A 55554-nucleotide genomic window follows, 5' to 3' on the forward strand; every position below is an offset into this window, starting at 1 on the left:
GGCCTGGTCCTGCTCGCCGCGGCACTCGTCGTGGCGCCGTCGGCCCCGCCCGAGACCGCGCTGCTGGTGCTGCCGCTCGCCGCGATCGCCGTACGCCGCTGGCGCGACCTGCTGGTGTGGCAGGCGCTGCACCTCCTCAGCTGGGTGCTCACCGGGTGGTACGTCGGCGAGGCCCTCGTGCCGACCGTCGCCGACGACTCGCGCGCCTACTGGCTGGCGGTCCTGCTGCGGGTCGTCGGGCTGGGCTGGCTGGTGGTGGCGGTGCTGCGCGACGCCGGGTCAGGCGATGACGACCCGGTCGAAGTCGGTCGCGGTGAAGCGGACCCGGACCTCGATGTCCTCGCCGACGCACGGGACCCGCGCCCCTGACGGGACGAACAGCATCGACGCCTGCATGTGGGGCGGCTCGGCGAAGAGGCGCTGCTTGCCGTCGATCGAGAACGGCGAGCGCACGAAGCCGACGGCGTCCAGGCCACCCCGGGCCAGGGTCGCCGCGCGCGCCTTGAGGGACTGGTCGCCGGTCGGTGCCTCGAGGCCGATGCCGTGGGCGGTGCCGCCGCTGACGACGACGATGTGGCCCTGCTTGGGTGCACTGCGGCCGCGGTAGCCGAAGGTGTCGCCGCGCTCGACCTCGTGCACGTCGAGGACCGTCGCGGTCACCGACAGGGCGCCGCGGTCGCCGAGCCACAGGTCGGTGCCGATGCGGGGACGGACGGCGAAGTCCGGGTAGGTGGTCGCGAGCCGGCCCAGCTCGGCCTCGGTGAGGTGCGAGACGAAGACGGTGCGGGTCGGCAGCCCGGAGGCCACGACGTCGTTGATCAGCCGACTCACCTCGCCGAGGTGCGAGGTGGTGTTGAGCGGGAGGTGCATCGCCACCCCGCGCAGGCCGCTGCGCCCGGACCCGAGCGCCGTGGCCGCGGCGGCGAGGTCGCGGCGCGTCATCCCGTGGCGCAGCATCGAGGTCAGCTGCTCGAGCACGAACCGGGCGTCGGGGTCGCGCTCGCGCAGGGCGGTCAGGTCGTCGGGGCGGCTGACGGTGTGCACGACCCGGGAGGCGAGCCGGGCGTCGAGGTCGAGCGCCGCACCGAACGGGCGCCACGGCGTGAGCACGAGGAGGTCGCCCGCATAGCGGCTGGCGGCCTCCGCCACCTCGTCGTACGTGCCGACGGCGATCATGTCGACCGCGGCGCCGGTGTCGTCGACGTGGTCGGCGAGCCACTGCGCCCGCCGGGCGAGGCGGGCGACCGACAGGCCGTAGCCGTTGCCCTTGGCGACCGGCACGATCCCGGGATGGGTGCGGACGGTGCGGAGCAGGTGCGAGCGCCAGCGCTCGCCGTCCACCGTGAGGCTGAGGCTCATGCGCGTACTCGCTTCGCTCCGTGCGCGCACGAGGCACGAATGACGCTGCGCCCGATGACTCGCTCGCTGCGCTCGCTCATGCCCTCACCCGCGCCGGGCCAGGTAGAGCTGGAACGCCTTGTAGATGGCGCGGTTGACCGGCAGGTCCCACTCGCCGGCGTACTCGACGGCCTGCCCGCCGGTGCCGACCTTGAACTGGATCAGCCCGACGTGGGAGTCGTCGGCGTCGAGGGTCTCGGTGATGCCGCGCAGGTCGTAGACGTGGGCCCCGGCGTCGAGGGCGTGGCGCATCATCGCCCACTGGACCGCGTTGGAGCCGCGGACCTCGCGCTTCTCGGTGGACGACGCACCGTAGGAGTACCAGGCGTGCGTGCCCACGCGGATCCCGATCGTGGCCGCCACGAGGTCACCCTCGTGGCGTGCGAGCCAGACCTGGATGCGGTCGGGGTCCTCGGCGGCGAGGGCGTCGTACATCGTCTCGAAGTAGGAGAGCGGGCGCGGGGTGAAGTGGTCGCGCTCGGCGGTGTGGACGTAGAGGTCGTGGAACGCCTTGAGGTCGGTGCGGTCGCCGAGCGCGACCTCGACGCCGGCCTTGTCGGCCTTCTTGATGTTGCGCCGCCAGAGCTGGTTCATCCCGGCGAGGACGTCGGCCTCCGAGCGCGGCTGCCCGTCCTCGTCGACCAGCGGGACCTGGAAGTTGAACTGCGGCTGCCCCGCGGTGAAGCCGCCCTCCGCCGACTGCTGCTGCCACCCCAGCTCGTGCAGCTGCGCGATGACGCAGGCGCCGTCCTGGGTGCGGTCGAGGGGAGGTACGTCGCCGAGGCGGCGCACCGACTCGTCGGCGATGCCGGCCTTGACCTGCTCGGCGGACCATCGCCGGGTGACCACGGGTGGGCCCATCCGCACGGCGAAGGCACCCTGCTTCTTGAGGTGGGCGACCATCGGTGCGAGCCACGAGCCGAGGTCGTCGTCGGACCAGTCGATGACCGGTCCCTCGGGGAGGTAGGCCAGGTAGCGCCGGACCTTGGGCAGCTGGCGGTAGAGGACGAGGGCGGCGCCGACGACCTCGGCGCCGCGGAACCAGCCGATGGACTCGGCCCGCCACTCGGCCTTCACGCTGGCCCAGCCGGGGGTCTGGAGGAAGCTGGCGGACGACCGGCTCGCGATGAGGTCGTGGTGCTGCTGGGCGGAGATCGGTCGCAGCGTCAGGGGGGTCGTCACCCCGGAAAGGCTACAAGGGACCAGACACGACCCCCGTACGTGTCTGGTCCCCGCACCATTGAAGACGCGGACGGCACCGGTTTGGTTGCGCGAGGCGCAGGAGTTTCTTGACAGACGTACGCCGACGACACCTTGACCGACCCCACCCGCACGGGCGGGCGTTGGTGCGAGGTATCCCGCAGTTCGTCAGGAGACGGTCAAGACGGGCGCAAGGTTGGCCCGATTGTGCTAGTGGGCCGTACCACGCGGGTACCGGAGGACGTTGCACAAGTGGGGGAGCGGAGCGGCCCGTGGGGACGAGGTCGTCCGTACTCCCTCTTCGACGGCGCACCTCGCGCCGCACTCACCCTTGGGGGACACCAGCATGAACTCGATCGACCGCCATCGCCTTGCCCCACGACTGGGGCTCGCCGCCCTCGTCTGCCTCGGAGCCGTTGCCGGCTCCCCCCTCGCCAACGCCGCCGGCCCGCAGGGCAACAACGGCACGGTGAAGGTCGCCCCTGACGGCGACATCGACGCCATCCCGAACAACCACCCGCACGTCGGCTGCACCTTCCAGCTCGAGTGGTACGGCTTCGACGCCAACGTGGTCTCGACCGTCCTCTTCGAGGAGCAGGCACCGACCACCGGCGTCGGCATGACCGTGTCCGGCGACACCACCGTCCAGCTCGACAACGACCCCGGAGCCGGGGCAGGAAACGACGGGATCGACGGGTCGCAGGCCTACACCCTGTCCTTCACCGGTGCGCCGCACCCGCAGCAGGGCTACCACGTGAAGCTCACCATCAACACGCCCGAGTCCAACGGCGCGACCGTGAAGCACAAGGTCTTCTGGGTCCAGGGCTGCGGCACCCCGCCTCCTCCGCCGCCGCCGCCCCCGCCGACCACGCCTCCGACGACTCCGCCGACGACGCCTCCGACGACGCCTCCGACGACGCCTCCGACGACGCCTCCGACGACACCGCCGACCACGCCTCCGACCACGCCTCCGACGACGCCTCCGACGACGCCTCCGACGACGCCGCCGACGACTCCGCCGACAACCCCGCCGACCACACCTCCGACGACGCCGCCGACGACGCCCGCGACGACCTCACCGACGCAGCAGCCGCAGGAGTCCGAGGACACCGAGTCGCCCGAGGTGCTGGGGGTGCAGGCCTCCGGCGGTGACAACAACGCAGGTCCGGGCGCCAACCAGGGCGGGACCGGCCCGGCCTCCTCGGCTCCGCAGTCGCAGCAGGTCCCGACGGCGGTCAACGCGGGAGTCGAGGGCTCGACTCCTGTCGGACCCAGCCCCGTGCAGGTGCTGCTCGGGCTGCTGATGGTCCTGATCGGTGGGGCGGCTGCCCGGCTGGGGTGGCACCGCCTCCGTGGCTGACCCTCGCCGTCGCCTGACGTCGCTCCTGCTGGGAGCAGCCGCATCCGCGCTGGTCGTGGGTGGGCTGTTCCTGGCAGGCGGCGCGCTCGAGGCGACGCCGGCCGCGCCGGACACGGGAGCGCCTGCCGCGCCCCCACCGGTGATCCGGGTGGCGGGACCGTCCGGCACCTCGTCGCCCGCTCGGTCGGACGCGCAGTCCGCCCCGGCGACGCCCGCGGCCGGCGTACGACCCGAGGCGCTCGTCGTACCGGCGATCGGGGTGCAGGCGCCAGTGACGCCCATCCGGACCGAGGACGGGGCGCTGACCCCGCCGTCGGACCCGCAGCAGGTCGGCTGGTGGTCCGACGGCGCCCGACCCGGTGCCGCCGAGGGTGCCGCCGTGGTCACGGGGCACACCGTGCACACGGGGGGCGGGGCGTTCGACGACCTCGACACCCTGGCTCCCGGTGACCGGGTGCTGGTGCGCTCGGCGTCCGACGACCTGGCCTACCGGGTCGCGTCGGTCGAGGTGCTGAGCCGCGACGAGCTGGCCCGGCGCAGCGCCGACCTGTTCGGTCGGACCGGGCCGCCGCGGCTCGTCCTCATCACCTGCGAGGACTGGGACGGCACCGAGTACCGCAGCAACGTGGTGGTCACGGCCGAGCCGGTCGACTGATCAGAGGTGCTCGCGGAGCCAGGCGAAGTCGGCCTGGTGCTCCGTCGCACCGCCCGGCGTCTCGCAGATGACGGGGGCTCCGGCCTCGCGCACCACGCCGGCGAACTCGTCGGCGGGCAGGTGGCCATGCCCGAAGTTGGTGTGGCGGTCGGCGCCCGAGCCGAACGTGTCGCGCGAGTCGTTGGCGTGGACGAGGTCGATGCGGCCGGTGATGCTGCGGACCTTCTCCACCGCGTCGCCGAGCTCCATGCCACCGGCCCAGGCGTGGCAGGTGTCGAGGCAGAACCCGACGTCGTCGGCGCCCTCGGCAGCGGAGATCGCGTCCCACACCCCGGCGATCCGGTCGAGGTGGCGCGCCATCGCGTTGTCGCCGCCGGCGGTGTTCTCGATGAGCAGCGGGATCTTGAGGTCGGTGGCGTCGATCGCCTTGCGCCAGTTGTCGAAGCCCACCGACGGGTCGTCGTCCTTGTTGACGTGGCCGCCGTGCACGATCAGGCCCTTCGCCCCGATCTCCGCCGCGGCGTCCATGTGCTGCTGGAGCAGCTTGCGGCTCGGGATCCGGATCCGGTTGTTGGTCGTGGCGACGTTGACGATGTAGGGAGCGTGGACGTAGAGGTCGACGCCCGCCTCCTCGGCAGCCACGCGCAGTGCCTCCGCCCCGCCGGCGAAGCGGATCTCGGGACCCTTGTAGCCCTGCGGGTCACCGAGGAAGAACTGCACGAGCGACGTCTCCCGCGCCAGCGCCTCGGCGATCGGGTCGGTCTGCTCGACGTGGGCGCCGATCGAGAGGGAGGTGGAGGGGGAGGGGCTCATGGCGTCCAGCCTAGGAGCACCCACAGACACCCGACGACCACGCCGAACAGGCCGGCGACCGCGGCCCAGCCGAGCCAGTCGACGACCGCTCCCGACCCCGACGTCGTACGCCGTCCACGCGGACGCGGGCCCAGCCGGTCGGGCACCGGCGGTCCCGCCGGCGGCGGGACCGGAAGCCGGCGGAGCAGTCGCAGTGCCGCCTCGGCCGTCGCGATGCGCTGCTCGGGATCGGCGACCAGCAGCCGCTCGACGAGCGGGCGCAGCGGGTGCGAGGGAACGGCGTCCTGGCGAGCGGGCGGCTCACCGGTGACGAGCTCGAGTGCCACCCGACCCACCGCGTAGAGGTCCTGGGTCGGCTCCGGCGGTGCACCCCGCGCCTGCTCGGGCGCCATGTAGCCGTCGGTGCCGATCGCGCCGGGCACCGTGGTGAAGCGGCGGTCGGCGACCGGGGCGGCCACCCCGAAGTCGCCGAGCCGCAGGTGGGGCGGCCCGTCGTCCGTCGCCTCGAGGAGGAGGTTGGCGGGCTTGACGTCGCGGTGCACGAGGCCGGCTGCGTGGACGGCCGCCAGGCCCAGCAGCAGCTGCTCGACCAGCAGCGCGCAGGTGCCGGCGTCGAGCCGGCCGTGCTCGCGCAGCAGGTCCGCCACCGACCCGCCGGCCACGAGCTCCATGGCGAGCACGACGAGGTCGTCCTCCGCGGCCCAGCCGTGCGGCGCCACCACGTGCGGGTGCCGCACCCGGACGGCCTGCTCGCGCACGAACCGGGCCAGCAGCGTCGAGCTGTGGCGCCCGAGCACCTTCAGGGCGACGTCCTGACCGGTGCGCAGGTCGTGCGCGCGCCAGACCGAACCCATTCCGCCGGAGCCGACCTGGTCGAGCAGTCGGTAGCGGCCCGCCACCACCAGGTCGGTCCAGGTGGCGGTCTCAGGGGCGGTGCGCGAGGAGGTGGTTCGCACCCTCCGACGCTAGACCGGCCGGGCCCTCGCGGGACCCTCCTCCACAGGCGGACCACGAGGATTCCAGCCGCGGGGGCCGCCGCTGATAATCTTCTGCGGTTGCCCCCGGGTGACCGCGGTGCACGACCCACGTCGTAACGCGCCGCGAACGCACAGTCCCTCCTGCCACGGAAAGCCCGTGGCCGCTCTAGCCCAGAGGAGGTGGAGACCGCTATGCGTGCCTATGAAGTGATGGTCATCCTCGACCCGAGTCTCGACGAGCGCACCATCGAGCCGTCGCTCGACAAGTACCTCAACGTGATCCGCAAGGACGGTGGCTCGATCGAGTCGCTCGACGTGTGGGGTCGTCGCCGGATGGCGTACGAGATCAAGAAGAACGCCGAGGGCATCTACGCCGTCATCTCGCTGACGGCCGAGCCCGCGACGGTCAAGGAGTTCGACCGCCAGCTCACGCTGAACGAGTCGATCCTGCGCACGAAGGTCATGCGTCCCGACGCCCACTGATCGCCCTCCCGGGCATCTGTGGAAACACCCTTCCCGCTGTCGGTGAGTGCCTGTTTGATGGGCGCATCACCGGGAGCACCCCGGATCAACCGGCACAGCAGCAGGACTTTCTGAGGAGACCTCATGGCAGGCGAGACCACCATCACCGTGATCGGCAACCTCGTCGACGACCCGGAGCTGCGGTTCACCCCCTCGGGGGCCCCCGTGGCCAACTTCCGGATCGCGTCGACGCCGCGCACCTTCGACCGCCAGAGCAACGAGTGGAAGGACGGCGACACGCTGTTCCTCTCCTGCGCTGTCTGGCGCCAGGCTGCGGAGAACGTCGCCGAGTCCCTCCAGCGGGGCATGCGCGTGATCGTCCAGGGTCGCCTGAAGTCCCGTCAGTACGAGACCCGCGAGGGTGAGAAGCGCACCGTCTTCGAGATCGACGTCGAGGAGGTCGGCCCGTCGCTGCGTTCCGCATCGGCCAAGGTCACCAAGACGACCCGGTCCGGCGGCGGTGGCGGCTACTCCGGTGGCGGCGGTGCTGGCGGTGGCGGCGGCTACTCGGGCGGTGGCGGGCAGCAGTCCGCGCCGGCCGACGACCCGTGGGCCAGCCCGGCGCCCTCGCAGGGTGGCCAGGCTGGCGGCGCCTGGGGCGGTCAGTCCCAGGGCGGCCAGTCCCAGGGTGGCGGCCAGTCCGCGCCGGCCAACGACCCGTGGGCCACGCCCGGGGTCAATGGCGGCAACGACGAGCCGCCGTTCTGAGGGACCCGCGGCTGAGCCTGCGAAGCCGTGTCAGGTCGCCAGGTTGAGTAGCCCGTGACCAGGGCGTATCGAAACCCGGCAACCGTGATCCGACACATCAAGCAAGACATTCCGAAATTCCATTCCGTCCCTGATTGCCTTCAGGGCCGGGCTCACTGAAAGGGAGCACCACAATGGCCAAGGCAATTCTGCGCAAGCCCAAGAAGAAGGTTTGCCAGTTCTGCAAGGAGAAGGCGACCGGTGTCGACTACAAGGACACCACCCTGCTCCGCAAGTTCATCTCCGACCGCGGCAAGATCCGCGCCCGTCGCGTGACCGGCAACTGCGTCCAGCACCAGCGCGACGTGGCCATCGCCGTCAAGAACGCGCGCGAGCTGGCGCTGCTGCCCTACACGTCCACCGGTCGCTGAGAGGAGCACGGGACATGAAGCTCATCCTCACTCAGGAGGTCGACGGCCTCGGTGCCCCCGGTGACGTGGTCGAGGTCAAGGACGGCTACGGCCGCAACTACCTCGTCCCGCGTGGCCTCGGCATCCGCTGGAGCCGCGGCGGCGAGAAGACCATCGAGTCGATCAAGGCCGCCCGCACCGCTCGCGCAGTGCGCGACGAGGACCACGCCAAGGACGTCAAGGCCAAGCTCGAGGCCAACGCGGTCAACGTGAAGGTCCGTGCCGGTGAGGGCGGTCGCCTGTTCGGCGCCGTCACCACCACCGAGATCGCCGACGCCATCACGGCCGTCTCCGGCGAGAAGGTCGACCGCCGCACCATCGTGGTGGTCAACCCGATCAAGTCGCTCGGCGCCCACGAGGTGACCGTCAAGCTGCACGACGAGGTGTCCGCCACGGTGGCCCTCAACGTCGTCCCCGCCTGACGCGACCGACGCACCACACACCACGGCCCGCCGCCCCTCAGGGGTGGCGGGCCGTGGTGCGTCTACCTGGGTCGACTGGGGTCTACTGGGTCGGCTTGTCGCAGCGCGCGGGTGGCTGGCTGCCGCCGGAGTGGTACTCGTAGGTCCGGCCCCCGGCCCGGAGCGTGATCCGTGATCCGTCGATCAGCGCCTGGGTGTAGGCCATCCCGGGCTGGGCGCACCCGCGGCTGCCGTCGCGCCAGGTGACCTCCTCCACCGAGACCACCTCGACCTCGTCGGCATCGACGCCGAGGCTGGCAGCCAGGTCGTCCACCGCGCGTACGACGTCGCGGGGGGCGGGGGTGCCCGACGGGCTGGTGGTGGGGTCCACGGTCGTCTCCTCGGCGACAGGCGGGTCGGTCGTCGGCCGGTCGGCACCCTCGTCGGGTGCGCCGCACGACGCGAGCAGGGCGCTCGACGCGAGCAGCAGGGCGAGGCGACGGCTCGTCGTCATCATGGCAGTGTGACGGCACGGTCCACGGGGATGTTCCGGACATGACGAAGGGGCCGACGGTGTCACCACCGCCGGCCCCTCGTCATGCGGAGAGGTGAGGATCAGGTCACTTCTTCGCGACCCTGATCTTCAGCCGGTCCTTGGACCCGAGCACCGCGGCGTCACCGAGGTACTCGACCTTGACCTTGATCTTGCCGACCTTCCGGGCCTTCGGCAGGACGAGCTGCGCCTTGCCGAACCGGTTGAGCGTCAGCGTCCAGGTCTTCTTCTCCAGCGCGCCCCTGACGGTGACCTCCACCGTGCCGGTGGGCGTCACCTTCGGAGCGGACACGGCGATCTTGAGCTTGGCCTTCTTGCCCTGCTCGACCACCTTCGGGGCGTCCACCTCGAGCCGCGACTTCACCTTCGGAGCCGGGGCGCCGGGGGCCGAGACCACCAGGTTGACCGGGTCCGAGGTGCTGCCCAGGTTGGCGCTGTCACCGAGGTACTTCGCGGTGACCGGGATGGTCCCGGCCGTGGGGAACCCGCTCAGGGTGGCCGTGGCCTTGCCCGCCGCGTCGAGAGTGGCGGTGCCGACCAGGCGGGTGCCCGCCCAGAACTCGACTGGCCCCGTGGCGACCGTCTCCCCCGCGCTGAAGACCGTGGCGGTGGCCGCGGTCGTCTGACCGGTCTCGATGCGGTTCGGGTTGATCGACAGCGCGACCTCGCTGCGCTCGGAGGCGCCCTTCACCACGACCGTGTTGGTGACCGACGCCGGCTTGGCGCCCGGGTCGCTCGTGGTGTGGACGGCCTCGTTGACCAGCCGCTGGCGCTCGTGGACGTCACCGTCGACGGTCACCTGGTAGGTGAACGACACCGGGTCGCCGAGTGCCGACTCGTAGGTCATGCACACGACGGTCCCGTTGGTGATCTTCGTGCCCACGTCGGCCTTGTTGACCAGCGCCTGCCCGTTGGTGCCGTCGGCGTTCTCCGTGCCCACGGTCACCTCCGACAGGTCGGCCTTGATGTCGTCGTAGACCCAGACCAGGTCGTTGCTGCCCTCCTGCAGGAAGACCTGCATGTCGAGGGAGTCGCCCGGGGCCCTCCAACCTCCCAGGTTGTCCCACTCGAGGATCCGCAGGCCGGCGCTCGTCTGCGCCGCGGTGACGCCCGAGTTCGAGGCCGCGTCGTAGAAGACCTGCCCGTCGCGCCACATGCCCGCGCTGATGTTGTTGGGCAGTGCCGGGTTGGGCAGGACCTGTGGGGTGTACGGCTCGTCGTCCGCGCTCTGGGCCCAGTTGTCCGCCCCTCCGTAGACCAGGAAGCCGTCGTCGGTGTAGCCGACACCCCGGAAAGCCTCGCCGTACAGGCCGAGGTCGGTCGAGGTGAAGGCGTTCCACAGCTTGCTGTCACCGGAGACCGCCGGGTCGGCCTTCAGCGCGCCACCCGTGGCGGTGAGCAGGTCGGTGTAGTCCGCCTTCTTCGAGAACGGGTTGACGCACGACGTGTCCGTCTTGCTGGTGGTGATGTCGTACGTGCCCTGCTCGCCGTAGGTGGAGGGCAGGTCCGCGCTCCACGTCACCTTGCCGTCGGCGTAGGTGGCGCCGTCGGTGGCAGAACCCTCGACGTACGTCGCCCCTGCCGGCAGGGTGTCGGTGATCGAGTAGGTGAGGTCCTCGCGGGTGACGTTGGGCGCCACCTCGACGGTGTAGGTGACGGTGTCACCCGGCCCCGCCTCGGTCACGTCCGACGTCTTGGTCACGTCGTCCTCGATCCTCGTGACGACCACGGGCACGACACCGATGTCGCCCGGGTTCGCGGACGAGGTGCCGAGCGTGAGCGTGCCGTGCCAGGTCTGCCCGGCCTCCATGGCGTCCTCGTCCCAGAAGGTGCGGATCGAGAACGGTGTGGCGGCGGGCAGGGCACCGTCGGGACCCTCGGCGCGCAGGTTGCCCTGGTCGCCGGCGACCACGGCGGTCACCAGGTCGGTGGTGTCGGTGCCGGAGGGCGATGCCTGCCAGTTCTGCACCAGCACCCAGTAGGTGCCCGGCTCGGGGTCGGCGATCTCGACCCGCTCGTTGGAGCCGGCGCTGGCGCTCGACGCCACCACGTTGGCCTCCGAGACCTCGCCCGTCCCGACGTAGAGGTCGAAGTCGGGAGCGGTCGGGTTCTGCAGCTCGGCGATGAGGCTCGTGGCGCCGGCAGGCACCTCGAGCTCCTCGACGTGCGTGCCGTTGCCGTCGAACGCGTTGGGGTTGGTGGTGTCCTGCGGGATGGTCAGCGTGACCTTGTCCTCGGGCACCAGGCCGCTGGCGTCGACCTGCAGGTCGGAGATCGCGATCGCCTCGATACCCTCCTCCACCTGCGACCCGGCGTCACGACGGGTCGTGATGTCGATCGAGGTGGGCAGCACGCCGGCCGACGGCAGGACGCCGACGGGCAGGTGGGCCACCGGGGCCTGCGAGCCCGCGGGCGGCGTCAGCACCAGGGTGCCGAACAGCCACTTGTCGGTCGCGACGTCTGCGCCGAGCTGAGCGGTGACCGTCACGTCGACGTCACCGCCGTCGGTGACCGCGACGCTGGCCTTGTCCGTCGACAGCGTCAGTCCGGGGGACAGGTTCTCCACCGAGACGCTCCAGGTGCCGACACCGGTCGAGGTGCCGGTGAACGTCCGCGTCCAGTCACACGTCTGCAGGCACTCGTCGTCCGCCATGCTGGCGGTGTTGAGCGCGCGGACGTCGCCACCGACGGCCGGGTTGGCACCCTGGTAGCCGGCGAGCGTCTCGTCGAGCACCAGGCCCGCCTTCGCGGCGCGACGGAGCTCGATGCGACCCGAGCCCATGTCGAACCAGTCGGCCTTGGTGCCGTCGTTGTCGGTGATGTCACGCTCGGCCGTCGTCATCAGCGCGGACTGGGACTCCGCCGGGGTCCAGTCGGGCTGGACCCCCTTGAGCAGCGCGAGGGCACCCGCGGTGTGCGGGCTGGCCATCGAGGTGCCGGAGATGAAGTGCCACTCGACGCTGTTGTCCGTGCCGGCAGCGGCGAGGATGTCCACGCCGGGGGCCGAGACGGACGGGCTGATCGAGGAGACCGACCGGTTGGGGCCGCGGCTGGAGAACGCGGCCATGATGTCGCCGTTGGCGTCCTTGACGTCGGCCACCGAGCCGGACAGGGCGGCCTTGGTGCCCGGGTGGGCGGCCATGAACGCCTTCAGCGCGACTCCGTCGGCGTAGGTGATGTGCGCGGCCGGGAGGGCGTGGGCGTCACCGTTGAGCGAGGTGCCGCTGGCCTGGTCGTTGGCCAGGATCATGCCCTCGGCGCCGAGCTCGGCGAGGTTCTCGCCCTTCTCGACGCGTCCGTTGCCACCGCGGTCACAGACCACGATGAGGCCGGACAGGTCCGTGCCCGCGGGGAAGGCGCCGACCGGCGTCTCGTCGTCGGGCTGGCTGCACCGGGCGTTGTTGTAGGGCGCGGAGCCCGCGTAGACGACCGGGAACGCACCGTCGGTGGCACCGGACAGACCGGCACCCGTGATGTCGGGCCGGGTGGCAGCGTCGGTCGCGGTGATGCCGGTGACCGAGGCGACGTACTTGCGGTCGTGCGTGGTCGCGCCGACCGTCGTCATCCACGGGACGTCGCCCGGGCTGCCGAGGGTGGCCGCACCGGGACCGTCGTTGCCGGCCGAGGTGGCGACGTGGATGCCGGCCGCGCGGGCGTTGAGGAACCCGATGGCGTCGAGGTCGGTCCAGGGGCTGGAGGCGGCGCTCGAGCCGATGGAGTAGTTGATCACGTCGACGCCGTCGGTGATGGCCTGCTCGATCGAGGTGACGATCGAGTAGCCCTGGCAGCCGCCGTCGCAGACGTCGTAGCCGATCACGTTGGCGTGCGGGGCGACACCCTTGATCTTCGAGGTCACCGAGAACTCGTGCTCGGTGCCCTTCGCGGCGTACGCCGTGGCCTCGACCTGGTTGCCGGCCGTGGTGCTGCCGGTGTGGCTGCCGTGGCCGTCGTCGTCGTAGACGTCGTCGAACGGGTCGGAGGCGGGGTTCTCCGGGTCCTCGAAGTTGTAGTAGCCGATGAGCTTGTCGTTGCAGCCCCAGCCCTCGTAGTACTGGTCCTCGTTGGAGGAGTCGCACATGCCGAGGTAGTTGCCGGCGCCGAGCGGGTTGATGTGGTCGTAGCCGTCACCGCCGTCGGCCTCCGCGACGCTGTCGGCGAACGACGGGTTGGCCGGGTTGAGGCCGGAGTCGAGGATGCCGACGATGACGCCCTCGCCCTTGCTGCCGACGCCACCGGGGACGTTGGTGCCGTCCCACACGGTGGGTGCGCCGATCCACTCGGGGCCCTTGTCCGTGGTGAGCTCGCGCTCGAAGTCGACCTGGACCGCGGAGACGCCGTCGATGCCGGCGACCTTCTTGGCCTGGGCGCGCGTCATCCGCACGGCGACGCCGTTGAGGGCCTCCGTGTAGCGGTTGAGCACGGTGACGTCACCGGTGGTGACGCGCGAGATCGAGTCGACCAGGTCGGACTGCTGCTCCTGCAGCTCGCGGCGGTAGCCCGACTCGGACCGGGTCGAGGTCATGCCACGCTCGACCGCGACCTCACGCCGCGGAACGGCCGGGGCCTGCAGCTGCACGAAGTAGGTCTCCGGAGCGGAGCCGGTGCCCAGCTCGAGCACCGTCCCCCTCTCGAGGGACCTGGCCAGCGACGACTGCGCCGGCTCCAGGCCGTCGAGGGAGCTGTCGGCTGCGTTGGCAGCCGTCCCCCACGGCACGAGTAGTGCGGCAGCGACGCTGGTGGCAGCGCCGGCCGCAACGGTACGACGGATCACACGGATCTCCCGTTCGGAATGAAGTGGCCCCACGGCACGACGACGCGACCCCACAAACGAATGCGTAGACGACGCGGGCAGAGAGTGAACAGGTGTATCTGAAGTCACAGGAACCGCACCTGTCAACGAAAAGATCTGCCGAAGTTCCTGCGTTAACCGAGACGTAACGCGGGAGGGCGTCCGGCAGGGGTCAGCGTCGGCTGCTGCGGCTGGCTGCGGGGAACCGGTTGGGACGCGCGACGACGGCGTCGAGGACGACCGGCCTGGCACTCAGCGACTCGATGACGATCCGTCCAGTGCGGATGCCGGAGTAGCGGTCGATGACGACGAGCTGCTTCATCGACGCCTTCGCACCGGCGAGGTCGACGACGTGCCAGTCGCGCCTGCCGACGCGTACCCGCACCTTGCCGTGGCCGCGGCCGGTGGCGGCGAGCAGCCGGAGCTCACCTACGGTCGTCCGGGGCAGCACGAGGCGCGCGCCGCGGCGGGACGCCTTGATCGCGTCGCCGCGGAAGTAGCCGGGGCCGGTCACCTTCGCCCAGCCGCGCTGGCGGGTGAGGTTGCGCGGCACGAAGAACTCGATCGGCTCCGACCAGGCGCTCGCGTTGCCGGCGGCGTCGATGGTGCGTGCGGCGAAGCGGTGCCGGCCGGCGGTGGGACTGGGCAGCTCCCACCGACCGCCCGTGCAAGCGACGGGCCGGTCGTTGTCGGTGCACTCGAAGGCCGAGCCCGCCTCGCTGCTGTTGAGCCGGATCGGCGCGCCCGCACCGGTGACGACCGGCTGGGTCGGGGTGATCTCGTCGTAGGAGGTGCCGGTGACGAAGACGAAGGGCGCGCGGGTGTCCTGTCCCCAGGTGAAGGTCGCCGGCGTGGGGTCCTCGTCGGGGGTGTCCGCCACGGTGGGCGGCAGCAGCGGGGCGGTGTCGGGGGTGCGGGCGCGGTCGCCGAGGTCGACGGCGCGGGCTTCGAGGACGTAGCCGCCGGCCGCGGCGTCGGGCAGGTCGGCGTACGTCACGGGGCTGGTGCAGGCACGCCAGTCGTGGGCCTGCGGCCCACCGGTCAGCCGGCACTCGATCCCGAAGGGGCCCTGGTCGCCGTCGGTGACCTGCCACCCGAGGGTGAAGGTCATCGACGACACGGTCACCAGCCCGGCGGCGTTGGGTGCGGTCGAGGCCGTGAGCGTGGTCTCGGGTGGCGTGCTGTCGTCACAGCCGTTCTGCAGGACGCTCGGAGCGGTCTCGTCGACGCAGCCCGGGGTGGCGCCTGCCGGCGCCGCGGCCAACGGCACCAGGCCGCCGCCCAGCAGTCCCAGCACGGCCAGCCGGCTCGCGGTGCGGTGTCGAAGCATCGGTCCTCCCTCGTGTCCGGCGCGCTCCCGAGCGCCCTCACCGAGGTCAACGAGCGGCGGTGGCTCCGGTCACGAGCCATCGGTCGCCGCGGGCGCGCCACGAGAGCAGCACGCCGCGCGCGCCCATGAACACGATGGTCATCGCCACCCAGACCGCGACCAGCCCGTGGGGGAGCGTGGCCGCCCAGAGCGCGGCCGGTGCGTACGCCGCCAGCACGACCAGGCCGGCCCATGCGAGGTAGGCGCCGTCGCCCGCGCCGATCAGCACCCCGTCGAGGACGAAGACCATCCCGGCGACCGGTTGCCCGATCGCGGCGACGAGCAGCACCGGCACGAGCAGGTCGCGCACCGCGGGGTCGGTGGTGAAGAGCGCGCCGATGAACGGGGCCACGGCGGCCAGGGCGAGCCCGGCGACGATGCCGCTGCCCCAGCCCCACCGCACCATCCGGCGGGTGAGGCGGCGGGTGCCGTCGACGTCGCCGCTGCCCAGCGCCCGGCCGGTGAGGGCCTGCGCGGCGATCGCGATCGCGTCGAGGGCGAAGGCGAGGAAGGCCCAGAGGGTGATCGCGATCTGGTGGGTGGCCACGTTGACGTCGCTCGCGCCGGTGCCCACGCGGGTCACGGCGTACGTCCCGACGAGCAGGCAGGCCCGCAGCGCGAGGGTGCGGACGACGAGCGCGACGGCGGCGTGCGCGGCGGCCGCGATGCCGGCGCGGTCCGGGCTCAGGGGAGCGTCGTGCTCGCGGGCGGCGCGGACCACGACGACGAGGAACCACAGCGCGCTGATCACCTGGGCGAGCACCGAGCCGATGGCGGACCCGGCGATACCGAGGTCGAGGCCGTAGACGAGCACGACGTTGAAGAGGATGTTGAGGCCGTTGCCGACGACCGCGACCAGCAGCGGCGTACGCGTGTCCTGCAGCCCGCGCAGCACACCTGTCGCGGCCAGCATGACCAGCAGCGGGGTGGTGCCGAGGAAGGCGATGCCGAGATAGGTCTCGGCGTGGTCGGCGACCTCGGCGCTGGTGTCGAAGACGCCGACCAGCGCCGGCGTGAGCGCGACGCCGCCGACGGTGGCGACCACCCCGATGATGACGGCGAGCCAGATGCCGTCGACCCCTTGGGCGAGGGCGGCCCGGAGGTCGCCCGCGCCGAGGTGGCGGGCGACGCTGGCGGTGGTGCCGTAGGCGAGGAAGACGCACAGCCCGACGACCGTCTGGAGGACGACCGCGGCGACGCCGAGGCCCGCGAGCTCGGGCGTGCCGAGGTGGCCGACGATGGCGGCGTCGGAGAGCAGGAAGAGCGGTTCGGCGACGAGCGCGAGGAAGGCCGGGACGGCCAGGCGCAGGATCTCGCGGTCTGTCTCCCGGTGGTCGGTCTTCACAGGTTCACCCTAGGAACCCCGCAGTCTTCGTCGATTGCGGGGCGTCATAGCGACGGCTGTGCCTCGACGTACATAGCCCGATGGGACTACCTGTGCATGGCCGTGTGGATGACGCGCCGCGAGCGCCGGTCGAGGCAGGGGAGGCGGCGAGCGGCGGGCATCCGCCAGATGGCGGACAGGTGAACGGACCCCGGGGCTGAGTATTTTTCTTCCACAGGGTGTGGGATGCGTTTGCGCAGGTCAGCGGCGTGACCGGCGTCAACGGTCCAGCTGCTTCCACAGGGTCGTCCACCGCATGTGCACCTGCGGCAGCGTGTCGTCCACGCGTGTGCCTGACTTGTCCACAGACCCTGTGGATAACTCGGCGTCGTTGGCTTCCCACGAGGCCCTGCGAGCACGTACGGTCCTGCGCGAACCAGTCGTGGAGATGGCTGGTGGACTCGGGTGCGAGCGGAGCCGGCAGCGATGTCGGTGGTCGTCCCTAACGTCGTGGTCAGTGGACCCGAGCGAGATGGAGGGAGCACCGGTGAGCGTCACCTTCGAGGGGGACACCGACGAGGCCTGGGGCGACGGACCGGCGGCCTACGAGCCCGGCAGCTCGCCGCGCTCCCCGGGTGACCGGACGCCTCCGCAGGACAACGCGGCGGAGCAGAGCGTGCTCGGCTCGATGCTGCTGTCGAAGGACGCGATCGCCGACGTCGTCGACGTGATCAAGGGCGTCGACTACTACCGCCCGGCCCACGAGGTCATCCACGACGCGATCATCGACCTCTACGGTCGCGGCGAGCCGGCCGACCCGATCACGGTGGCCGCCGAGCTGGTGAAGCGCGGCGAGCTGGTGCGCATCGGTGGCGCCCCCTACCTCCACACCCTCTCGGCCAACGTCCCGATCGCCGCCAACGCCGGCTACTACGCCGAGATCGTGCGCGACAAGGCGATCCTGCGCCGCCTCGTCGAGGCCGGCACCCGCATCGCCGCCCTCGGCTACGCCGGTGAGGGCGAGATCGACGACGTCGTCGACCACGCGCAGGCCGAGGTCTACAAGGTCACCGACCGTCGCGCGGCCGTCGACTATGCCCCCCTGAGCGACATCATGAGCGGCGTCCTCGACGAGATCGAGGCGATCGGAAACCGCGAGGCCGGCCTCTACGGCGTGCCGACGGGCTTCGCCGACCTCGACGACCTGACCAACGGTCTCCACTCCGGCCAGATGATCATCGTCGCGGCGCGTCCCGCCATGGGAAAGTCGACGCTCGCCCTCGACTTCTGCCGCGCGGCGTCGATCCACAACAACCTCACCAGCGTCTTCTTCAGCCTCGAGATGACGCGCTCGGAGATCATGATGCGCCTGCTCTCCGCGGAGGCGAAGGTGCCGCTCAACCACATCCGCAACGGCACGATGCGCGACGACGACTGGGAGAAGCTCGCCCGCAAGATGGGGCAGGTCTCGGGGGCGCCGATGTTCATCGACGACAGCCCCAACATGACGATGATGGAGATCCGGGCCAAGGCCCGGCGGCTCAAGCAGCGCCACGACCTCAAGCTCATCGTCATCGACTACATGCAGCTGATGAGCTCGGGCAAGAAGGTCGAGTCCCGCCAGCTCGAGGTCTCCGAGTTCTCCCGCAACATCAAGCTCCTCGCCAAGGAGCTCGAGTGCCCGATCATCGCGCTGTCCCAGCTCAACCGTGGTCCCGAGCAGCGTGGCGACAAGCGCCCGATGATGAGCGACCTGCGTGAGTCCGGCTCGCTCGAGCAGGACGCCGACATGGTGATCCTGCTCCACCGCGACGACGTCTACGAGAAGGAGTCGACCCGCCCCGGCGAGGCCGACCTCATCGTCGCCAAGCACCGCAACGGCCCCACCCGCGACCTCACCGTCGCCTTCCAGGGCCACTACTCCCGCTTCGTCGACATGGCCCAGGGCTGACGGCCACGCTCCACCCTCCTCTGCCGGAGGACAGAGGCGGGTCCGTCTGCAGACAGAGGTCCGGACCCGTCGCTCGGGCGTAGCCTGCCGGGATGACGGGTCGCGATGCCGAGCACGCGCTCGACCGCGGAGCCTGGGAGGCGCTGGCCCGGCGGCTGTCGCCCTACCTGGACCTCGCGATCGGCCTCGCCGCCGCAGCCCTGTCCGTCGCGTCGTTGCTCAGCACCGACATCGCCGGCATCGACCCCCGGCTCGACCCCGCCGACCCGTTGTCGGTGGCTGCCACGCTCGTGGCGGGCCTGTCCCTGGTCTGGCGTCGCCGCCGGCCGGTGGCCGCGTTCACCGTGTTCGTCACGTGCTGTCTCGTCGTGACACTGACCGACCACTACATCGGCCTGCTCTCGGTCCTGCTGCTGTTCAGCCTCTACTCCCTCGCGGCGCACAGCCGACGGAGGAACGGCGTGGCCGGGCTGGTCCTCTGCCTGCTCGTCTTCATCGGCCTCGCCGTGCTGGACGTCCCCGACCTGGGCACCTCCGACCTCCTGCAGGCCTGCGCCCTCCTCCTCACGGCGTGGGCCCTCGGCGACGCGATCCGCTCGCGCCGCATCCAGCAGTCCGAGCGGCTGCGGATCGCGGAGCAGGAGGCGGCTGCGGCCCGGGAGCTGGCGGCCCGTGCCGTCGTCGAGGAGCGGCTACGGATCGCCCGGGAGCTGCACGACGTCGTCGCGCACAGCATGTCCCTGATCGCCGTGCAGGCCGGCGTCGGCGGGCACGTGATCCGCACCGACGTGGCCGCCGCCGAGCGCGCGCTCGAGATCATCGCCGAGACCAGCCGCAAGGCGCTGGCCCAGACCCGCTCGATGCTGGGCCTGCTCCGGGCCGAGGACGCGGACCCGGCGGTCTCGCCCCTCCAGGGCATCGACGACCTCGAGGACCTCGTTCACGACGTCCGCGAGGCCGGCGTCGACGTCTCCCTGACCGTCAGCGGTGCGGTGCGCCCGCTCGACACCGCGATCGAGCTGACTGCCTACCGCATCGTCCAGGAGTCGCTGACCAACGTGCTCAAGCACTCCGGCGCGAGGCAGGCGCAGGTGACGGTGGCCTACGTGCCCGACGGGGTCGACGTCGAGGTCCGGGACCACGGTCACGGCGGGTCACGGGCTCCGGCCGGTGTCGATGTACCGGGCGGGCACGGGCTGGTGGGCCTGCGCGAGCGCGCCCGGCTGCTGGGTGGCACCCTCGACTACGGCGCGCTCGACGGAGCCGGGTTCAGGGTGGCGGCACACCTGCCCTCGTCGATGGCGGTGGCGCCGTGATCCGGGTGGCGGTGGTCGACGACCAGGAGCTGGTCCGTTCCGGGTTCGTCGTGCTCCTGGGCTCCAGCCCCGACATCGAGGTCGTCGGCGAGGCGGGTGACGGCGCCGCGGCCTGGGAGCTGTGTCGTCGTACGACGCCCGACGTGGTCCTGATGGACGTCCGCATGCCCCGGATGGACGGCCTCGAGGCCACGCGCCGGATCATGGCCGACCCGCGGTGTGCCGGCACGCACGTGCTGGTGCTGACCACGTTCGACGAGGACGAGCTCGTCCACGAGGCCCTGCGCGCCGGGGCCAGCGGGTTCCTGCTCAAGGACACCAGGCCGACCCAGCTGCTCGACGCCATCTCCGTGGTCGCCGCTGGCGACGCGCTGCTCGCGCCCTCGGTCACGCGTCGCCTGATCGAGCAGTTCGCGACCCTTCCGGGCCGCCCGGCGTCCCCCGCCGACGACGGCCTGACCGATCGTGAGCGCGAGGTGCTGGTCGCGGTCTCGCGCGGCCTGTCGAACCAGGAGATCGCCGACTCGCTGCACATGGGCTACGGCACCGTGAAGACCCACGTGAGCCACCTCCTCACCAAGCTGGAGTGCCGGGACCGGGCGCAGCTGGTGATGCACGCCTACGAGTCGGGCCTGACCGTCCCCGGGAGCAGCTGACCTCTGCCTCGGGTCTCGACGCGTGAGGACCCCGGACAGATGTGCGGACCCTCTCCGGCGGCGAGATTGGTGGAGCGGCCAGACAGGCCGGCACAGCCACCGGAGGTTCACATGTCACGACCACTACGCGAGGCCACGACCTATCTCGTGCTCGCCTTCTCACTGGCCATCGGCATCGCCACCGCGCTGCCCCACGCCGGCATCAATGTGCTGCTCAGCGCCTTCGCTCCCGTCACCGCGCTGGTCATCATCACGTTCACCGTCACCCCCCGCGGCAGGCGCCGCGCCCTGTGGGGGGAGTTCGGGCTGAACCGCTCGGGCAAGCGACTGTGGGCGTTCGCGCTGCTCGTGCCCATGCTCCTGGCCGGCAGTGCGTACGGCGCCGCGCTGGCGCTGGACGTCGCGGAGCTGCGCTCGATCGACCTGACGTCCTCGGGCGTGGCGTCCTGGAGCCTGAACCTGGCGAGCACGCTGGCGTTCATGACCGTCCTCTTCCTGGCCGAGGAGATCGGCTGGCGGGGCTACCTCCTGCCGAGGATCCAGCAGCTCACCAGCCGCCGCCGGGCTGCCCTGGTCACCGGCTTCATCCACGGCTGCTTCCACCTGCCGCTGATCCTCATCGCCACGACGTACGACGAGCACGGCAGCCGCTGGCTCGTGGCGCCGGTCGTGGTCGCCACGATCACCATGGGTGGCGTCTTCTACGCCTACGTGTGGGACCGGACGCACAGCGTCTGGCCCGTGGCGATGGCGCACGGTGCAGTCAACATCGCGTTCGGTATCGGTGCGGCGGCCGTGGTGGCGGGCTCGGAGGCCGACCTGGCCTACGTCGCCGGCGAGAGCGGCATCGCCACCTTCGCGGCGGTGGCCGTGGTCGGGGCGCTCTTCCTGGCTCGCGCCAGGGTGTGGCGGACCGAACCGGCCGCGGTGGAGGTGCGCGAGCGCGAGCTGGCCCGGGCCGCCTAGGTCCGTCGACAGTCGATCAGTGAGGAGCTGGTGGTTGCCCGACCGGGCACCACCAGCTCCTCGCATCCCGGGTCGGGACGCTCCTTCCGGCGCTGACCGTGAGGAGGGTGGGAGCCGCTCGAATTGGTTGTCATGAGCAACATATGTATGTTGCACACATGAACAACCCGTCTTCCACGCCTGCACACCCCGGACTCGCCATCGGGGTCCTGTGCGCCGGTGGCCTCAGCGCCGCCCTGACCCAGACGATGGTCATCCCGATCCAGAGCGAGCTGCCCGGGCTCCTCTCCACGTCGGCATCGAACGCGTCGTGGGTCATCACCATCACGTTGCTCGCTGCGGCGGTCACCATGCCGGTCGCGGGGCGGATCGCCGACATGGTCGGCAAGCAACGCGTGCTGACCGCGAGCGCTGCGCTGCTGCTCGTCGGCTCGACCGTGTGCGCGCTGTCCGACTCGCTCGCCCCCATGCTGGCGGGCCGCGCCCTGCAGGGTCTCGCGATGGGCTTCATCCCCGTCGGGATCTCGTTCATCCGTGAGTTCGCGCCGCCGGAGATGGCCTCGACCGGAGTCGCCACGATGAGCGCCACGCTCGGCGTCGGTGGTGCGATCGGCCTGCCGCTGGCGGCCTGGATCGCCGACTCCGGTGACTGGCACGCGTTGTTCTGGGTGGCTGCCGCTCTGGCCGCCGTGATCACCGTTCTCACCTGGGTCGCCGTGCCGCACGTGCACGACGGCTCGTCGGGCCGACTCGACGTCGCCGGCACCGTCGGCCTGGCGATCGGCCTGTCGTGCTTCCTCGTCGGCGTCTCCAAGGGCAGCACGTGGGGCTGGGACAGCGGCCGCACGTGGACCGCGATCGTCGTCGGCCTGCTCGTCCTGCTTGCGTGGGGCGCCTTCGAGCTGCGCCAGGACGAGCCCCTGGTCGACCTGCGCACGACCGCGGCACCGGCCGTGCTCCTGACGAACCTCGCGGCCGTCGCGATCGGTTTCGGCATGATGGCGCAGTCGATCGTGGTGCCCCAGCTGCTCCAGATGCCGGAGATCACCGGGTACGGTCTCGGCCAGTCGATCCTGGCCGCCGGGCTCTGGATGGCGCCGGCGGGGCTGATGATGCTCGTCTTCGCGCCCGTCTCCAGCGGCCTGATGAGGAGCATCGGCGCCAAGCAGACGCTGATGATCGGCGCCGCCGTCCTCGGTGTGGGCTACCTCGTCGCCCTCGTCATGATGGACGCCCCGTGGCAGCTGCTGCTCGCCTCCTGCGTGGCCTCTGCCGGTGTCGGCATCGGCTACGCCGCCATGCCCACGCTGATCCTCGACTCCGTCCCGGCCCACGAGGCCGGTTCGGCGGTCGGTGTCAACGGTCTGATGCGCTCGACCGGCACGACGCTGGCAGCGGCCGTGATGGCCACGCTGCTGACCAGCAGCACGACGGACCTCGGCGGCTTCGCGGTCCCGAGCGAGTCGGCGTTCCGCTGGTGCTTCATCGTCGGAGCGCTCGCCGCCTTCATCGGCGTCGCCATCGCCTCGACCGTGCCCGTCGTCCGCCGCCGTGCCGACGCCATCGGCGCCGACCTCGACGAGGCCACGGTCGATACGGTGGCCGGCACCGGCGCCTGAGACCCGAGGAGGCGGCCATGCCACGAATCACGACATCACCCCCGCCCGTCACCGACGAGACCCTGACCACGCTGCGGCACGAGCTCATGCGGCTGGGTCGACGGCGCGAGACCCACTCGTCGGCGACGGCACTCGACGGCTCTGCGTTCAAGATCCTGTGGCTGGTGATCGAGCACGGCCCGCACACCCTGCGTGGGCTGGCGGAGTACCTGCAGCTCGATCAGTCCACGATCAACCGACAGGTGCACACGGCGGTCGGCCACGGCTACGTCGAGCGGTACGACGACCCGGAGTCCCCCGCGATGCTGGTCCGAGCGACCGCCGCCGGCGAGGCGGCCTACCGCAGCGAGTCCGAGGTCCGGGCCGCCGGTCTCCGCGCCATCGTGGACACGCTGGGCGAGCAGGTCGCGGCTGACCTGGCAGTGGGCCTGGGGCGCTTCAACGACGCGATCGACGATGCCGTGGAGATGTCGCCGCGCCAGCACAGGTGAGATTCGCTCGTCGAGCCCTGCTCCTCGCGCTCGACCCGGGTGTCGCGAGCGGCGGTCACGGGTAGCGCGCGAGCTCCTGCCGCAGCCGCTCGGTGATGTCCGGCGTCCAGCCCTCGGGCTGCAGCACGTTGACCCAGCCGGCGGCGTGCTCACCCGAGAAGTTGTGCCCGTGGGCGGGCTGGGTCGAGAAGGCCGCGGCGAGGTCCGCCGACACCTGCAGGAAGGTGATCCAAGGGACCCATCGCATGGCACCGGGCACGTCGTCGCCGCGCGTCTCCTCGAGCCAGTCGGGTCGGGTGAGCAGCAGGTCGGGGCTCCACCAGGTGACCGGGTCGGACGCGTGCTGCAGGTAGAGCACCCGGCTCCCCGTCCACGGCTCGTCCTCCGGCTGGGGACGCTCGGCCTTCGTGGTGAAGCGGATGATCCGTCCCTCCCGGTAGACCGGCTCGACCTCGCGCGAGCCGGCGTCCCGGTCCTCGATGAAGCTGCGGTAGAGCGGGTTGAAGTTGGGCGGACCCACGAGGAGCGCCCCCGACGTCCGGTTGTCGAGGTCGAACTCGCCGCTGAAGGCGGCCTCGGCGCCGAACGACCCGAGGCTCTCACCGAAGACGTAGAGCTCCGGCCGCTCGTCGAACGGAAGGCTCGACCAGCGCGCGTAGACCGCGTCGAACAAGGCCCTCCCGGCGTCGCGGGCGCGGGCCGAGTCGACGATGAAGGACAGCCAGGAGGGGAGGTGCGAGTACTGCATCCCGACGATCGCGGAGTCCCCACCGGTGACGTACTCGAAGCCGCTCGCCGCGCTCGGCTCGACCCACCCGGTCCCGGTGGTGGTGACCACCAGGAGGTGCTGCCGCTCGAAGCCGCCGGCCCGCTCGAGGTCCGCCACCGCGAGGGCGGCCTGCTGCTCCGTGTCCTCGGCGTTGGCGAGCCCCGCGAAGACGCGGATGGGCTCGATCGACGGGCGGTCCGTCAACTCGCCGATCTCCTCGGCACTCGGACCAGTGCCGACGAAGGTCCGCCCCTCCACGCCCAGGTCGTCCCAGTCGACCAGCGACTCGTCGCTGCCGGAGCGCAGCGGCGTCGACGGTCGTTCGATCCCCTCCGGCGTCTCGAGGTCGCCGAGGGCGAACGACGCGTCGAGCGCGCGCAGCCCCGCGTCAGCCGCCACCCCGCTGAGCAGTGCCCACGCCACGAAGCCCACCGACACGACTCCCAGGACCCGTGCCACCGAGGGCCTGAGCCGACGCTCCAGCAGCCGGGCCACCCGTCGCGAGGCGGCCCGGGCGCCACGCGCCAGTCCGAGGAACAGCGCGGCGACGACCAGCGTCACCAGCGGCACGAGGAGCACGAACGCGACGGGCGTCGCCTCCGTCCCGGCCAGGTCGTGGGCCTCGGCCTGCCACCGCACGCCCGCGGCGAGGCTCGTGAGCAGGGCCGCGATCCCTCCGACCAGGAGGACCGACCGTGCCAGGTCCGGCCACGGCTCCCGTGGTCGGTCGCGCAGTCCCCGCCAGCACCACGCGAGGAAGACCCCGACGCCGTACCCCGAGGCTGCGGCGGCGCCGCTGACCACGCCCTGGGCCAGCGGGGAACGGGGCAGCAGCGACGGGGTCAGCGAGAGGCAGGCGAAGCCGATCGCGAACGCCAGCCCGGCCGGGAGCAGGCGGGAGCGACGGACCAGCTCCACCGCTCGCTCGAGCCACCCGGGCACCGCACCCCTCTCAGTGATGTCAGTAGTCGACCGGGTCGCGGGCGATGGGGCAGGTCATGCAGTGCCCGCCACCTCGGCCCCGGCCGAGCTCGGCGCCGACGATCGGGATCACCTCGACGCCGGCGTCGCGCAGCAGCGCGTTGGTGTACGTGTTGCGGTCATAGGTGAACACCACCCCCGGCTCCACCGCGACAGCGTTGTTGCCGCTGTCCCACTGCTGGCGTTCGGACGCGTACACGTCGCCCCCCGTCTCGAGCGCCCGGAGCTCGGAGAGCCCCAGGGACTCGGCCACGACGTCGACGAACGCCCGGTCGCCCTCGTCGGTGACCTCGATCCCGTGCGCGTTGTCGCCGGGGCGCAGGGAGAACGAGTGGATGCCGTCCACGATGCCCGGGAAGTAGGTCACGACGTCGCGATCGGCGAAGGTGAACACCGTGTCGAGGTGCATGGCGGCACGCAGCTTGGGCATCCCGGCGACGACCACGCGCTCGGCGGCCCCCTGCTCGAAGAGGGCGCGCGCGACCTGGGTGATGGCCTGGCGCGACGTCCGCTCGCTCATCCCGACCAGGACCGTGGCGTTGCCGATCGGCATCACGTCCCCGCCCTCGATGGTGGCGAGCCCCCAGTCGAGCTCGGGGTCGCCCCACCACACCTTCGACCCGGCGTAGTCGGGGTGGAACTCGTAGATCGCCTTGTAGAGCAGCGTCTCGTCGTGACGTGCCGGCCAGTAGAGCGGGTTCATCGTCAGGCCGCCGTAGAGCCAGCACGTGGTGTCGCGCGTGTAGAGCGTGTTGGGCAGCGGCTGCATGAGGTAGTCCCGCGCCCCGGTGGACTCGCGGGCCAGTGCGACGAAGCCGGACCGGAAGTCGTCGGGAAGGTCACTGGTAGCCATCCCGCCGATCAGCAGCTCCGCGAGCCTGGCCTCGTCCAGCGTGCGCAGGAAGGAGAGGGTCTCGTCCACGAGCCCGTAGCCCACCTGGTTCAGGCTGATCTTCCGCTCCAGCAGCCAGTCCTTGGCCCCCGGCACGGCCATCGTCTGCGCGAGCAGGTCATGGAGCTCGACCACCTCCACCCCGCGCGCCTCGAGCTCCGACACGAAGGCCGCGTGGTCCTTCTCGGCGTTGTCGACCCACATGACGTCGTCGAAGAGCAGCGAGTCGGAGTTCGTCGGCGTGAGCCGGCGGTGCGCGAGGCCCGGGGAGCACACCAGGACCTTGCGCAACCGGCCGACCTCCGAGTGAACGCCGTACGCCGACGCGGCGCCGCCACCGGCGGCCTCGGGTCCTGGATTCTGGTCACTGGTCATGTGTCGTTCCTTCCGTGCGGTGCGTCAGAGGGCGATCCGGCCGGTCCACAGGCCGACGACGCCGACGACGCCGGCGGCCACGATGATGACGAAGAGGCCGATCTCGGCCGGGGTGAAGATGCGCCGACCGCGCTCGCTGCGCGCCTTGACGTACAGGAGCGACGCAGGCGCCAGGAGCACCGCGGACAGCAACAGGAACTCGAGGCCGGCGGCATCGAAGAGGAACAGCGTGTAGACCGTGGCTGCCCCCGCGACGATCCCCTCCCGGAGCTTCACCCGGGGCGTCTCGTCCTCGTACGACTCCCCGGTCAGGGCGAGCTTGAGCGAGTACGCCGCAGCCAGGAGGTAGGGCAGCAGGGCAAGGCTCGTGGACAGGTCGAGGAGGAAGTTCAACGCGTCCGCCACCACCAGCGTCAGCAGCAGCACCGACTGGATGGCGATCGACGTGACGACGAGGGCCGTGATCGGCGTCCCTGCCTCGTTCTCACGTCCGAGGAACGCCGGGAAGTCGTCCTGTCGCGCCGGGATGTACATGACCTCGGCGGCCATCAACGTCCAGGCGAGGTAGGCGCCCAGGACGGAGACGATGACCGCCACGCTGATGAAGACCTCGCCCCAGTCGCCCACGACCGACTGGAAGACGCCGACCATCGAGGGCTGCCGGGTGGCGGCGATCTCCGGCTGCGGCAGGACGGCGTAGCTGGAGAGCGTCACCAGCGAGAAGATCGACAGCACGCTGAGGAAGCCCATGACGGTGGCTCGGCCCACGTCCTCGCGCTTCTGGGCGTAGCGCGAGTAGACGCTGGCCCCCTCGATCCCGATGAACACGAACGTCGTGATGATCATCGTGTTGCGCACCTGCTCGTCGAGCGAGCCGAGGTCGCCGTAGCCGTAGGCGGTCCAGTTGTCGGCGAAGACGTCGGCATCGAGGTTCACGAGGAGCACCACGATGAACACCAGGATCGGGATGATCTTGAAGATCGTGACGATGCGGTTGATCACCGCCGCATCCCTCACCCCGCGGGCGATGAGGACGTGGAAGAACCAGACGCCCAGTGTCGAGAGCACGAGGGCCAGCACGGTGTCGCCGTCCCCGAAGCTGTCGAAGAAGGCACCCAGCGTCGCCGTGATGAACACCCAGTAGAAGGCGTTGCCCGCGACGGTGCTCGCCCAGAAGCCGATGGCGGAGTTGAAGCCGGCGTAGTCGCCGAAGCCTGCCTTGGCGTAGATGAAGACGCCCGAGTCCAGGTCCGGCTTGCGCAGCGCGAGGTTCTGGAAGACGAAGGCCAGCATGAGCATGCCCGCGCCGGCGATCGCCCAGGCGATCAGCGACCCCAGGATCCCGGTGGCGACGCCGAACCGGGCCGGCAGCGAGAACACCCCGGCCCCCACCATGCCGCCGATGACCATGGCGGTCAGGGTCGGCAGCGTCATCTTCTGGACGGGGCTGCTCTCCGCAGGAGGGGCCGGCTGCGTGCCGGGCGCGGTCATGCCGTCCCCCGGGCAGTGGCGGCCGGTCGGACGGGCGTGTTCCCCGAGGCGCGCATGGGTGCGATCCTCCGACGTGACGGCCCCGAGCGGGTCCCCCGTTGCGGGGGAGGCCACCCCGTCCGCGCCGTGAGCAGACTCGGCACGACGACGGCAGAGACCGAGGAGAGGAGTCGGGGGGACGTGCTTCACCAAGGCTTGAGCTCGGTCATGCGCGGTGGCACGGCAGTGCTGCTCGCGGCCGTCCTGGCCGGGTGTGCCGACTCCGACAGCTCGGACTCGTCCTCCTCGCCGTCCCCGTCGACGGCGGACACCTCGTCCGCCGCGACAGTCGACGCCGCCGCGCTGGACGGAAGGTCGTACGCCTCGACCTCCGTCGAGGGCGCAGAGCTGGCAGAGGGGACGACCGTCGAGGTCGGGTTCGAGGGCGAGACCATGTCGGTCAACGCCGGGTGCAACACCGTGTTCGGGCCGTTCGAGGTCGACGGCACGACCATCGCATGGACGTCCGAGCCGGCCGCCACGATGATGATGTGCGACCCCGACCTCCTCGAGCAGGACCGCTGGCTCACCGAGTTCTTCAGCGCCGGCGTCGACGCCACGGTCGAGGGAGACGCCCTGACACTGCAGGCCGGCGGGGTCACGATCGAGCTCGGGACGGACACCCCCGACGACCTCACGAGCCTGCTCGGGCGCACCTGGACCGCTGTCGGCACGGTGTCCGACGGGGCCGTGTCCCGGCTTCCGGTCGACACCCGCCGACCGCGGCTCGACGTCGGCGCGAACGGACTGTCGCGCCTGTTCACCGGGTGTCGGAGCGGACGCGTCACCGTGCAGGTCGAGGGGACGGCGCTGGTCTTCTCCAACGTGACGCTCCAGCGCGGGCGCTGCACCGGTCCGGCGCGTCAGACCGAGCGCGCGGTGCTGGCCCTGCTCGACGGCCCCAGCGACTCCGCCGAGCTCCACGACAACCTCCTGGTCGTCACCCAGGGTGGCGAGGGCCTCTTCTTCGAGATCCGCTGACCCGGGTCACGGCAGGTCCGCGGTCGCAGCGCCCAGGCGTCGCCGCCACACGAGGGTGACGACCCCGCCGAGCATGACCGGGCCGAGGATCGTCACGGCTCGCCACACCGTGAGCGCCGCGACCAGCTCGGGCTCGAGCGCGTCGCCGCCGATCTCCATGAACGCCCCGAGCAGGACCACGTCGTAGATGCCGAGGCCCATCATCGGCGGCAGGGTCAGGGGGTAGGCCAGGAAGAAGATGCCGATCACCTCGTACGCCGGCACCGCCTCCGCGGGGACGCCGACGAACCGGATGGCCAGCAGCAGGATGCAGGCGTCCGACAGCACCATGGCGCTCAGCGCGAGCAGCGACCGCGGGAAAGCCCGTCGGTAGTCGGCCACGATGTGCTGCTGGAACCCGGTCGACGAGCGGACCCACGCATCGGGGTCGACCGAGGAGCGCACGCGCCGCACGATGTTCGCGGCCGTCCTCCCCAGCCGGGCGGCGAACTGCTCACGGCGGACGGCGCGCGAGACGACCACGGCGAGCACGACCGCGATCGCGATGCTCACCACGGCGCCCGCCACCGGCGGGGTGCCACTGCCCAGGACGGCAAGGACCGCAAGGCCGATGAGCGGCGCGGCGAAGCGGTTCACGTAGAACACGACCATGTTCATCGTGGCTCCGGCGAGGCCCCGTGAAGCCTCGATCCCCCAGCCGCGGAACATGGCCACGCGTATGACCATGTCGCCCGGCGGGGGCGCCACGACAGCCGTGACTGACGCGACGAGGTCGCTGAGCAAGGCGCGTCCCGCGCCCAGGCCGTCGATGAACAACGCGAGCGGGAGGGCGTTGAACGTCTGGCGCACGAGCAGGACCGCCAGGAGCGCGAGCAGCTGCCAGACCGTCAGCCGGCCGAGCGCCTCTCCCACTGACGACCAGTCGATGGCGCCCAGGAACGTGGAGGCCAGCCACCCACAGACGAGGACGATGACCACGACGACCACCGGCCGGAGCCACGGCGGGCGGTGGCGCGCGGACGTGCCGGCGTGTGCCTCATGGGGCGGTCCGCCTGCCGTGAAACCGTCGGGGGTCACGACGACCTGCCGCGGGACCCACCGATTCTCTTCTGGACGACGCGGGCCAGGACCGCCAGTGCGACCCAGGCCGCGACGGAGATCGCTTGCTCGCCGTAGTCCCCCGGGTCGCCGACGACCCGGACGTCGGAGTCGACGCGACCCAGGCCGGCAAGGACGAGGGCAGACCCGCCGATGGCAGTCACCCAACCGACCAACCGCTCCCGCCAGCGCTCGAGGGCCACCCCGCCGACGACCGCGACGGCAGGCACGAAGACGACGGCCAGCAGGACGCTCGCGTCACCGGTGTCGAGGATGGTGAAGAGGCGCGCTCCGACGACCGCACCCACCACCAGTCCCACGACGAAGAACAGCACGCGCGCGGCGAGCACTCCGACGAGCAGGGCGAGCAGGCCGCTGGCGGCCGCGACCAGGGCCGCGGTGCCCGCACTCGCCCCGAAGGCGTCGGCCACCAGCCAGGCCGCCCCGGCCCCGGCGCACACCAGCACCAGGCGGATCGACCAGATGCCTCCGACCGCGAGCAGCACCCCGACGAGGACCAGCACCGGTGCTTCCATCGAGCGATCGTCGCGGCCGGGCCGGCCGGGAGGATCACCCGGACCGGGCGACACGACCCGGACGGACGCCGGGACGTGTCGCGACGCACGAGGGGCCGCCGGTGTCGCCACCGACGGCCCCTCGTCATGCCTGCTGCGTCAGCGGCGGCGGCCGCGATCGACCACGGCGAACCTGATCTTCTTCTTGCCGGCCTCGACCTTGTCGTCACCGCGGTAGCGGACGACGACCTTGACCTTGCCGGCGCGGGCGTAGCGGGGCAGCAGCACGCTGCTCCGTCCCCGGACGCTGAGCGTCTTCGTCCAGGACGTCGACTTCCCGGCGCCCTTCACCGTGATCCTGACCTTGCCGGACGGGACGACCTCCTTGGCCCGCACGGTGACCCGCAGCTTGACGCGGGTCTTCACCTCGACCGGCTTGACCATCTTGGTCGAGATCCGCGAGCGGACCTTGTCGGCCGGCGGGGTGGTCGGCGTCGGGGTGGTGGTCGGCGGGGTGGTCGGCGGCGTGGTCGGCGTCGGACCGGGGGTGCTGCCGTCGTTGTCGGACAGGATCGTGATGTCGGCGTCGTTCACGTCGAAGAAGTAGTTCTCCACCGCCTCGACCTTGATCCGCGCCTTGGTGGTGGCCACGTCGGGCCAGGTCACCTGGGCGTTGCCGTCGTTGGGCGTGCTCTCGGCGAGGACCGTCGGGAAGGTCTGTCCGCCGTCCATCGACAGGCTGATCCTCACGTTGGCCGAGAGGGCGCTCGTGTTGTTGGTCCAGTAGATGGTCTCCGTGCGACCGCCCACCGCCGCGGCGGTGGTGGCCGCCTTCGACGTCACGCGGAACGGACCGCTGGTCTTGTCGAGCAGCAGCTTGACGTCACCGTAGGCGTAGCCGCCGCCCTCGGGGGCGAGGTCACGCGCGGTGAACCGGAAGTTGAGCGACGGCTCGGTGTTGCCGGCCCACCCGACGCCGGGGTTCGCTGCCGATCCGACGTAGTCGGCGGTCGGCAGCCACTCGGCGAAGCACTCGGTGACGGGCACGGCGGGCAGTGGGACCGGTGTGCCGGGCGTGGTGGGCTTCGGCGGCATCGCGGGGCAGGTGCCGTCGATCGCGTTGGTGTTGTTGGCCAGGATCTGCGCCATGTCCGGGAACACCCGGGTCGGGCTGGACGTGGCGAGGTTCTCACCCGGCGAGTTGATCTGCAGCGCGCCGGCCGGGGTCACCGGGGCGTGCACCCCGAAGATCCGGAAGAGCGGGCCGTCGACCTTGGTCTGGTTGCCGAGCGCGGTGCCGGCGGCACCGCCGCGGTCGTTCTGCTCCCAGATGTGCACGAGCGGGTCGCCGTCGGGGTCGGTCGCCTGGCCGGTCAAGGCGAACGGCGTCCGGATCGGGATCGTCTTCGTCTCCGGGGCCGTCACCACGGGGGCGTGGTTGCCGGTGGGCGTGACGGTGGAACCGCCGTTGCGCTGCGGACCACCCTGGGCGGTCTCGCCGACGAAGCCGGTGACGTCACCCGAGGCCGGCGCGAGGCCGAGGGCCGCGACGTCGGTGCCGGCGTACGGCGCACCGGTGAAGCGGACCTCGAAGCCCGTGTCGTCGATGACCGTGGTGCTCGTGCTGCCGAAGTTGCGGATGTCGACGGTGCCGACGCCCGTGACGGCCTCGATCGCGGCGTCGATGCCGGCGACGGTGTAGTTGGTGCCGCGCACGATCGGCGCGGTCTGGGTGCCGTCGAAGCTCAGCGTGAACGACTCGCCGTCGGTGTCGAAGCCACGCAGCGACACCGTCTGGATGTCGTTGATCGGCGCGCGGGTGGCGGTGACGGTGTTGCTGATGTCGGTGATGCTGCGCTGCGAGAAGTACGGGTCGCTGTGCGGCTGGAGGTTGTCCTGCTGGCAGATGCCGGCGTAGGCCATGATCGAGCTGCCCGAGCCCGGCTCGTACGGCGAGCCGCCGCGGTTGCCGGAGCAGTTGAGCTCGGTGCCGTTGAACGTGTGCGGGCCGCCGAACTGGTGGCCGATCTCGTGCGCGACGTAGTCGACGGCGAAGTAGTCGCCCTCGGGAGCAGGCAGGCCGGTGCAGCCGCGGGCCTTGCCGTCACCGCCGATCACGCCGAGGCCGGCGACGCCGCCGCCGTTGACGCCGAGCGCGAGGTGGCCCACGTCGTAGCTGGAGGCGCCGACGAGCTGGCCGAGCACGATGCGGTTGCGGTTGAGCGAGGCGCCGGCGCAGCTGGTCAGCTGGGCAGGCGTGAAGCACGGAGCCGAGCCGCACGGGCCGTTGGGCTCCGTGGCCTTGGCGGCGGTGTCGAGGTTGAGCTTGTCGGTGTCGTCGATCAGCACCATCCGGACCGCGAGGTCGTCGTTGTAGATCTGGTTGACGCGGTTCATCAGGGTGACCTTCTCGGCGAGCACGTTCTCGGTGCCGAAGTAGGTCGCGTAGGACGGGTCGGTGACGAGCGCCAGGCGGTAGGTCCGCAGCGAGACCTCGGTGCCGGGCGCCTCGGCCAGGCTCGTGCCGAGGCGCTTCACGGTGTCCTCGTCGAGCTCGGGCTCGACCAGACCGCGGTCGCTGCGCGGCAGGTCGCCGTGGCGGTAGGAGAGGTAGAGGCTGTCGTCGCCGTTCCAGGCCGGGTCGACGTACCAGGCGGACCGGTTGCCGTCGCCACGCACGGAGGCGTGGAAGCCCATCGGCGTGAGGTCCAGGCGGATGGTGGCGGTCGGGTCGCCGACGGCGCGACCGGCGTAGGTGGTCAGCTCGGGGTGGCGGGCCGCGAGGCCGTCCTCCATCACGGCGACCTGCTGCACGCGGAAGTCGATGAGCTCGCCGTTGGGCGCGGGGACGGTCACGACGGCCCCGGCGTCGTCGGCGCGGGCGGACTCCTCCGCGGGAGCCCGGTCGAGGGCTGCGCGGATCCCGGCGCGGTCGAGGGTGAAGGCGGCGTAGCGCTTGGGCTCCACGCGCCTCGTGTTGTCGCCCCGGTCACCGCCGGGGCGTCGGTCGGTGGCCGCCCAGTAGCCGTCGTCGGGTGGAGCGGCACTTCCGGAGAGGGCCAGGGCCTGCAGGCCCGCGAGGGCGATGACGGCCGAGATGAGCAGGGACAGGTAGCGCAAGGGACGGGACATGCAGATCCTCGGATCTCACGGCGGGACGGGGGCCTGAAGACTAGGCGGTGCGGGGGTGGGGTAGATCCACCCTCACGGGGGAGGACACCACCCTCCTCCGCGGGCGTTCCCGGGCGTGTGACGGAAATTTCAGTCCAAGTGATGAGTTCGCGCGGCTACCTCCGTCACACGTGGTGACAGGACACGACGGACGGAAGGATGAACGATGACCATCGACACGTGGACGGAACGAACGGGGGAGGCGGTCGTCATGGGCACGCTCCAGGGCATGGACGAGAGCGCGTTCGCGGACCTGGCCGAGCGCCACCGCCGCGAGCTGCACGTCCACTGCTACCGGATGCTCGGCTCGTTCCAGGACGCCGAGGACGCGGTGCAGGAGACGTTCCTCAAGGCCTGGCGCTCCCGGGAGACCTACGAGGGACGTTCGACGGTGCGGGCGTGGCTCTACCGCATCGCCACCAACACCTGCCTCGACCTGATCGCGCAGCGCCGGCCCGAGCCGGCGCGCGGCGGCGAGGTGAGGTGGCTGCAGCCCTACCCCGACAGCCTCCTCGACGAGCTGCCCGCCGACGGTGCCGACGACCCGGAGAGCAAGGCGCTCGCGCGGGAGACCATCGAGCTGGCCTACGTCGTCGCGGTGCAGCACCTCGCCCCGCGTCCGCGCGCCGCGCTGATCCTCCGCGACGTGATGGGCTGGCCGGCCAAGGAGGTCGCCACCCTGCTAGGTGACTCGGTGAACTCGGTCAACAGTGCGCTGCAGAGGGCCCGCGCGGGGATGCGCGAGCACCTGCCCAGCGAGCGGCAGGAGTGGACCGGTGACGACGGCGACGTCGGGAACCGCGACCTCGTGCGCCGCTTCACCGACGCCAGCGTCTCCGCCGACATCGACACGGTGGCCACCATGCTGCGGCACGACGTGCGCTACTCGATGCCGCCGTGGGAGGGCCTGCTGGTCGGTCGGGACGCGGTCCTCGCGGACTGGACGGCCAACGGCTTCCCGGAGATGACCGGCCTGCGGGCGGTCCCGACGGCGGTCAACCGTCAGCCCGCGGTCGCCTGCTACCTCTGGAACGAGGAGCAGGCGGCGCACCTGCCGCTCACGATCGACGTGCTGCGCGTCGCCGGCGGCCTGGTCACCGAGGTCACCATCTTCGGCGCCGAACGGTTCGAGTCGCTGGGGCTGCCCGAGCGCCTGCCGGCCGAGGGTGGCGAGCGATGAGCCGCGGCCGGCGTCTCGCCGTCACCGGGCTCGGTGCCGCGGTGGCGGCCGCGGCGCTCAACGCCGTCGTCGCGGGCCTCGCCCGGGCTGCCGGCGTCGACCTCGAGGTGACGGGCGGAGAGGCGATCCCGGTGTCAGGCATCGCCTTCGTCACCGTCGTCTTCTCCGTCCTCGGGGTGCTCATCGCCGCGGCCCTGTCGCGGTGGAGCGACAGCCCGGTGCAGTGGTGGCTGAGGACGACGGTGGTGCTCACCGCGGTGTCGCTGGTGCCGCCCTTCCTGGCCGCCGCCGACGCCGGCACGGCGGCGACGCTCGTCGCGCTCCACCTGCTCGCCGCAGCGGTCGTGGTCCCGGTCGTCGCGCGGACCCTGCGCACCCCGGCCTGACCCGGCCTCAGCGCCCGCCGCCGTCCTGGCCCCCGCCGCCGTTCGCGCCCTTCCCGCCGCCCCTCCCCTCGGGCAGCAGGCCGAGGGCGCGGCCGAGCGGCGTCGTGAGCGAGCGGGCGTACGTCGTCGTCACGTGGCCCTCGTCGCGCTGCACCACCATGTCGGCGACCACCGCCGGGCAGCGGCCGTCGTCGCAGAACCACTGCCGCGTCGGCACCACCTCGACGCCGGCGCGGTCGGCGGCCTCGATGCTCTTGCGGGTGACCCGGTCGGCCCGCTCGGCGGTGCCGCTCAGGCAGCTGCCCAGGTGGGCGTCCTTCTCGGCCAGGCAGCGCTCGGGCGAGATCGTGCGCCGGGGCACGTCCTCGAGGAGCACGAGGCGCTTCGTCAGCGGGAGCAGGTCGGCGAAGAGCCGGTCGAAGCCCTTCTCCAGCTCCGCGACGACACCGTCGGTGCTGCGCTCCACCTCGCCGTCCACCTCGACGTTGGGCGCACCCGACGTCGACACGACGACGAGCTCGGGGTCGAGCTCGCGGATCCGGTCCTCCGCCCACGCGTTGAAGTCGAGGCAGCCCTGCCACGGCTTGACCTTCCCGCCGCCCCGCACCATCTGCACGCGCGCGGGGGTGCACTGCGACTTCACCAGGTAGTAGGTGCGCCAGCCCGCCTGCTCCGCGATCCGGTCGAAGGCCGGGATCCAGTGCCGGCCGTGCGAGTTGCCGAGCACCACCATGGTGCGGTCGGCGTCGAGGTCGCCGGCGGGGCACAGGTCCGTCGGGGTCCCGATGTACTCGCAGTCACCGAGGTCGGCCCGGTCGTCCTTCAGCTCGCGCAGCGCCGGTCGGATGTCGCGGGGGATCCGCCGCCCGGCGGCCGCGGCCCGCACGGACGCCTGCACGAGGCCGATCCACGGGTCGTCCGAGATCCGGGAGCCGTCGACGGTCCGCTCGTAGTCGTCGGCGGAGATCGGGGCGTCCTGCCCCTCCAGCTGGCGGTCGATGAGGCTGGTGGCAGCCAGGCAGCAGGCCACGGCGACCGACACGGCAGCCGGGTAGAGCAGCATGCCGCGGGGGCGCTTCGCCGTACGCACCGTGCGGAACGGCGTCTCGACGAGGCGGTACGACGCCCACGTCATCACCGCGGTCACACCGAGCGCCACCAGCAGCTCGACGGGTCGCAGGTCGCGACCGACGCGCTGCTCGGCGACGACGAGCACCGGCCAGTGCCACAGGTAGAGGGAGTAGGAGGCGTCGCCGACGACCCGCATCGGCCGCACCCCGAGGGCGCGCTGGGCGAGCGGCAGCGGCGAGTCGTCGAGACCCGTGCCCGCGAGGATCACCGCGCTGGTCCCGAGGACCGGCAGCAGCGCGAGCCATCCGGGGAACGGCGACGCCTCGGTCACGACGAACAGGGCGACGCCGATCAGTCCGAGGCCCGCCACCGCGACGACGTTGCGCGCCACCTGGCCGAGGTCGCGGGCGAGGCGGGGCGCGAACACGGCGAGCAGGCCGCCGGCGGCGAACTCCCACACGCGGGTGAAGGTGGAGAAGTACGCGCTCTCCGGCGAGGCGGTCGACGCGTGCACCGACCACGCCAGGCTGGCCGCGGTCGCCAGGGCCAGCACGGTGACGATGCCCGCCCGGTGGGCGCGCACGTCGCGGCGGGGCAGCACGAGGGCGGCCACCACGATCGACGCGAGCAGCGCGAGCGGCATGACGAGGTAGAACTGCTCCTCCACCGACAGCGACCAGAAGTGCTGGAGCGGCGACGGCGGGTCGGTCGCGGTGAAGTAGTCGGTCTCCTCGATGGCGAAGCGGACGTTGGCCCCGAAGAGCGCCGCCCACACGCCGTCGACGGAGGCGTCCCGCGCGTCGAGCGGGTTCAACCACAGCCACGACGCGACGACGGTGCCGATGATCGCGACGGTGGCGGCCGGCAGGATCCGTCGCGCCCGGCGGACGTAGAAGCCGACGAGGTCGATGGTCCCGGTCTTCGCCACCTCGCGCAGCAGGAGGGTGGTGATGAGGAAGCCGGAGAGCACGAAGAAGACGTCGAGGGTGACGAACCCGCCCGGGTAGGGGGCGATGCCGGCGTGGAACACCAGGATGCCGAGGACGGCCAGGGCACGCATGCCCTGGATGTCGTCGCGGAAGCCACGGCGTACGGCCTTCGTGCTCACGGCCCGGTCGGGAGGTGCGGGGGTCACGAGGATCCTCACGGACGAGAGCAGGTCTCCGTCACGCTAACCGCGCTGGACGGGGCGTCCGATGGGGTCCAGACCCCAGATCGGCGGGCGCCGCGACCGCCCGGTCAGCCGGGTCCGCCGGGGTGGGCCTCGTCCCAGGCGCGCGTCACCTTCTGCGGGACGACCATCCGCCAGGCGTCGACGACCAGCTCACGTGCTTCTGCCGGGTCGAGGTCGGCGACCGTCGCGTGCACCCAGTTGAACCGCATGTCCGCCTCGCTCGGCAGGTGGAAGCGAGGATCGCTGTCCACGAGCGCGGCCCGCTCCTCCTTGGGGAAGGCGAACCCCATCACCGACTCGTCCTGGGAGAACGCCGTGTAGACGATCGAGCCCACCCGGAACTTCAGACGACCCCGGACGGTCACCACGTAGGACCGGTCCAGGCTGGCTCCCAAGGGGAGGACGTCGTCGATCACCGCCATGCCGTCAGTATCGACCCGGCGCGGTCGATCTGCATCGACGTCAGCCCAGGCCACCGCCTGCGCGTGGGCGGGATCACCCACGGTCGATGAGGCCGTACGTCCCGGCGCCGCCTAGGCTGGACCCTGAAAGGGAGTAGTCCCCAACAGGCGTGTCGACACACTGACCTCTCCGGTCCGGCGCGCAGGGCCACCTCGTGGTGGCGGACGAGACTTTCGACCAGATTCACACGACCCCACCCGGACGTGCCTGGTCGAAGGCGCGTCCCGGCTCCCGGGGTCACCTCCGGCCGGGCCGGAGAGGAACCGCCCCCATGGAAGCGCTGCTCATCAGCACCGCCGTCATCTTCGTCGCCGAGCTCGGCGACAAGTCCCAGCTCATGGCGATGACGTTCGCCACCCGCTACCGCGCCCGCGACGTGATCATCGGCATCACCGTCGCCACCGCGATCGTCCACCTCGCCTCGGTCGGCATCGGCGTCGCGATCGGCGAGGCCTTCAGCGACTACCAGCCGTCGATCAACATCGCCGCCGGCCTCGCGTTCCTGTTCTTCGCGGCCTGGACGCTGCGCGGAGACGAGCTCACCGACGAGGAGGCCGACAAGGCGCGCACCAGCCAGGGCGCGGCCGTCCTCGCCGTCGGTGTCGCCTTCTTCCTCGCCGAGCTCGGCGACAAGACCATGCTCGCCACCATCACCCTTGCCACCCACGAGGGCTGGTTCGGCACCTGGATCGGCTCGACCATCGGCATGGTCGCCGCCGACGCGCTGGCCATCGCCGCCGGCGCGCTCCTCGGCCGCCAGCTGCCCGAGAAGGCGATCAAGTACGGCGCCGCCGGGGCGTTCGTCGTCTTCGGCCTGCTGCTCGTCTGGCAGGGCTGGACGGCCCTCTGACGTAGGCGAGACTGGGCGGGTGCGACTTCCCGACCCGGCCCTCGTGGTGCTCGTCGGCGCCTCGGGGGCCGGGAAGTCGACCTGGGCCGCGGCCCGCTACCGCGGCGAGGAGGTCGTCTCGTCCGACGCCCTCCGCGGCGTCCTGGGCAGCGGTCCGCACGACCTCGACGCCTCGACCGACGCCTTCGCCGTCCTCGAGACCGTCGTCGCCGCGCGGCTCGGCCGCGGCCTGACCACGGTGGTCGACACCCTCGGGCTCGACGCGACGAAGCGGCGCGCCTGGCTCGGCGCGGCCCGCGCGCGCGGACTGCCGGCGGTCGCCGTCGTCCTCGACACCCCGGACGCCGAGTGCCGCCGCCGCAACGCCGCGCGCGACCGCCCGGTCCCGGCCCCGGTGCTCGCGGGCCAGCTGCGCACGGTGCGCGACGTACGTCCCCTGCTGGACGCCGAGGGGTGGGACCTCGTGGTCGAGGTCGCTGCGGGCGAGGCGGCGGCCCCGTCGATCCCCGTGGCTGCGCCTCGCCCCACCGAGGACCGGATCTCGAGCCTCGGCCTGCGGTCGGTCCTGCAGGTGTCGCGCTTCCCGTGGGACGAGGATCCGCTCGCCTGGCTGACCGACGTCGCCCGCGCGGCGGACGAGGCGGGCTTCGCCGGGCTGGCGCTGATGGACCACCTGATCCAGGTCCCCCAGGTCGGCCGCGCGTGGGACCCGGTACCGGAGCCGTGGGTGGCCCTCGGCGCGATCGCCGCCGCCGGCACCGGGCTGGAGCTCGGCACCCTCTGCACGCCCGTGACCTTCCGTCCGGCGGGCGTCACGGCGAAGGCCGCCGCCACGCTGTCGGCGCTGACCGGCGGCCGCGCCTTCGTCGGCGTCGGCGCCGGGTGGTTCGAGCGGGAGCACGCGGCGTGCGGCATCGCCTTCCCGCCGGCCCGCGAGCGCCTCGACGACCTCGAGCGGGCCGTGGTGACGATGAAGGCCCTCTGGGCGGCCGGCACCAAGGCCTACGACGACCACGGCGTCGTGCTGCCCGAGACGACCTCCTACCCCCGACCGGCGGGGCCGATCCCGGTCGTGGTCGGCGGCTCCGGTGAGCGCCGCACCCTGCGCATCGCGGCGCAGCACGGCGACGCCTGCAACCTCCGCACGACCGACGAGGGCGAGCTCGAGCGGCTGGTCGGCGTCCTGCACGCGCACTGCGACGACGTCGGTCGCGACCGCTCCGAGGTGGCGGTGACGGTGCTGGACCTGCCCGTCGTGGGTGCCGACCGCGACGACGTGTGGGCGCGCGTCGAGACGCTCCGCGGGCGCACGCCGGCAGCGACGTACGCCGCCCGCACGCACGCCGCGACGGTCGCCGACCACCGCGACCGGTGGGCCCGGCTCGCGGGTCTGGGGGTGTCGACGGTGTTCATCGCCACCCCCGACCTCGGAGCTCCCGACGACGTCCTCGCCCTTCGGGGGCTGAACGCCTGACGCCGATGTCGGGGTCGGGCCGACGTGTCAGTCTCGATACGACCCGTCACGGCCTCGCAAGCTCGGCCGTGGGGTCACTCGACCTCCCGCCACACGTCCTGGCGACTTCGTCGCCCGGACTAGTGTCGTGACATGCAGACGCGCACTCTCGGACAGCAGCAGGTCGGCGCCATCGGCCTCGGCCTCATGACCTTCGACCAGACCGGCAGCCAGCCCCGCCAGCAGCTCCTCGACACCGTGTCGGCGGCCCTCGACGCGGGCGTGACGCTCCTCGACACCGCCGACGCCTACGGACCCGGCGACGAGAAGGGCGCCGGCGCCCAGGGCGAGAACGAGCGGCTGATCGCCTCGATCCTCGACGAGCTCGGGGCCCGCGACCGGGTCGTGCTCGCCACCAAGGGCGGCCACGTCCGCACCGAGGGCGGCGGCTGGGACACCGACAGCTCGGCCGCCCACCTCCGCGAGGCCGTCGACGCCAGCCTGCAGCGCCTCGGCGTGGAGCAGATCGCGCTCTGGCAGCACCACCGGCCCGACCCGAAGGTCCCCTACGACGAGGTCATCGGCACGCTGAAGGAGATCGCCGACAGCGGCAAGGTCGCCCACGTCGGCCTCTCCAACGCCGACCCGCAGCAGATCCGTGACGCACACGCGGTCCTCGGCGCCGCGCTGGTCAGCGTGCAGAACCAGTTCAGCCCGAAGTTCCGCTCGAGCCGGCCCGAGATCGACGTGTGCGAGGAGCTCGGCCTGGCCTTCCTGCCGTGGAGCCCGCTCGGCGGCCTGTCCGACGCCAAGGAGCTCGCCGACAAGCACCCCGCCTTCGCCGAGATCGCCCGGGAGCGTGGCGTCAGCGCGCAGCAGGTCGCGCTGGCCTGGGAGCTCGCCCAGTCCCCCGTCGTCATCCCGATCCCGGGCGCCAAGCGGCCCACCTCGATCACCGACTCGGCCGCGGCCGCCGAGATCGAGCTCACCGCCGACGAGCTGGCGCGCCTCGACGCGAGCTGACCCAGGGACAAGCCAGGAGCCCGCGATGCCCCGTCCGATCCTCGCCCGCGCGGTCGACACGGCCATGGACCGCTCGGTGGTCCTCGGCTACACGACGATCGGCCTCGCGGTGCGGCGGGCGCTGCCGGGCTGGCCGGCAGACCCGCTCCCGCGGTCGCTGGAGGGTCGGCACGTCCTCGTCACCGGCGCCAGCTCCGGGCTCGGGGCCGCGACGGTCGAGGGGCTGGCCGGTCTCGGGGCGGTCGTGCACCTGCTCGTGCGCGACGAGGCCAAGGGGGCCGGGGTCGCCGACCGGATCCGCGCCGCACACCCCGCTGCGGAGCTGCGGCTGTGGCGGTGCGACGTGGCCGACCTCGACGACGTACGACGCTTCGCGACCGGCTTCGCCGCCGAGGTCCCGGACCTCCACGCGGTGGTGCACAACGCGGGCGTGATGCCCCCCGAGCGCACCGAGTCGCCGCAGGGCCTCGAGCTCAGCATGGCCGTGCACCTCGTCGGGCCGGTGGTGATGGCCGAGGCGCTGCGCGGGTCGCTCGCCGGCGGTCGGGTGGTGCTGGTCAGCAGCGGCGGGATGTACGGCCAGCCGCTGCACGCGGACGACCCGGGCTACACCGCCGGCGACTACTCGCCCACGACGTCGTACGCCCGCTCGAAGCGCTGGCAGGTCGACCTCGCCCCGATGCTCGCCGACCGGTGGGGTGTCGACGGCACCACGGTCGCGACCATGCACCCCGGCTGGGCCGACACCCCCGGCGTGCGGGAGTCGCTCCCGACCTTCCGCCGGCTCACCCGGCCGGTGCTGCGCGACGACGCGCAGGGTGCCGACACGAGCGTGTGGCTGACGGCGGTCGAGCCCGCCCCGCCGACCGGCCGCTTCTGGCACGACCGGGTCGAGCGCCCGACCCACCTGCTGCCGACGACGCGCGGGAGCGACCGCGACCGGGCCCGTGCCTGGGCCTGGCTGTGCGAGGCGGCCGGGCTGGACGACGCCGCCGCACCCTAGGGTGGCGCGGTGCTGAGCCTGCAGATCGACGACGCCCGCCTGTCCGACCTCGAGCCGTGGCACGCCGAGCAGCTCGCCGCCCTGTTCCGGGCGCACGGCCCCGACTTCTACGACTGGCTGCCGTGGGAGGGCTTCGAGGACGTCGAGGGAGCGCGCGGGTTCCTCGAGTCGTTCGCCAAGGGCCGCGGCGAGGGCACCCGCCGGCTCTACGGCATCTGGGTCGACGACGAGCTGGTCGGCGGCACGCTCTTCCCGAGCATCAACGCCCGCTCGCGGACCGCGGAGGCGGGCGTCTTCCTCGCGGCGTCCGCCCGCGGACGCGGCATCGTCACCCGGGCCGTGGGCGCCATGCTCGACTGGGCGTTCGTCGAGCGCGGGTTGCACCGCGTCGAGTGGCGCTGCGCCCCCGGCAACCACGCGAGCCGGCGCGTCGCCGAGCGGCTCGGCTTCACCCACGAGGGCACGCTGCGGGAGGTGTTCCCCGTGCGCGAGGAGCGGCAGGACCTCGAGGTCTGGGCGCTGCTGGCCCGCGAGTGGTCCGGACTCCCGATCCGCCCCTAAAGAAACTTGACTCGTTCAAGAAAAGGGGGCAGGGTGGTCCGTGATGGAGGACCACGACTTCGAGCACCTGCTCCGCAGCGCTGACCTGCGGGTCACCCGGCCGCGGCTCGCCGTGCTGAGGGCCGTACGTCGCCAGCCGCACGCCGACACCGGCAGCGTCCTCGCCGCGGTGCGCACCGAGGAGCCGACCGTCTCCCACCAGGCGGTCTACGACGTCCTCGGCGCGCTCACCGACTCCGGGCTGGTCCGCCGGATCCAGCCCGCCGGCTCGGTCGCGCGCTACGAGCTGCGCGTGGGCGACAACCACCACCACGCGGTCTGCCGCTCGTGCGGCGTCGTCGCCGACGTCGACTGCGCCGTCGGCGTACGCCCCTGCCTCCACGCCTCCGACACCAACGGCTTCGTCATCGACGAGGCCGAGGTCACCTACTGGGGCCTGTGCCCCTCCTGCGCCACCAGCTCCTCCGCCACGACCACCGCCAGCACCCACTGAGAGGGAACCCCATGCCCGACGACCTGACCGACGACCTGCCCAACGACTCCGCGCGTTCGACCGACACCTCCGACAGCAACCAGGCCAACGCCGAGGTCGGCGAGATGAACGAGGACGCCCCGGCCGGCACGTGCCCGGTCCTGCACGACGGCCTCAAGCACCCCACGCAGGGCGACGCCAACAGCGAGTGGTGGCCCGAGCGCCTCAACCTGAAGATCCTGGCGAAGAACCAGCCCGTGCTGAACCCGCTCGGTGAGGAGTTCGACTACGCCGCCGCCTTCGAGACCCTCGACGTCGGCGCGGTCAAGGCCGACATCGCCGCGGTGCTGAAGGACAGCCAGGACTGGTGGCCCGCCGACTTCGGCCACTACGGCCCGCTGATGATCCGGATGGCCTGGCACAGCGCCGGCACCTACCGAGTGCAGGACGGCCGCGGCGGCGGTGGCACCGGTCAGCAGCGCTTCGCCCCGCTCAACTCCTGGCCCGACAACGGCAACCTCGACAAGGCTCGCCGCCTGCTGTGGCCGGTGAAGAAGAAGTACGGCAACGCCCTGTCGTGGGCCGACCTGATCATCCTCACCGGCAACGTCGCGCTCGAGGACATGGGCTTCGAGACCTTCGGCTTCGCCGGCGGCCGCGTCGACGCCTGGGAGCCGGACGACGACGTCTACTGGGGCCCCGAGACCGAGTGGCTCGGCGGCGATCGCGGTGGCGAGCAGCGCTACTCCGGCGACCGCGAGCTCGACAACCCGCTGGCCGCGGTCCAGATGGGCCTCATCTACGTCAACCCGGAGGGCCCGGAGGGCAACCCCGACCCGATCCTGGCGGCGCACGACATCCGCGACACCTTCAGCCGGATGGCGATGAACGACGAGGAGACCGTCGCCCTGATCGCCGGCGGACACACCTTCGGCAAGACCCACGGTGCCGCCGACCCCGAGAAGTACGTCGGCCCCGAGCCGGAGGCCGCGCCCATCGAGACCGGTGGCCTCGGCTGGCTGTCGAAGTACGGCTCCGGTGTCGGCAAGGACGCCATCACCTCCGGCCTCGAGGTCACCTGGACCGATGTCCCGACCCAGTGGAGCAACCGCTTCTTCGAGATCCTCTTCGAGCACGAGTGGGAGCTGGAGAAGAGCCCGGCCGGCGCCAGCCAGTGGGTCGCCAAGGACTCCGAGGCGATCATCCCGGCGCCCGACGAGGGTGGCGCGAAGCGCCGGCCGACCATGCTGACCACCGACCTGGCGCTGCGGATGGACCCGGCCTACGAGGCCATCTCCCGCCGCTTCCTGGAGAACCCCGAGGAGTTCGCCGACGCCTTCGCCCGTGCGTGGTTCAAGCTGACCCACCGCGACATGGGCCCGGTCGCCCGTTACCTCGGCCCCGAGGTCCCCTCGGAGGAGCTCCTCTGGCAGGACCCGATCCCGGCCCCGGCGCACACCCCGTCCGCCGAGACCGTCGCGGCCGTCAAGCAGCAGGTCGCCGACGCCGGCCTCACGGTCAGCCAGCTGGTCTCGACCGCGTGGGCGGCCGCATCGTCGTACCGCCACTCCGACAAGCGCGGTGGCGCCAACGGTGGCCGCATCCGCCTCGAGCCGCAGCGCAGCTGGGAGGTCAACGACCCGCAGCAGCTCGCAGGCGTGATCTCGGTGCTCGAGGGCATCGCCGAGCGCAACGACATCAGCTTCGCCGACACGGTCGTGCTGGCGGGCAACGTGGGTGTCGAGCAGGCGGCGGCTGCGGCCGGCGTGACCGTCGAGGTGCCGTTCACCCCGGGTCGCGGCGACGCGACCCAGGAGCAGACCGACGTCGAGTCGTTCGCCTGGCTCGAGCCGAAGGCCGACGGCTTCCGCAACTACGAGCGGTCCGACGCCAAGCTGCCGGCGGAGTACCTCCTCGTCGACAAGGCCAACCTGCTCAACCTCAGTGCGCCCGAGCTGACCGTCCTCGTCGGCGGCCTGCGCGTGCTGGGCGCCAACACGGCGGCCTCGACCGACGGTGTCCTCACCGACCGCCCGGGCCAGCTGACGAACGACTTCTTCGTCAACCTGCTCGACCTCGGCACGGTCTGGAGCCCCGCCGGCTCCAACGACCGCTTCGAGGCCAGCACGGGCGGCAACGCCTGGACCGGCTCGCGCGCCGACCTGGTGTTCGCGTCGAACTCCGAGCTGCGCGCGGTCGCGGAGGTCTACGCCCAGGACGGTGCCGAGGAGAAGTTCGTGCACGACTTCGTCGCTGCGTGGGCGAAGGTCATGGACAACGACCGCTACGACGTGAAGGCCTGACGCCTCCCGTCGCACGCCGGCAGCCCGGTCCCCGTTCGGGGGCCGGGCTGCCGTGCGTCCGGGCTGCGGTGGCGGACGTCTTCGGCCCGCTCTAGCGTGGCGGCATGGTCGACCACGCCACGCCCAACCTCCCCTCGCGTGACCTCGACGCCACGGCTGCCTTCTACGCCGCGCTCGGGTTCGCGACGGCGTACCACGACCCGGGCTGGCTGATCCTGGAGCGCGGCACGCTGGTGCTCGAGTTCTTCCCCGACCCCGGCATGGACCCGGCCTCGACCGCCTCGAGCTGCTGCCTGCGCGTCGACGACGTCGATGCGTGGTACGACGTCTGCGTGGCGGCGGGCCTGCCCGTGACCCACGTCGGGTGGCCACGGCTCCATCCGCCGCGCGTCGAGGACTCGGGGATGAGGATCGGCTACCTCGTCGACGCCGATGGCAACCTGCTCCGGCTCGTGCAGAACCCCTAGTCGGCGGCGGGTCCCGCCACCGCCTCGTCGCCGACGCTGATGGTGCCCGATCCCAGCAGCCGGAACACCGTGCCGCCCCGCGGGGAGCGCAGCGCCTGCATGGCGCCGGGGCCGAGCCAGTCGTCGAGGAGCCGGCAGGGTGCGGCGATGCGCACCACCTCGAGCTCGACGTCCGCGATCCGCATCCGCTCGCCCGGCCGCGTCGGGATCGGACCGGTCGTCAGCGTGATGTTGCGGCGGGTGAGGCCCGGGTCGACCGGCCTGCCGAGCACCTCGGCCGCCGCCTCCAGGTCGTCGAGCGCCTGCACGGTCACGTGGCGGTGCCTCGCGCCGTGGTAGCGGTCGCCGACCAGGCCGACGCCCGCCTCGGCCTCGACCGAGTCCACCGACTTCGTGGGGATCCTGCGCCCGGGGGCGATGTGGAGGGCGTGCACGCGCGAGATCACGGGTGCGACCGTACGTCGCGAGGAGCATGATCGGTTGCCATGAGCGATCTCCGTGACCCGAAGGCGGCCCTCCTCCGCTACCTCCAGGACGCGCGCGACGCCCTGCTCTGGAAGCTCGAGGGGCTCGGTGAGCGCGACCTGCGGCTCCCGCGCACGCCCACCGGGACCAACCTGCTCGGCATCGTCCGGCACGTCGCCAACGTGGAGATCGGCTACTTCGGACCGACGTTCGGCCGCGAGTGGCCCGACCCCGACCACCCGCTCGTCGTGTCCGACCCGGACTACGACGCCGACCCGCAGGCCGACTGGTGGGTGCCCGCCTCGGTCCCGGCGGCGGAGGTCGTCGACTTCTACCGGTCGGTGTGGGCCTTCAGCGACGCGACGGTGGCCGAGCTCCCGCTCGATGCTGCGGGGGCGGTCCCGTGGTGGTCGGCCGCGCACCGCGACGTCACGCTCCACCGGGTGCTCGTCCACGTCCTCGCCGACCTCACCCGGCACGCCGGCCACGCCGACATCCTGCGGGAGGACATCGACGGGGCTGCCGGCCTCAAGGTGGACGTCACCAACATGCCCGAGGTCGACTGGCCGGCGTACGTCAACCGGCTGAGGAGCATCGCCGAGGAGTTCCCGGCCTGACGAGCTCTGCTATACCGGACCATCTGGTCCGACACGTTCGGGAGGCACGCATGACGACGACATGGCAGCTGCCGGAGACGGCCCGCGGGTGGGTCACCGACGGAGGGCTCGAGACCGACCTGATCTTCCACCGCGGGCTCGACCTCCCGGACTTCGCGTCCTTCCCGCTCCTCGACGACCCGGCCGGCCGGGAGGTGCTGGCGGACTACTACCGCGCGTACGCCGTCGTGGCGGCCCGCGCCGCGGCCGGCCTGCTCCTCGAGACGCCGACCTGGCGGGCCAACGGCGACTGGGGCGCCCGCCTCGGCTACGACGCCGAGGCGCTCGCCCGCGTCAACCGGGACGCCGTCGAGCACCTGCGCGCGCTCGCGGAGGAGGTGTCCCGCGAGGTCGACGACGTGCTCGTCGTCGGAGCGGTGGGGCCGCGCGGTGACGGCTACCTGGCCGGCGACCTCGACGCCGACCGCTACGCCGACTACCACCGCGCGCAGCTCGCCGCCTTCCAGGACGCGGGGGCGGACCTCGCGACGGCGTACACCCTGACCACCGTCGCCGAGGCGACCGGGATCGTGCGCGCCGCCGCCGACGTGGGCCTGCCCGTCGCGATCTCCTTCACCGTCGAGACCGACGGCAGGCTGCCGGACGGCACCGACCTCGGCACCGCCGTGGAGCAGCTCGACGCCGCGACCGACGCCGGTGCGGCCCACCTGCTCGTCAACTGCGCCCACCCCGACCACGTCCGCCCCGGCCTGGACGCCGACGCCGCGTGGACGGGCCGGATCGCCGGACTCCGGGTGAACTCCTCGCGGCTCAGCCACGCCGAGCTCGACGAGGCCGAGGAGCTCGACGAGGGCGACCTCCCGGACCTCGCGGCCACCACCCGCGCGCTGGTCGACGTGCTCCCGGCCGTACGCATCGTCGGTGGGTGCTGCGGCACCGACGCGCGACACATCGCGGCGATGTGGGAGGGCTGGACCCCGACGGCTCGATAAGTCGGAGGCGGACTGTCGGTGGCTGCGCCTAGGGTCGTCGGGTGCCCATGGACGACCTCGACCCGGTCCCGGCCGACCCGGCCGCGCCGCAGGTCGAGGCCCACCTCCCGCCGGGCGTGACCCGCGGCCCGGAGACCGTGCGCGCCTTCCGGCAGGTCCTCGGCAACACGCTGGTCGCCAACGTGACCGCGAGCTACCTGTGGTTCGCCCTCACCTTCTGGGCCTACCTCGAGACGCGCTCGGTGATGGCCACCGCGATCATCGGCGGCGGCTACATGCTCTTCACGGCGGTGTTCGGGACGTTCTTCGGCACCCTCGTCGACCGCCACCGCAAGAAGCAGGTGATGGTCATCTCGTCGACCGTCACGCTCGTCGCCTACGCCGCCTCGGCCGGCCTGTGGCTGTTGCTCGGCGAGGACCGGCTGGCCGACTGGGGCAGCGCGTGGTTCTGGTTGTTCACCGGCGTGATCCTGGTCGGCGGCGTCGTCGAGAGCCTGCGCAACATCGCGCTCTCCACCACCGTGACCCTGCTCGTCCCCGACGACGGACGCGACAAGGCCAACGGCCTGGTGGGCACCGTCCAGGGCATCTCGTTCATGATCACCAGCGTCTTCAGCGGTCTGAGCGTCGGGCTGCTGGGCATGGGGTGGACCCTCGCGATCGCGGTCGCGCTGACCGGCGTCGCGCTGCTGCACCTGCTGCCGATCACCGTCCCCGAGGTCGACCCGGCGCCGGAGGAGGGCGGGCCGCGCTTCGACTTCCGCGGGGCGATCTCCGCGATCACCGCGGTCCCGGGGCTGGTCGCGCTGATCCTCTTCACGACGTTCAACAACCTGGTCTCCGGTGTCTACATCGCGCTGATGGACCCCTACGGCCTGGAGCTCTTCAGCGTCGAGGCGTGGGGCATCGTCCTCGGTGTCACGGGGCTGGGGTTCGTCGTCGGCGGCGGGCTCGTCGCCAGGTTCGGCCTCGGTGCCAACCCGGTCCGCACCCTCCTGCTCGTCAACCTCGCCATCGCCCTTCTCGGAATGACCTTCACCGTCCGTGAGTGGGCCTGGCTCTACGTCCTCGGCATCTTCCTCTTCATGGCCGTGATCCCGGCCGCCGAGGCGGCCGAGCAGACGATCATGCAGCGGGTCGTCCCGTTCCGCACCCAGGGCCGGGTGTTCGGCTTCGCCCAGAGCGTCGAGCTGGCCGCCAGCCCGATCTCCGCGTTCCTGATCGGCCCGATCGCGGAGTTCGCCCTGATCCCCTACATGGAGTCCGAGGAGGGCAGCGACTCGTGGCGCTGGCTGCTCGGCGACGGCGACGCCCGGGGCATCGCGCTGGTCTTCATGATCGCGGGCGCGATCATGTTCGTCACCGTGCTCATCGCGCTGACGTCCGCTCCCTACCGTCGGCTCTCGGCTGCCTACGCCGATGCGCCGCCGCAGCAGATCGAGGGCGCGGCCACCGACTGACCCGCGGGCGGGTGGCTCAGGCGGGCATCCGGGCGTCGAGGAAGCGGACGGTCCGGTTCATCGCCGCGATGAAGGCCGGCCCGAACGCGTGCCCGTCGTCGTACCACTCCAGGGTGGCGTCGACGCCGGCCTGCGTCATGGCGCGCTGGGTGGCGCGGGCCCACGGGGGCGGGCAGGTGTCGTCGACCCGGCCGTGCACCATGAGCACCGGCTCCGTGATGTCGCCGAAGAGCGGCCGCGGGGAGGCGCCCCGCCAGAACTCGGGGTCCTCGGCGGGGAGCCCGTGGCGTCCCCGGAAGTCGGCCTTCAGCTCGGCGAGGGGCGCGTCGGGCCGCTGGAACTGGGCGAAGTTCTCCGCCTCGAGGCTCGAGACGGAGGCCCATCCCACGCCCGCGGCGAAGAGGCCGGGCTCGGCGGCGAGCGCCTTCATCATCACGCCGCCGCCCATCGAGCGGCCGAACAGCGCGATCCGGTCGGGGTCGACCCGCACGTCGTCGGAGGTCCGGAGTGCGTGGAGCGCGGCGACCGCGTCGGCGGCGTAGCCGAGCCGGACCGCTTGCTCGACGCGTGGGTCGTCGGTCGACTCGGCGTGGTTGCGGTAGTCGACGTGGAGCGCGGCGTAGCCGCGCTGGGCGAGGAACCCGCGCTCGCGCGTCATGCCCTGGCCGCGGACGTAGTAGGCCGGGTCGATGTAGCCGTGCGCCAGCACGACCGCGGGGAAGGGACCGCGCCCGTTCGGCACGTTGAGCACGCCGCTGATCTGCAGGGGCTCGGTGCCCCGGCCCATCGTGGTGGACGAGAAGGTGACGTCGTACGACGTGTAGGCGGGGGTCCGCTCGCGCACCGCCCCGAGCCGCAGGTCACCGCCGGTCAGGTCGGCCCGGGCGAGGGCGGCCATCGAGATCGGGTGTGCCGGCTCGGGCTCCTCGGTCGGCTGCTCCGTGGGCTCGTCCGTGGGCTCCTCGGTCGGCGCGCTGGTGGGCTCGCTGGTCGGGTTGGCGCTCGGGGTGTCCTGCGGGTCGGCGGAGCCGGGCTCGTCCGCCCCGCTCGAGCACCCGGCGAGCAGCACCATGACGGCGGCGACGGTCGCGACAGGGCCGGCGGCTCGGGGCCGGAGGGCGGGCATGCCGACCAGTCTGCGGGACGGTCGGAAACGCGCCGGTCGCGTCCGGTCACGTCTGCGGCCCGCGGGACGTCGACTGGTCGAGACGACGTGCACGCGGAAAGGTGGACCCATGGACCGGACGGAGAGCTTCGAGGCCGAGCGGCCGCGGCTGCTCGGCATCGCGACCCGCGTGCTGGGCGACCACGCCGAGGCGGAGGACGTGGTGCAGCAGGCCTGGCTGCGCCTGGACCGCGCGGTCACCCGCGACGGCACCGACATCGACAACCTCCCCGCGTGGCTGACCACCGTCACCACCCGGCTCTGCCTCGACCGGCTGCGGGCCCGCACGCCCGTGCCGGTGGAGGACCCGCACCTCGAGGACGCGGCGCAGGAGCCGTGGTCCGAGCCGGTGACCGACCCCGCGGACGACGTCGCACTGGCCGACACCGTCGGCATCGCGCTCCAGGCGGTCATCGATCGGTTGTCGCCGCGCGAGCGGGTGGCCTTCGTCCTGCACGACAGCTTCGGCTTCGACTTCGCGACCATCGGCGCGGTCCTCGACACCTCTCCCGTCACTGCCCGCAAGCTCGCGTCGCGCGCCCGGGCCAAGGTCGCGCAACCGGCACCCGAGGACGCGCTGGCCGACTGGGAGGTCGTCGACGCGTTCATGGCCGCCGCCCGCGGTGGCGACTTCGAGCGGCTGCTCCAGCTGCTCGCGCCCGACGCGGTGGTCGGCGCCGACGAGGCCGCGGTCCTGGCCGGCACGCCCGCCTCCATCGAGGGTCGCGACGAGGTCGCCACCTTCTTCAACGGCAGCGCCCAGGCCGCGATGGCCGTCTTCGTCGGCGACCGACCGGCGTCCGCGTGGTTCCACCGCGGCGCCGCGGCGGTCGTCTTCGACTTCGAGGTCGCCGACGGCCAGGTCCGCGCGATCACCTTCCGCGCCGAGCCGGCCGTGCTGGAGCAGGTCGTGCGCCGCGACGGGCCGTCAGCGAAGTGATCCACCGTGTGCCGCGGCCCGAGCGGAGGATCCGCCGGTCATGACACGGCTCGTGCCACCACCCCGGATCAGGTGCCGTGAGGATGCGGCACACCCCCGCCCACAATCGACGACTCCGTCGAACCCGCCCGAACTGTCAGGAGATAGCCAGATGAAGACCATGACCTGCCGCCAGCTGGGCGGACCGTGCGACCTCGCCCACCGCGGCGAGACCCACGACGACGTCATCAACGCGCAGGACCAGCACCTCAAGCAGGCCGAGAAGGACGGCGACGCCGCCCACCTGCCGGCCCGCAAGGAGATGAAGGGTCGCTGGCGCCACCCGAAGAAGTCGCTCGGGTGGTACCGCCAGATGCAGTCCGACTTCGCCGCCCTGCCCGAGGACTGACCAAGCGGCGGCAGCCGAGGGGTCAGCGCGAGCGGCGGTCCGCCAGCAGCCAGGCGGCACCCGAAGCCACCGCCGTGACGCCGAGCACCGACGGCCAGGTGCCGACCTTCTTCGCCAGCGGGTGCGAGACACCCATCGCGGTCCAGTAGGCGGCGCTCAGCCCGACGGCGAGCGGCGCGCCGCCGACGGCGTACCACTGCCGGGCCGCGACCACGTTGGCGCCGAGCATCGCGGCACCGCCGAGTGGGCGTATGCCGGTCTGCTGGGCGACTGCGAAGCCGCCGACGAGGCCGGCGGCGAGCAGGGGAGCGGTCGGGACGCGCGTCAGGTCAGGCACACAGCGAGCCTAGCCAGCCCTCAGTTGTGGCCGACGCGGCCCTTGCTGCCGGCGGCCCAGCAGACCGTGCCCACGCAGTCGATGGCGTGGTAGCCCTTCCGGCTCGTGCGCTTCCACGTGCGCCCGCCGTCGGTGGTGATGCTCGATCCGATCGACCCGTCGTAGTCGCCGGTCGCGACGGCGTACCTCGTGCCGCGCAGGAAGGCGACGTCCTCGCCGACGTGGGAGAGGTCGCCGCCCGTGGTCCAGGTCCGGCCGTCGCGGGTGTAGGCCGTCGTGTCCTCGGTGTCGTCGGCCTCCGCGAAGTCGCCACCGACCGCGATGCCCACCCGGGGCGAGGCGAACGCGCCCGCGAAGCCGCCGGCCGCCTCACCGGCCGGGATCCCCGAGGCGACCGCCGTCCAGGTCCGACCCCGGTCGTCTGAGCGCATGACGCGCGACTTCTTGCCCCCGGTGATCAGGAACGCCGACCTGCCGGAGGTGACGAGGCAGTCGCCGCTGGCGGCGAAGCCGAACTCGTCCTTCGAGCGAGGCATGCCCTTGTCCGGCAGCACCGACCACGAGCGGCCACGGTCGTCGGTGGCGAGGATGCGCAGCTTGCCGCCGACCGGGTCGCTCACCGCCAGTCCGTGCCTGCCCTTGCCGTAGAACGCCATGCAGTCGTAGAACGCCTTCTCGTCGGTGTTGCGGAACGACTCGTCCCACGACGCGCCACCGTCGGTCGAGCGGTAGATGCGGGACGCCTCGCCGGGGCCGATCGCGAGCACGTGCGCGACCGAGCCGTGCACCTCGACGTCGCGGAAGGACAGGCCCTCGGTGCCGTCGGGGCTGACGTCGGTCCAGGTCTGGCCCCGGTCGTTCGTGCGGAAGACGCGGGCCGGCCCGTCGTCGGTGAGGCTCTCGCCGGTGACCCAGGCCTCGCGCTTGCTCACGGCCTCGAGGCCGCGGAAGTTCTGGTCGGCGTCGACGACCGTCTCGCTCCAGCCGTCGCGGAACGGGTTCGGCCCGGCGGCGGCCTCCGGCTGGGCCGCCGTGCTCGCGGGGAGGCCGAGCGCCAGGGCGGGGATCGTGAGGAGGGCAGGGATCAGGGCAGGGACTCCGAGTCGTCGCATCCGGTCACCTTCCACCCGTGGTGCCGACCGTGTCCAGACCCGTCGCCACCTGCAAGGACGCGCCTTGCGGCAGCGGATCGTCCGGAACCCGGTCTAGCGTCGGGGGATGAGCACTCCCGACCACGAGATCTGGGTCCCGCCGCCGTGGGAGCCGCCCATCGACGGCACCGAGGCCGAGCACCTGACCGGTGCGCTCGGGCGGATGCGGGCGACGCTGAGGTGGAAGGCCGACGGCCTCGACGACGCCGGTCTCCGGCACCGACTGCCCTCGTCGTCGTTGTCCCTCGGCGGCCTCCTGCGCCACCTCGCGTTGGCCGAGGACTACTACCTGACCACCAAGCTGCGGGGTGAGGAGCTCGTCGAGCCGTGGCGCTCGCTCGGGCACGACGACACCGACGAGTGGGAGTTCGAGGCCGACCACTTCACGGCGGCCGAGACGTACGCCGTCTTCGACGAGGCCGTCGTCCGCAACACCCGGCGCATCGACGACGCGCTCGCCGAGGGCGGTCTCGACCTGGTGGCCCACGTCGACGACGGCAACGGCAACCACCCGCGGCTGCGAAGGCTCCTCGTCGACCTGCTCGAGGAGTACGCCCGGCACACCGGACACGCCGACCTGCTCCGCGAGGCCGTCGACGGGCGCGTCGGTGAGGACCCGCCCGAGGACTGGACCCCCGCCTGGCTCGCGTAGTCGTCCTCCCGTAGTCGTCCACAGGCGCCGAGCGCCGCGGTTTGGCGGGCGTCGCGGCGGGGCATCCACCACACATGTCGACCTACCATGTGGAGCCCGATGAGCTCCGCACCACGGCGAGCGACCTGCGGTCCGCCGCCAGGGACGCCCGCGACGCCGACGCCAGGGACGCCGTCGACGAGCTCGCCGGTGCCCTCCCCGGCAGCAGCACCGCGAGCGTGATGCCGGAGCTCGCGACCGCGTGGGACGAGGGCATCACGGCGTGGGCGTCGTCGGTCGGCGACTTCGCCGACGGGCTCGACGCGGCCGCCGCCGACGCCGAGGCGGCCGACGCCCGGGCGCAGGCGTTCCAGGAGTGGCTGCGCACGTTCCTCGGAGGCGGGTCGTGAGCATCACCTTCGGCCGGCTCCGGTCCTGGCGCTCCGCAGGCGTGAAGGCCGCGAGCGACGAGCTGCGGGTCGACGTGCTGGCGCTGGAGAAGGCCCGCGACGTCGTGGAGTCCGACGCGGTCCCTGACGGGTGGACCGGCCTCGGCCGTTGGGCTGCCTCCGCGCGCCAGGCGGCGCTCGTCGCCCAGATGACGCGCCACATCGAGGGACTGGCCGACTTCGAGCGCCAGGTCTACGCCCAGATCGGTCCGGTCACCGCGATCGAGCAGGCCGTGCAGGACATCCTCACCGACGCCGCGGCCCAGCAGCTGGAGGTCGACGCGTCCGGCACCGTCAGCGACGTCGCCCCGAGGCCCACCTTCGACAACCGCTTCGAGGCGCAGGAGCACCAGGCGAGCCGGCAGCACGCCGTCGACGCCCTGGCCACGCGGGTGGGCGACGTCCTCGACGAAGCCTACGCCGTCGACTCGGCGCTGATCGCCGCACGCCCGCACGGGTCGTTCAGCGACGACGGACCCGACTACGTCGTCGACCCGGAGGTCGAGCGCGACTGGGCCTCGATGTCCGACGACGAACGCCGCCGGGTGCTCGAGCACATCGCGGAGCAGCAGGCCCGCGACGCGGGCGTCGACGACTTCGAGGTCCGTGTGGAGGACCTCGAGGACGCGGACGGCGACGGCAAGGACGACGACCCGACCACCGACTCCCGCGGCAGCTGGAGCGAGGGTGACCGCGTGCTGCGCATCGACGAGGGCAACCTCTCC

The 55554-nt window shown here is 72.1% G+C and carries 51 protein-coding genes and 1 pseudogene (1 of these 52 only partly in view); 32 read left to right on the plus strand and 20 right to left on the minus strand.

The annotated features are described in order from the left end of the window. Window positions 1–369 (plus strand): annotated as a pseudogene (locus ACXJKB_RS17540) (hypothetical protein); the annotation flags it as partial. Here ACXJKB_RS17540 and ACXJKB_RS17545 read toward each other — a convergent pair. Then, window positions 280–1359, minus strand: a complete 1080-nt coding sequence (locus ACXJKB_RS17545) for an alanine racemase (protein WP_457190612.1) — start codon at window positions 1357–1359, stop codon at window positions 280–282. The pseudogene ACXJKB_RS17540 and the gene ACXJKB_RS17545 overlap by 90 nt on opposite strands. An 84-nt stretch (window positions 1360–1443) precedes the next feature. Further along, window positions 1444–2580 carry a lipid II:glycine glycyltransferase FemX gene (locus ACXJKB_RS17550; protein WP_457190614.1) on the minus strand — a complete coding sequence of 379 codons (1137 nt, stop codon included), beginning with the start codon at window positions 2578–2580 and terminating at the stop codon, window positions 1444–1446. 364 nt (window positions 2581–2944) lie between these two features. On the opposite strand from ACXJKB_RS17550, the gene ACXJKB_RS17555 reads away from it, so the two are divergent. Together ACXJKB_RS17555 and ACXJKB_RS17560 are read left to right on the plus strand one after the other, a co-directional pair. Further along, window positions 2945–3958 (plus strand): hypothetical protein, encoded by a 1014-nt coding sequence (locus ACXJKB_RS17555; RefSeq protein ID WP_457190616.1) that lies wholly within the window; start codon window positions 2945–2947, stop codon window positions 3956–3958. Continuing rightward, window positions 3951–4613 carry a sortase domain-containing protein gene (locus tag ACXJKB_RS17560; RefSeq protein WP_457190618.1) on the plus strand — a complete coding sequence of 221 codons (663 nt, stop codon included), beginning with the start codon at window positions 3951–3953 and terminating at the stop codon, window positions 4611–4613. Before ACXJKB_RS17555 ends, ACXJKB_RS17560 begins: the two co-directional genes overlap by 8 nt. On the opposite strand, the gene ACXJKB_RS17565 is transcribed toward ACXJKB_RS17560, so the two are convergent. Together ACXJKB_RS17565 and ACXJKB_RS17570 are read right to left on the minus strand one after the other, a co-directional pair. After that, the gene (locus ACXJKB_RS17565) at window positions 4614–5426 is read right to left on the minus strand and encodes a deoxyribonuclease IV (protein WP_457190620.1); all 813 of its coding nucleotides are present in this window, start codon (window positions 5424–5426) and stop codon (window positions 4614–4616) included. Beyond that, the gene (locus ACXJKB_RS17570) at window positions 5423–6382 is read right to left on the minus strand and encodes a serine/threonine-protein kinase (RefSeq protein ID WP_457190622.1); all 960 of its coding nucleotides are present in this window, start codon (window positions 6380–6382) and stop codon (window positions 5423–5425) included. The genes ACXJKB_RS17565 and ACXJKB_RS17570 overlap by 4 nt, the downstream gene beginning before the upstream one ends. 213 nt (window positions 6383–6595) lie before the next feature. Here ACXJKB_RS17570 and rpsF point away from each other — a divergent pair, with 213 nt between their 5' ends. From rpsF to rplI, 4 genes are all read left to right on the plus strand, one after another. After that, complete coding sequence (rpsF, locus tag ACXJKB_RS17575) at window positions 6596–6886, plus strand: 30S ribosomal protein S6 (protein WP_129456612.1); 291 nt, start codon at window positions 6596–6598, stop codon at window positions 6884–6886. Window positions 6887–7009: 123 nt separating this feature from the next. Further along, a complete protein-coding gene (locus ACXJKB_RS17580; RefSeq protein WP_457190624.1) occupies window positions 7010–7633 on the plus strand; it encodes a single-stranded DNA-binding protein in 624 nt (207 codons plus the stop codon). Window positions 7634–7806: 173 nt separating this feature from the next. Further along, window positions 7807–8043, plus strand: coding sequence for a 30S ribosomal protein S18 (gene rpsR / locus ACXJKB_RS17585; RefSeq protein ID WP_056603689.1), 237 nt, complete (start codon window positions 7807–7809; stop codon window positions 8041–8043). Window positions 8044–8057: 14 nt separating this feature from the next. Then, a complete protein-coding gene (rplI, locus tag ACXJKB_RS17590) occupies window positions 8058–8504 on the plus strand; it encodes a 50S ribosomal protein L9 (RefSeq protein WP_300048385.1) in 447 nt (148 codons plus the stop codon). A gap of 82 nt (window positions 8505–8586) precedes the next feature. On the opposite strand, the gene ACXJKB_RS17595 is transcribed toward rplI, so the two are convergent. From ACXJKB_RS17595 to ACXJKB_RS17610, 4 genes are all read right to left on the minus strand, one after another. Then, window positions 8587–8997 carry a hypothetical protein gene (locus tag ACXJKB_RS17595; RefSeq protein ID WP_457190628.1) on the minus strand — a complete coding sequence of 137 codons (411 nt, stop codon included), beginning with the start codon at window positions 8995–8997 and terminating at the stop codon, window positions 8587–8589. A gap of 106 nt (window positions 8998–9103) precedes the next feature. Further along, window positions 9104–13807 (minus strand): S8 family serine peptidase, encoded by a 4704-nt coding sequence (locus ACXJKB_RS17600; RefSeq protein ID WP_457190629.1) that lies wholly within the window; start codon window positions 13805–13807, stop codon window positions 9104–9106. Window positions 13808–13997: 190 nt separating this feature from the next. Then, window positions 13998–15155, minus strand: coding sequence for a hypothetical protein (locus ACXJKB_RS17605; RefSeq protein ID WP_457190631.1), 1158 nt, complete (start codon window positions 15153–15155; stop codon window positions 13998–14000). A 46-nt stretch (window positions 15156–15201) separates the two neighbouring features. Then, window positions 15202–16539: an MATE family efflux transporter gene (locus ACXJKB_RS17610; RefSeq protein WP_457190633.1), complete on the minus strand. Its 1338-nt coding sequence runs from the start codon at window positions 16537–16539 to the stop codon at window positions 15202–15204. 526 nt (window positions 16540–17065) lie between these two features. On the opposite strand from ACXJKB_RS17610, the gene dnaB reads away from it, so the two are divergent. The 6 genes from dnaB to ACXJKB_RS17640 all read left to right on the plus strand — a co-directional run bounded on the left by dnaB (window position 17066) and on the right by ACXJKB_RS17640 (window position 23517). Then, window positions 17066–18469 (plus strand): replicative DNA helicase, encoded by a 1404-nt coding sequence (gene dnaB / locus ACXJKB_RS17615; RefSeq protein WP_457190635.1) that lies wholly within the window; start codon window positions 17066–17068, stop codon window positions 18467–18469. A gap of 92 nt (window positions 18470–18561) precedes the next feature. Beyond that, window positions 18562–19785: a sensor histidine kinase gene (locus ACXJKB_RS17620; protein WP_457190637.1), complete on the plus strand. Its 1224-nt coding sequence runs from the start codon at window positions 18562–18564 to the stop codon at window positions 19783–19785. Continuing rightward, complete coding sequence (locus ACXJKB_RS17625) at window positions 19782–20441, plus strand: response regulator (protein WP_457190639.1); 660 nt, start codon at window positions 19782–19784, stop codon at window positions 20439–20441. The genes ACXJKB_RS17620 and ACXJKB_RS17625 overlap by 4 nt, the downstream gene beginning before the upstream one ends. 111 nt (window positions 20442–20552) lie before the next feature. Continuing rightward, window positions 20553–21407, plus strand: a complete 855-nt coding sequence (locus ACXJKB_RS17630; RefSeq protein ID WP_457190641.1) for a CPBP family intramembrane glutamic endopeptidase — start codon at window positions 20553–20555, stop codon at window positions 21405–21407. A gap of 158 nt (window positions 21408–21565) precedes the next feature. Next, window positions 21566–23026: an MFS transporter gene (locus ACXJKB_RS17635; protein ID WP_457190643.1), complete on the plus strand. Its 1461-nt coding sequence runs from the start codon at window positions 21566–21568 to the stop codon at window positions 23024–23026. 17 nt (window positions 23027–23043) lie between these two features. Beyond that, window positions 23044–23517: a MarR family winged helix-turn-helix transcriptional regulator gene (locus ACXJKB_RS17640; RefSeq protein ID WP_457190645.1), complete on the plus strand. Its 474-nt coding sequence runs from the start codon at window positions 23044–23046 to the stop codon at window positions 23515–23517. Between the two features lie 55 nt (window positions 23518–23572). Here the strand turns inward: ACXJKB_RS17640 and ACXJKB_RS17645 are convergent, their stop codons facing one another. The 3 genes from ACXJKB_RS17645 to ACXJKB_RS17655 are packed head-to-tail and all read right to left on the minus strand — an operon-like array spanning window position 23573 to window position 27968. Continuing rightward, window positions 23573–25228, minus strand: coding sequence for an alpha/beta hydrolase (locus tag ACXJKB_RS17645; protein ID WP_457190647.1), 1656 nt, complete (start codon window positions 25226–25228; stop codon window positions 23573–23575). Between the two features lie 19 nt (window positions 25229–25247). Continuing rightward, a complete protein-coding gene (locus ACXJKB_RS17650) occupies window positions 25248–26534 on the minus strand; it encodes an arginine deiminase (protein ID WP_457190649.1) in 1287 nt (428 codons plus the stop codon). A gap of 24 nt (window positions 26535–26558) precedes the next feature. Then, a complete protein-coding gene (locus tag ACXJKB_RS17655; protein ID WP_457190651.1) occupies window positions 26559–27968 on the minus strand; it encodes a basic amino acid/polyamine antiporter in 1410 nt (469 codons plus the stop codon). 264 nt (window positions 27969–28232) lie between these two features. On the opposite strand from ACXJKB_RS17655, the gene ACXJKB_RS17660 reads away from it, so the two are divergent. Continuing rightward, window positions 28233–29045, plus strand: coding sequence for an META domain-containing protein (locus ACXJKB_RS17660; RefSeq protein ID WP_457190653.1), 813 nt, complete (start codon window positions 28233–28235; stop codon window positions 29043–29045). A gap of 6 nt (window positions 29046–29051) precedes the next feature. Here ACXJKB_RS17660 and ACXJKB_RS17665 read toward each other — a convergent pair whose 3' ends face one another. From ACXJKB_RS17665 to ACXJKB_RS17675, 3 genes are all read right to left on the minus strand, one after another. Continuing rightward, window positions 29052–30122 carry a lysylphosphatidylglycerol synthase domain-containing protein gene (locus ACXJKB_RS17665; RefSeq protein ID WP_457190655.1) on the minus strand — a complete coding sequence of 357 codons (1071 nt, stop codon included), beginning with the start codon at window positions 30120–30122 and terminating at the stop codon, window positions 29052–29054. Continuing rightward, window positions 30119–30679, minus strand: a complete 561-nt coding sequence (locus ACXJKB_RS17670; RefSeq protein WP_457190656.1) for a hypothetical protein — start codon at window positions 30677–30679, stop codon at window positions 30119–30121. Before ACXJKB_RS17670 ends, ACXJKB_RS17665 begins: the two co-directional genes overlap by 4 nt. Before the next feature lie 138 nt (window positions 30680–30817). Next, window positions 30818–33790, minus strand: a complete 2973-nt coding sequence (locus ACXJKB_RS17675) for a M12 family metallo-peptidase (RefSeq protein ID WP_457190658.1) — start codon at window positions 33788–33790, stop codon at window positions 30818–30820. Window positions 33791–33995: 205 nt separating this feature from the next. Here ACXJKB_RS17675 and ACXJKB_RS17680 point away from each other — a divergent pair, with 205 nt between their 5' ends. Together ACXJKB_RS17680 and ACXJKB_RS17685 are read left to right on the plus strand one after the other, a co-directional pair. After that, the gene (locus ACXJKB_RS17680; protein ID WP_457190659.1) at window positions 33996–35009 is read left to right on the plus strand and encodes an RNA polymerase subunit sigma-70; all 1014 of its coding nucleotides are present in this window, start codon (window positions 33996–33998) and stop codon (window positions 35007–35009) included. Then, window positions 35006–35395, plus strand: a complete 390-nt coding sequence (locus ACXJKB_RS17685) for a DUF6069 family protein (RefSeq protein WP_457190661.1) — start codon at window positions 35006–35008, stop codon at window positions 35393–35395. Before ACXJKB_RS17680 ends, ACXJKB_RS17685 begins: the two co-directional genes overlap by 4 nt. A gap of 7 nt (window positions 35396–35402) precedes the next feature. Here the strand turns inward: ACXJKB_RS17685 and ACXJKB_RS17690 are convergent, their stop codons facing one another. Together ACXJKB_RS17690 and ACXJKB_RS17695 are read right to left on the minus strand one after the other, a co-directional pair. Then, complete coding sequence (locus ACXJKB_RS17690; RefSeq protein ID WP_457190663.1) at window positions 35403–37601, minus strand: acyltransferase family protein; 2199 nt, start codon at window positions 37599–37601, stop codon at window positions 35403–35405. Between the two features lie 104 nt (window positions 37602–37705). Then, the gene (locus ACXJKB_RS17695; protein ID WP_457190665.1) at window positions 37706–38062 is read right to left on the minus strand and encodes an MmcQ/YjbR family DNA-binding protein; all 357 of its coding nucleotides are present in this window, start codon (window positions 38060–38062) and stop codon (window positions 37706–37708) included. 311 nt (window positions 38063–38373) lie between these two features. Between ACXJKB_RS17695 and ACXJKB_RS17700 the strand changes: the two genes are divergently transcribed. The 8 genes from ACXJKB_RS17700 (at window position 38374) to ACXJKB_RS17735 (ending at window position 46234) form a co-directional block, all read left to right on the plus strand. Then, window positions 38374–38952, plus strand: a complete 579-nt coding sequence (locus ACXJKB_RS17700; RefSeq protein ID WP_457190667.1) for a TMEM165/GDT1 family protein — start codon at window positions 38374–38376, stop codon at window positions 38950–38952. A 19-nt stretch (window positions 38953–38971) separates the two neighbouring features. Next, window positions 38972–40426: an LLM class flavin-dependent oxidoreductase gene (locus ACXJKB_RS17705; RefSeq protein WP_457190669.1), complete on the plus strand. Its 1455-nt coding sequence runs from the start codon at window positions 38972–38974 to the stop codon at window positions 40424–40426. A gap of 132 nt (window positions 40427–40558) precedes the next feature. Beyond that, entirely contained in the window at window positions 40559–41428 is an 870-nt protein-coding gene (locus ACXJKB_RS17710) for an aldo/keto reductase (RefSeq protein WP_300048347.1), read from the plus strand. A gap of 25 nt (window positions 41429–41453) precedes the next feature. Beyond that, entirely contained in the window at window positions 41454–42431 is a 978-nt protein-coding gene (locus tag ACXJKB_RS17715; protein ID WP_457190671.1) for an SDR family NAD(P)-dependent oxidoreductase, read from the plus strand. 9 nt (window positions 42432–42440) lie between these two features. Next, complete coding sequence (locus tag ACXJKB_RS17720) at window positions 42441–42992, plus strand: GNAT family N-acetyltransferase (RefSeq protein WP_457190673.1); 552 nt, start codon at window positions 42441–42443, stop codon at window positions 42990–42992. A gap of 43 nt (window positions 42993–43035) precedes the next feature. Further along, window positions 43036–43485, plus strand: coding sequence for a Fur family transcriptional regulator (locus ACXJKB_RS17725; protein WP_457190675.1), 450 nt, complete (start codon window positions 43036–43038; stop codon window positions 43483–43485). 104 nt (window positions 43486–43589) lie between these two features. After that, window positions 43590–45767: a catalase/peroxidase HPI gene (katG, locus tag ACXJKB_RS17730; protein WP_457190717.1), complete on the plus strand. Its 2178-nt coding sequence runs from the start codon at window positions 43590–43592 to the stop codon at window positions 45765–45767. 104 nt (window positions 45768–45871) lie between these two features. Next, on the plus strand, window positions 45872–46234 hold the full coding sequence (locus tag ACXJKB_RS17735; RefSeq protein ID WP_457190677.1) for a bleomycin resistance protein: 363 nt from the start codon (window positions 45872–45874) through the stop codon (window positions 46232–46234). Here ACXJKB_RS17735 and ACXJKB_RS17740 read toward each other — a convergent pair. Beyond that, window positions 46231–46680, minus strand: coding sequence for an MOSC domain-containing protein (locus tag ACXJKB_RS17740; protein WP_457190679.1), 450 nt, complete (start codon window positions 46678–46680; stop codon window positions 46231–46233). The two genes, ACXJKB_RS17735 and ACXJKB_RS17740, sit on opposite strands and share 4 nt — an antisense overlap. Window positions 46681–46719: 39 nt before the next feature. Here ACXJKB_RS17740 and ACXJKB_RS17745 point away from each other — a divergent pair, with 39 nt between their 5' ends. The 3 genes from ACXJKB_RS17745 to ACXJKB_RS17755 are packed head-to-tail and all read left to right on the plus strand — an operon-like array spanning window position 46720 to window position 49768. Beyond that, window positions 46720–47316 carry a DinB family protein gene (locus tag ACXJKB_RS17745; RefSeq protein ID WP_457190681.1) on the plus strand — a complete coding sequence of 199 codons (597 nt, stop codon included), beginning with the start codon at window positions 46720–46722 and terminating at the stop codon, window positions 47314–47316. A 50-nt stretch (window positions 47317–47366) separates the two neighbouring features. Continuing rightward, on the plus strand, window positions 47367–48308 hold the full coding sequence (locus ACXJKB_RS17750; RefSeq protein WP_457190683.1) for a homocysteine S-methyltransferase family protein: 942 nt from the start codon (window positions 47367–47369) through the stop codon (window positions 48306–48308). Window positions 48309–48355: 47 nt separating this feature from the next. Then, entirely contained in the window at window positions 48356–49768 is a 1413-nt protein-coding gene (locus ACXJKB_RS17755) for an MFS transporter (RefSeq protein WP_457190719.1), read from the plus strand. A gap of 16 nt (window positions 49769–49784) precedes the next feature. On the opposite strand, the gene ACXJKB_RS17760 is transcribed toward ACXJKB_RS17755, so the two are convergent. Then, a complete protein-coding gene (locus tag ACXJKB_RS17760; RefSeq protein WP_457190685.1) occupies window positions 49785–50894 on the minus strand; it encodes a prolyl oligopeptidase family serine peptidase in 1110 nt (369 codons plus the stop codon). A 109-nt stretch (window positions 50895–51003) separates the two neighbouring features. Between ACXJKB_RS17760 and ACXJKB_RS17765 the strand changes: the two genes are divergently transcribed. Beyond that, a complete protein-coding gene (locus ACXJKB_RS17765; protein WP_457190687.1) occupies window positions 51004–51873 on the plus strand; it encodes a sigma-70 family RNA polymerase sigma factor in 870 nt (289 codons plus the stop codon). A gap of 151 nt (window positions 51874–52024) precedes the next feature. Next, the gene (locus tag ACXJKB_RS17770) at window positions 52025–52261 is read left to right on the plus strand and encodes a DUF1059 domain-containing protein (RefSeq protein WP_300048329.1); all 237 of its coding nucleotides are present in this window, start codon (window positions 52025–52027) and stop codon (window positions 52259–52261) included. Window positions 52262–52283: 22 nt separating this feature from the next. Here the strand turns inward: ACXJKB_RS17770 and ACXJKB_RS17775 are convergent, their stop codons facing one another. Both ACXJKB_RS17775 and ACXJKB_RS17780 read right to left on the minus strand, forming a co-directional pair. Then, on the minus strand, window positions 52284–52598 hold the full coding sequence (locus ACXJKB_RS17775; RefSeq protein ID WP_457190689.1) for a hypothetical protein: 315 nt from the start codon (window positions 52596–52598) through the stop codon (window positions 52284–52286). Between the two features lie 20 nt (window positions 52599–52618). Next, entirely contained in the window at window positions 52619–53710 is a 1092-nt protein-coding gene (locus tag ACXJKB_RS17780; protein ID WP_457190691.1) for an oxidoreductase, read from the minus strand. Window positions 53711–53816: 106 nt separating this feature from the next. Here ACXJKB_RS17780 and ACXJKB_RS17785 point away from each other — a divergent pair, with 106 nt between their 5' ends. The 3 genes from ACXJKB_RS17785 to ACXJKB_RS17795 all read left to right on the plus strand — a co-directional run. Beyond that, complete coding sequence (locus ACXJKB_RS17785) at window positions 53817–54401, plus strand: mycothiol transferase (protein ID WP_457190693.1); 585 nt, start codon at window positions 53817–53819, stop codon at window positions 54399–54401. Window positions 54402–54475: 74 nt separating this feature from the next. Continuing rightward, a complete protein-coding gene (locus tag ACXJKB_RS17790) occupies window positions 54476–54790 on the plus strand; it encodes a hypothetical protein (RefSeq protein ID WP_457190695.1) in 315 nt (104 codons plus the stop codon). Further along, window positions 54787–55554: the 5' portion of a hypothetical protein gene (locus tag ACXJKB_RS17795; protein WP_457190696.1), read on the plus strand. It continues 294 nt past the right edge of the window; 768 of the gene's 1062 nt are visible here — the first part of the coding sequence; the start codon lies at window positions 54787–54789; the stop codon falls past the right edge of the window. The genes ACXJKB_RS17790 and ACXJKB_RS17795 overlap by 4 nt, the downstream gene beginning before the upstream one ends.

The organism is Nocardioides sp. P5_E3 (assembly GCF_054049275.1).

What these genes read in the sequence shown, in the direction of transcription:
- ACXJKB_RS17785 (WP_457190693.1), top strand. Translation starts at nt 53,817, where the DNA reads ATGAGCACTCCCGACCACGAGATCTGGGTCCCGCCGCCGTGGGAGCCG.
- ACXJKB_RS17655 (WP_457190651.1), bottom strand. Translation starts at nt 27,968, where the DNA reads ATGACGCTGCCGACCCTGACCGCCATGGTCATCGGCGGCATGGTGGGG.
- rpsF (WP_129456612.1), top strand. Translation starts at nt 6,596, where the DNA reads ATGCGTGCCTATGAAGTGATGGTCATCCTCGACCCGAGTCTCGACGAG.
- ACXJKB_RS17770 (WP_300048329.1), top strand. Translation starts at nt 52,025, where the DNA reads ATGAAGACCATGACCTGCCGCCAGCTGGGCGGACCGTGCGACCTCGCC.
- ACXJKB_RS17680 (WP_457190659.1), top strand. Translation starts at nt 33,996, where the DNA reads ATGACCATCGACACGTGGACGGAACGAACGGGGGAGGCGGTCGTCATG.
- ACXJKB_RS17545 (WP_457190612.1), bottom strand. Translation starts at nt 1,359, where the DNA reads ATGAGCCTCAGCCTCACGGTGGACGGCGAGCGCTGGCGCTCGCACCTG.
- ACXJKB_RS17580 (WP_457190624.1), top strand. Translation starts at nt 7,010, where the DNA reads ATGGCAGGCGAGACCACCATCACCGTGATCGGCAACCTCGTCGACGAC.
- ACXJKB_RS17620 (WP_457190637.1), top strand. Translation starts at nt 18,562, where the DNA reads ATGACGGGTCGCGATGCCGAGCACGCGCTCGACCGCGGAGCCTGGGAG.
- ACXJKB_RS17630 (WP_457190641.1), top strand. Translation starts at nt 20,553, where the DNA reads ATGTCACGACCACTACGCGAGGCCACGACCTATCTCGTGCTCGCCTTC.
- ACXJKB_RS17700 (WP_457190667.1), top strand. Translation starts at nt 38,374, where the DNA reads ATGGAAGCGCTGCTCATCAGCACCGCCGTCATCTTCGTCGCCGAGCTC.
- ACXJKB_RS17695 (WP_457190665.1), bottom strand. Translation starts at nt 38,062, where the DNA reads ATGGCGGTGATCGACGACGTCCTCCCCTTGGGAGCCAGCCTGGACCGG.
- ACXJKB_RS17605 (WP_457190631.1), bottom strand. Translation starts at nt 15,155, where the DNA reads ATGCTTCGACACCGCACCGCGAGCCGGCTGGCCGTGCTGGGACTGCTG.
- ACXJKB_RS17710 (WP_300048347.1), top strand. Translation starts at nt 40,559, where the DNA reads ATGCAGACGCGCACTCTCGGACAGCAGCAGGTCGGCGCCATCGGCCTC.
- ACXJKB_RS17640 (WP_457190645.1), top strand. Translation starts at nt 23,044, where the DNA reads ATGCCACGAATCACGACATCACCCCCGCCCGTCACCGACGAGACCCTG.
- ACXJKB_RS17760 (WP_457190685.1), bottom strand. Translation starts at nt 50,894, where the DNA reads ATGCCCGCCCTCCGGCCCCGAGCCGCCGGCCCTGTCGCGACCGTCGCC.
- rpsR (WP_056603689.1), top strand. Translation starts at nt 7,807, where the DNA reads ATGGCCAAGGCAATTCTGCGCAAGCCCAAGAAGAAGGTTTGCCAGTTC.
- ACXJKB_RS17745 (WP_457190681.1), top strand. Translation starts at nt 46,720, where the DNA reads ATGAGCGATCTCCGTGACCCGAAGGCGGCCCTCCTCCGCTACCTCCAG.
- ACXJKB_RS17750 (WP_457190683.1), top strand. Translation starts at nt 47,367, where the DNA reads ATGACGACGACATGGCAGCTGCCGGAGACGGCCCGCGGGTGGGTCACC.
- ACXJKB_RS17670 (WP_457190656.1), bottom strand. Translation starts at nt 30,679, where the DNA reads ATGGAAGCACCGGTGCTGGTCCTCGTCGGGGTGCTGCTCGCGGTCGGA.
- ACXJKB_RS17660 (WP_457190653.1), top strand. Translation starts at nt 28,233, where the DNA reads ATGCGCGGTGGCACGGCAGTGCTGCTCGCGGCCGTCCTGGCCGGGTGT.
- ACXJKB_RS17685 (WP_457190661.1), top strand. Translation starts at nt 35,006, where the DNA reads ATGAGCCGCGGCCGGCGTCTCGCCGTCACCGGGCTCGGTGCCGCGGTG.
- ACXJKB_RS17675 (WP_457190658.1), bottom strand. Translation starts at nt 33,790, where the DNA reads ATGTCCCGTCCCTTGCGCTACCTGTCCCTGCTCATCTCGGCCGTCATC.
- ACXJKB_RS17735 (WP_457190677.1), top strand. Translation starts at nt 45,872, where the DNA reads ATGGTCGACCACGCCACGCCCAACCTCCCCTCGCGTGACCTCGACGCC.
- ACXJKB_RS17765 (WP_457190687.1), top strand. Translation starts at nt 51,004, where the DNA reads ATGGACCGGACGGAGAGCTTCGAGGCCGAGCGGCCGCGGCTGCTCGGC.
- rplI (WP_300048385.1), top strand. Translation starts at nt 8,058, where the DNA reads ATGAAGCTCATCCTCACTCAGGAGGTCGACGGCCTCGGTGCCCCCGGT.
- ACXJKB_RS17635 (WP_457190643.1), top strand. Translation starts at nt 21,566, where the DNA reads ATGAACAACCCGTCTTCCACGCCTGCACACCCCGGACTCGCCATCGGG.
- ACXJKB_RS17555 (WP_457190616.1), top strand. Translation starts at nt 2,945, where the DNA reads ATGAACTCGATCGACCGCCATCGCCTTGCCCCACGACTGGGGCTCGCC.
- ACXJKB_RS17565 (WP_457190620.1), bottom strand. Translation starts at nt 5,426, where the DNA reads ATGAGCCCCTCCCCCTCCACCTCCCTCTCGATCGGCGCCCACGTCGAG.
- ACXJKB_RS17790 (WP_457190695.1), top strand. Translation starts at nt 54,476, where the DNA reads ATGTCGACCTACCATGTGGAGCCCGATGAGCTCCGCACCACGGCGAGC.
- ACXJKB_RS17650 (WP_457190649.1), bottom strand. Translation starts at nt 26,534, where the DNA reads ATGACCAGTGACCAGAATCCAGGACCCGAGGCCGCCGGTGGCGGCGCC.
- ACXJKB_RS17780 (WP_457190691.1), bottom strand. Translation starts at nt 53,710, where the DNA reads ATGCGACGACTCGGAGTCCCTGCCCTGATCCCTGCCCTCCTCACGATC.
- ACXJKB_RS17715 (WP_457190671.1), top strand. Translation starts at nt 41,454, where the DNA reads ATGCCCCGTCCGATCCTCGCCCGCGCGGTCGACACGGCCATGGACCGC.
- ACXJKB_RS17755 (WP_457190719.1), top strand. Translation starts at nt 48,356, where the DNA reads ATGGACGACCTCGACCCGGTCCCGGCCGACCCGGCCGCGCCGCAGGTC.
- katG (WP_457190717.1), top strand. Translation starts at nt 43,590, where the DNA reads ATGAACGAGGACGCCCCGGCCGGCACGTGCCCGGTCCTGCACGACGGC.
- ACXJKB_RS17725 (WP_457190675.1), top strand. Translation starts at nt 43,036, where the DNA reads ATGGAGGACCACGACTTCGAGCACCTGCTCCGCAGCGCTGACCTGCGG.
- ACXJKB_RS17595 (WP_457190628.1), bottom strand. Translation starts at nt 8,997, where the DNA reads ATGACGACGAGCCGTCGCCTCGCCCTGCTGCTCGCGTCGAGCGCCCTG.